Origin of the sequence: Bacillus sp. ChL18 (genome assembly GCF_026241425.1) — a bacterium.
Classification (GTDB): Bacteria; Bacillota; Bacilli; order Bacillales; family Bacillaceae; genus Bacillus; species Bacillus velezensis.
Map to the genome: position 1 here is coordinate 1,945,726 of NZ_JAPHWE010000001.1, position 55,022 is coordinate 2,000,747.

At 48.0% G+C, this 55,022-nt stretch carries 62 protein-coding genes, 1 pseudogene and 1 riboswitch (1 of these 64 running past the window's edge); of the genes and pseudogenes, 24 read left to right on the forward strand and 39 right to left on the reverse strand.

Annotated elements, in window-relative coordinates; genetic code table 11:
* Positions 1 to 68: 68 nt before the first annotated feature.
* The 8 genes from opp4C to OQ477_RS09640 all read right to left on the reverse strand — a co-directional run bounded on the left by opp4C (position 69) and on the right by OQ477_RS09640 (position 8,940).
* Complete coding sequence (gene opp4C, locus OQ477_RS09605) at positions 69 to 980, reverse strand: oligopeptide ABC transporter permease (protein WP_007610598.1); 912 nt, start codon at positions 978 to 980, stop codon at positions 69 to 71.
* Between the two features lie 14 nt (positions 981 to 994).
* Positions 995 to 1,945: an oligopeptide ABC transporter permease AppB gene (gene appB / locus OQ477_RS09610; RefSeq protein WP_007610596.1), complete on the reverse strand. Its 951-nt coding sequence runs from the start codon at positions 1,943 to 1,945 to the stop codon at positions 995 to 997.
* 75 nt (positions 1,946 to 2,020) lie between these two features.
* Positions 2,021 to 3,649, reverse strand: coding sequence for a peptide-binding protein (locus tag OQ477_RS09615; protein WP_025851951.1), 1,629 nt, complete (start codon positions 3,647 to 3,649; stop codon positions 2,021 to 2,023).
* A gap of 77 nt (positions 3,650 to 3,726) precedes the next feature.
* On the reverse strand, positions 3,727 to 4,716 hold the full coding sequence (locus tag OQ477_RS09620; protein WP_007610590.1) for an ABC transporter ATP-binding protein: 990 nt from the start codon (positions 4,714 to 4,716) through the stop codon (positions 3,727 to 3,729).
* Positions 4,713 to 5,699, reverse strand: a complete 987-nt coding sequence (locus OQ477_RS09625) for an ABC transporter ATP-binding protein (RefSeq protein WP_029325950.1) — start codon at positions 5,697 to 5,699, stop codon at positions 4,713 to 4,715. Before OQ477_RS09625 ends, OQ477_RS09620 begins: the two co-directional genes overlap by 4 nt.
* 173 nt (positions 5,700 to 5,872) lie before the next feature.
* Positions 5,873 to 6,658 (reverse strand): DUF2268 domain-containing protein, encoded by a 786-nt coding sequence (locus tag OQ477_RS09630; protein WP_029325951.1) that lies wholly within the window; start codon positions 6,656 to 6,658, stop codon positions 5,873 to 5,875.
* Positions 6,659 to 6,740: 82 nt separating this feature from the next.
* Positions 6,741 to 7,979, reverse strand: a complete 1,239-nt coding sequence (gene fabF / locus OQ477_RS09635) for a beta-ketoacyl-ACP synthase II (protein WP_007610580.1) — start codon at positions 7,977 to 7,979, stop codon at positions 6,741 to 6,743.
* Between the two features lie 22 nt (positions 7,980 to 8,001).
* Positions 8,002 to 8,940, reverse strand: coding sequence for a beta-ketoacyl-ACP synthase III (locus OQ477_RS09640; RefSeq protein WP_007409122.1), 939 nt, complete (start codon positions 8,938 to 8,940; stop codon positions 8,002 to 8,004).
* A 167-nt stretch (positions 8,941 to 9,107) separates the two neighbouring features.
* Here OQ477_RS09640 and OQ477_RS09645 point away from each other — a divergent pair, with 167 nt between their 5' ends.
* Positions 9,108 to 9,326: a hypothetical protein gene (locus OQ477_RS09645; RefSeq protein ID WP_007610579.1), complete on the forward strand. Its 219-nt coding sequence runs from the start codon at positions 9,108 to 9,110 to the stop codon at positions 9,324 to 9,326.
* A gap of 28 nt (positions 9,327 to 9,354) precedes the next feature.
* On the opposite strand, the gene OQ477_RS09650 is transcribed toward OQ477_RS09645, so the two are convergent.
* From OQ477_RS09650 to OQ477_RS09665, 4 genes are all read right to left on the reverse strand, one after another.
* Positions 9,355 to 9,546 carry a ComZ family protein gene (locus tag OQ477_RS09650; protein WP_061581907.1) on the reverse strand — a complete coding sequence of 64 codons (192 nt, stop codon included), beginning with the start codon at positions 9,544 to 9,546 and terminating at the stop codon, positions 9,355 to 9,357.
* Positions 9,547 to 9,558: 12 nt separating this feature from the next.
* Positions 9,559 to 10,512: a BMP family ABC transporter substrate-binding protein gene (locus OQ477_RS09655; protein ID WP_007610578.1), complete on the reverse strand. Its 954-nt coding sequence runs from the start codon at positions 10,510 to 10,512 to the stop codon at positions 9,559 to 9,561.
* 89 nt (positions 10,513 to 10,601) lie between these two features.
* Positions 10,602 to 11,168 (reverse strand): hypothetical protein, encoded by a 567-nt coding sequence (locus OQ477_RS09660; RefSeq protein ID WP_265972224.1) that lies wholly within the window; start codon positions 11,166 to 11,168, stop codon positions 10,602 to 10,604.
* A gap of 82 nt (positions 11,169 to 11,250) precedes the next feature.
* Positions 11,251 to 11,985 carry a hypothetical protein gene (locus tag OQ477_RS09665; RefSeq protein WP_007610576.1) on the reverse strand — a complete coding sequence of 245 codons (735 nt, stop codon included), beginning with the start codon at positions 11,983 to 11,985 and terminating at the stop codon, positions 11,251 to 11,253.
* A 260-nt stretch (positions 11,986 to 12,245) separates the two neighbouring features.
* On the opposite strand from OQ477_RS09665, the gene OQ477_RS09670 reads away from it, so the two are divergent.
* Positions 12,246 to 12,431: a YjzD family protein gene (locus OQ477_RS09670; RefSeq protein ID WP_032874447.1), complete on the forward strand. Its 186-nt coding sequence runs from the start codon at positions 12,246 to 12,248 to the stop codon at positions 12,429 to 12,431.
* Between the two features lie 36 nt (positions 12,432 to 12,467).
* Here OQ477_RS09670 and OQ477_RS09675 read toward each other — a convergent pair whose 3' ends face one another.
* From OQ477_RS09675 to OQ477_RS09720, 10 genes are all read right to left on the reverse strand, one after another.
* The gene (locus tag OQ477_RS09675) at positions 12,468 to 12,647 is read right to left on the reverse strand and encodes a YjzC family protein (RefSeq protein WP_003155070.1); all 180 of its coding nucleotides are present in this window, start codon (positions 12,645 to 12,647) and stop codon (positions 12,468 to 12,470) included.
* A gap of 75 nt (positions 12,648 to 12,722) precedes the next feature.
* Positions 12,723 to 13,694 (reverse strand): ornithine carbamoyltransferase, encoded by a 972-nt coding sequence (gene argF, locus OQ477_RS09680; RefSeq protein ID WP_265972225.1) that lies wholly within the window; start codon positions 13,692 to 13,694, stop codon positions 12,723 to 12,725.
* Positions 13,682 to 16,777, reverse strand: a complete 3,096-nt coding sequence (locus tag OQ477_RS09685) for a carbamoyl phosphate synthase large subunit (RefSeq protein ID WP_265972226.1) — start codon at positions 16,775 to 16,777, stop codon at positions 13,682 to 13,684. The genes argF and OQ477_RS09685 overlap by 13 nt, the downstream gene beginning before the upstream one ends.
* Complete coding sequence (locus OQ477_RS09690) at positions 16,770 to 17,828, reverse strand: carbamoyl phosphate synthase small subunit (protein ID WP_007409132.1); 1,059 nt, start codon at positions 17,826 to 17,828, stop codon at positions 16,770 to 16,772. The genes OQ477_RS09685 and OQ477_RS09690 overlap by 8 nt, the downstream gene beginning before the upstream one ends.
* Positions 17,829 to 17,897: 69 nt before the next feature.
* On the reverse strand, positions 17,898 to 19,055 hold the full coding sequence (locus tag OQ477_RS09695) for an acetylornithine transaminase (protein ID WP_265972227.1): 1,158 nt from the start codon (positions 19,053 to 19,055) through the stop codon (positions 17,898 to 17,900).
* Positions 19,052 to 19,828 (reverse strand): acetylglutamate kinase, encoded by a 777-nt coding sequence (gene argB, locus OQ477_RS09700; protein WP_265972228.1) that lies wholly within the window; start codon positions 19,826 to 19,828, stop codon positions 19,052 to 19,054. Before argB ends, OQ477_RS09695 begins: the two co-directional genes overlap by 4 nt.
* 14 nt (positions 19,829 to 19,842) lie before the next feature.
* Positions 19,843 to 21,060: a bifunctional ornithine acetyltransferase/N-acetylglutamate synthase gene (argJ, locus tag OQ477_RS09705; protein ID WP_032874440.1), complete on the reverse strand. Its 1,218-nt coding sequence runs from the start codon at positions 21,058 to 21,060 to the stop codon at positions 19,843 to 19,845.
* 22 nt (positions 21,061 to 21,082) lie between these two features.
* Positions 21,083 to 22,120, reverse strand: coding sequence for an N-acetyl-gamma-glutamyl-phosphate reductase (argC, locus tag OQ477_RS09710; protein WP_265972229.1), 1,038 nt, complete (start codon positions 22,118 to 22,120; stop codon positions 21,083 to 21,085).
* Between the two features lie 167 nt (positions 22,121 to 22,287).
* Complete coding sequence (locus tag OQ477_RS09715) at positions 22,288 to 22,830, reverse strand: MFS transporter (protein ID WP_265972231.1); 543 nt, start codon at positions 22,828 to 22,830, stop codon at positions 22,288 to 22,290.
* A complete protein-coding gene (locus tag OQ477_RS09720) occupies positions 22,827 to 24,263 on the reverse strand; it encodes an FAD-binding oxidoreductase (protein WP_265972233.1) in 1,437 nt (478 codons plus the stop codon). Before OQ477_RS09720 ends, OQ477_RS09715 begins: the two co-directional genes overlap by 4 nt.
* Positions 24,264 to 24,447: 184 nt before the next feature.
* Between OQ477_RS09720 and fosM the strand changes: the two genes are divergently transcribed.
* Positions 24,448 to 24,891 carry a FosM family fosfomycin resistance protein gene (gene fosM / locus OQ477_RS09725; protein WP_038457588.1) on the forward strand — a complete coding sequence of 148 codons (444 nt, stop codon included), beginning with the start codon at positions 24,448 to 24,450 and terminating at the stop codon, positions 24,889 to 24,891.
* A 108-nt stretch (positions 24,892 to 24,999) separates the two neighbouring features.
* Here fosM and OQ477_RS09730 read toward each other — a convergent pair whose 3' ends face one another.
* Positions 25,000 to 25,308 (reverse strand): metal-sulfur cluster assembly factor, encoded by a 309-nt coding sequence (locus tag OQ477_RS09730; RefSeq protein ID WP_003155088.1) that lies wholly within the window; start codon positions 25,306 to 25,308, stop codon positions 25,000 to 25,002.
* Positions 25,309 to 25,370: 62 nt separating this feature from the next.
* Complete coding sequence (locus tag OQ477_RS09735) at positions 25,371 to 26,138, reverse strand: prolyl oligopeptidase family serine peptidase (RefSeq protein WP_007409140.1); 768 nt, start codon at positions 26,136 to 26,138, stop codon at positions 25,371 to 25,373.
* A gap of 120 nt (positions 26,139 to 26,258) precedes the next feature.
* On the opposite strand from OQ477_RS09735, the gene OQ477_RS09740 reads away from it, so the two are divergent.
* The 3 genes from OQ477_RS09740 (at position 26,259) to OQ477_RS09750 (ending at position 27,503) form a co-directional block, all read left to right on the forward strand.
* Positions 26,259 to 27,071 carry a Cof-type HAD-IIB family hydrolase gene (locus OQ477_RS09740; protein ID WP_061581899.1) on the forward strand — a complete coding sequence of 271 codons (813 nt, stop codon included), beginning with the start codon at positions 26,259 to 26,261 and terminating at the stop codon, positions 27,069 to 27,071.
* Positions 27,072 to 27,156: 85 nt separating this feature from the next.
* Positions 27,157 to 27,306 (forward strand): hypothetical protein, encoded by a 150-nt coding sequence (locus tag OQ477_RS09745; protein ID WP_003155094.1) that lies wholly within the window; start codon positions 27,157 to 27,159, stop codon positions 27,304 to 27,306.
* Positions 27,306 to 27,503 carry a DUF3813 domain-containing protein gene (locus OQ477_RS09750; RefSeq protein ID WP_003155097.1) on the forward strand — a complete coding sequence of 66 codons (198 nt, stop codon included), beginning with the start codon at positions 27,306 to 27,308 and terminating at the stop codon, positions 27,501 to 27,503. The genes OQ477_RS09745 and OQ477_RS09750 overlap by 1 nt, the downstream gene beginning before the upstream one ends.
* 36 nt (positions 27,504 to 27,539) lie before the next feature.
* Here the strand turns inward: OQ477_RS09750 and OQ477_RS09755 are convergent, their stop codons facing one another.
* Positions 27,540 to 28,001 (reverse strand): BsuPI-related putative proteinase inhibitor, encoded by a 462-nt coding sequence (locus OQ477_RS09755; RefSeq protein WP_061581898.1) that lies wholly within the window; start codon positions 27,999 to 28,001, stop codon positions 27,540 to 27,542.
* A 14-nt stretch (positions 28,002 to 28,015) separates the two neighbouring features.
* The gene (locus OQ477_RS09760; protein ID WP_007610547.1) at positions 28,016 to 28,858 is read right to left on the reverse strand and encodes a YitT family protein; all 843 of its coding nucleotides are present in this window, start codon (positions 28,856 to 28,858) and stop codon (positions 28,016 to 28,018) included.
* Positions 28,859 to 28,983: 125 nt separating this feature from the next.
* Between OQ477_RS09760 and OQ477_RS09765 the strand changes: the two genes are divergently transcribed.
* Together OQ477_RS09765 and OQ477_RS09770 are read left to right on the forward strand one after the other, a co-directional pair.
* Positions 28,984 to 29,835, forward strand: coding sequence for a DegV family protein (locus tag OQ477_RS09765; protein ID WP_015417195.1), 852 nt, complete (start codon positions 28,984 to 28,986; stop codon positions 29,833 to 29,835).
* Between the two features lie 48 nt (positions 29,836 to 29,883).
* Positions 29,884 to 30,006, forward strand: a complete 123-nt coding sequence (locus OQ477_RS09770; protein ID WP_265972235.1) for a DUF3941 domain-containing protein — start codon at positions 29,884 to 29,886, stop codon at positions 30,004 to 30,006.
* Positions 30,007 to 30,054: 48 nt separating this feature from the next.
* On the opposite strand, the gene OQ477_RS09775 is transcribed toward OQ477_RS09770, so the two are convergent.
* The 4 genes from OQ477_RS09775 to OQ477_RS09790 form a co-directional block, all read right to left on the reverse strand.
* Positions 30,055 to 31,305, reverse strand: coding sequence for a cytochrome P450 (locus OQ477_RS09775; protein WP_265972236.1), 1,251 nt, complete (start codon positions 31,303 to 31,305; stop codon positions 30,055 to 30,057).
* Between the two features lie 132 nt (positions 31,306 to 31,437).
* Entirely contained in the window at positions 31,438 to 33,087 is a 1,650-nt protein-coding gene (locus OQ477_RS09780) for a methyl-accepting chemotaxis protein (protein WP_265972237.1), read from the reverse strand.
* The gene (locus tag OQ477_RS09785; RefSeq protein WP_265972238.1) at positions 33,084 to 34,061 is read right to left on the reverse strand and encodes a BMP family lipoprotein; all 978 of its coding nucleotides are present in this window, start codon (positions 34,059 to 34,061) and stop codon (positions 33,084 to 33,086) included. Before OQ477_RS09785 ends, OQ477_RS09780 begins: the two co-directional genes overlap by 4 nt.
* Positions 34,062 to 34,232: 171 nt before the next feature.
* A complete protein-coding gene (locus OQ477_RS09790; protein ID WP_170936341.1) occupies positions 34,233 to 35,129 on the reverse strand; it encodes a S1 RNA-binding domain-containing protein in 897 nt (298 codons plus the stop codon).
* A gap of 99 nt (positions 35,130 to 35,228) precedes the next feature.
* On the opposite strand from OQ477_RS09790, the gene OQ477_RS09795 reads away from it, so the two are divergent.
* The 4 genes from OQ477_RS09795 to OQ477_RS09810 all read left to right on the forward strand — a co-directional run bounded on the left by OQ477_RS09795 (position 35,229) and on the right by OQ477_RS09810 (position 39,201).
* Positions 35,229 to 35,720: a YajQ family cyclic di-GMP-binding protein gene (locus OQ477_RS09795; protein ID WP_012117263.1), complete on the forward strand. Its 492-nt coding sequence runs from the start codon at positions 35,229 to 35,231 to the stop codon at positions 35,718 to 35,720.
* A gap of 100 nt (positions 35,721 to 35,820) precedes the next feature.
* A riboswitch (SAM riboswitch) is annotated at positions 35,821 to 35,942 on the forward strand.
* 89 nt (positions 35,943 to 36,031) lie between these two features.
* Entirely contained in the window at positions 36,032 to 37,873 is a 1,842-nt protein-coding gene (locus tag OQ477_RS09800; protein WP_265972240.1) for a bifunctional homocysteine S-methyltransferase/methylenetetrahydrofolate reductase, read from the forward strand.
* A gap of 82 nt (positions 37,874 to 37,955) precedes the next feature.
* Positions 37,956 to 38,396, forward strand: a complete 441-nt coding sequence (locus OQ477_RS09805) for a GNAT family N-acetyltransferase (RefSeq protein WP_007409151.1) — start codon at positions 37,956 to 37,958, stop codon at positions 38,394 to 38,396.
* A 178-nt stretch (positions 38,397 to 38,574) separates the two neighbouring features.
* Positions 38,575 to 39,201, forward strand: a complete 627-nt coding sequence (locus OQ477_RS09810; RefSeq protein WP_082997817.1) for a pentapeptide repeat-containing protein — start codon at positions 38,575 to 38,577, stop codon at positions 39,199 to 39,201.
* Positions 39,202 to 39,208: 7 nt separating this feature from the next.
* Here OQ477_RS09810 and OQ477_RS09815 read toward each other — a convergent pair whose 3' ends face one another.
* Positions 39,209 to 40,651, reverse strand: coding sequence for a PLP-dependent aminotransferase family protein (locus tag OQ477_RS09815; RefSeq protein ID WP_265972242.1), 1,443 nt, complete (start codon positions 40,649 to 40,651; stop codon positions 39,209 to 39,211).
* 125 nt (positions 40,652 to 40,776) lie between these two features.
* Here OQ477_RS09815 and OQ477_RS09820 point away from each other — a divergent pair, with 125 nt between their 5' ends.
* Positions 40,777 to 41,385 (forward strand): LysE/ArgO family amino acid transporter, encoded by a 609-nt coding sequence (locus tag OQ477_RS09820; RefSeq protein ID WP_265972244.1) that lies wholly within the window; start codon positions 40,777 to 40,779, stop codon positions 41,383 to 41,385.
* A gap of 54 nt (positions 41,386 to 41,439) precedes the next feature.
* Positions 41,440 to 41,934, forward strand: coding sequence for a DinB family protein (locus OQ477_RS09825; protein WP_045207095.1), 495 nt, complete (start codon positions 41,440 to 41,442; stop codon positions 41,932 to 41,934).
* A gap of 45 nt (positions 41,935 to 41,979) precedes the next feature.
* Here the strand turns inward: OQ477_RS09825 and OQ477_RS09830 are convergent.
* Together OQ477_RS09830 and OQ477_RS09835 are read right to left on the reverse strand one after the other, a co-directional pair.
* Positions 41,980 to 42,633 (reverse strand): annotated as a pseudogene (locus tag OQ477_RS09830) (Gfo/Idh/MocA family oxidoreductase); the annotation flags it as partial.
* Between the two features lie 26 nt (positions 42,634 to 42,659).
* Positions 42,660 to 43,523 carry an AraC family transcriptional regulator gene (locus OQ477_RS09835; protein WP_032874405.1) on the reverse strand — a complete coding sequence of 288 codons (864 nt, stop codon included), beginning with the start codon at positions 43,521 to 43,523 and terminating at the stop codon, positions 42,660 to 42,662.
* Positions 43,524 to 43,645: 122 nt separating this feature from the next.
* Here OQ477_RS09835 and OQ477_RS09840 point away from each other — a divergent pair, with 122 nt between their 5' ends.
* Complete coding sequence (locus OQ477_RS09840; RefSeq protein ID WP_032875187.1) at positions 43,646 to 45,013, forward strand: MATE family efflux transporter; 1,368 nt, start codon at positions 43,646 to 43,648, stop codon at positions 45,011 to 45,013.
* A gap of 35 nt (positions 45,014 to 45,048) precedes the next feature.
* On the opposite strand, the gene OQ477_RS09845 is transcribed toward OQ477_RS09840, so the two are convergent.
* Together OQ477_RS09845 and asnB are read right to left on the reverse strand one after the other, a co-directional pair.
* The gene (locus OQ477_RS09845; RefSeq protein ID WP_265972248.1) at positions 45,049 to 45,789 is read right to left on the reverse strand and encodes a squalene/phytoene synthase family protein; all 741 of its coding nucleotides are present in this window, start codon (positions 45,787 to 45,789) and stop codon (positions 45,049 to 45,051) included.
* A gap of 85 nt (positions 45,790 to 45,874) precedes the next feature.
* A complete protein-coding gene (gene asnB, locus OQ477_RS09850; protein WP_265972249.1) occupies positions 45,875 to 47,716 on the reverse strand; it encodes an asparagine synthase (glutamine-hydrolyzing) in 1,842 nt (613 codons plus the stop codon).
* Between the two features lie 175 nt (positions 47,717 to 47,891).
* Between asnB and OQ477_RS09855 the strand changes: the two genes are divergently transcribed.
* Both OQ477_RS09855 and OQ477_RS09860 read left to right on the forward strand, forming a co-directional pair.
* A complete protein-coding gene (locus tag OQ477_RS09855; RefSeq protein WP_265972250.1) occupies positions 47,892 to 48,434 on the forward strand; it encodes a DUF2777 family protein in 543 nt (180 codons plus the stop codon).
* 35 nt (positions 48,435 to 48,469) lie between these two features.
* On the forward strand, positions 48,470 to 48,703 hold the full coding sequence (locus tag OQ477_RS09860) for a hypothetical protein (RefSeq protein WP_265972251.1): 234 nt from the start codon (positions 48,470 to 48,472) through the stop codon (positions 48,701 to 48,703).
* On the opposite strand, the gene OQ477_RS09865 is transcribed toward OQ477_RS09860, so the two are convergent.
* Both OQ477_RS09865 and OQ477_RS09870 read right to left on the reverse strand, forming a co-directional pair.
* Entirely contained in the window at positions 48,700 to 49,056 is a 357-nt protein-coding gene (locus OQ477_RS09865; RefSeq protein WP_007409161.1) for a YisL family protein, read from the reverse strand. The two genes, OQ477_RS09860 and OQ477_RS09865, sit on opposite strands and share 4 nt — an antisense overlap.
* A gap of 93 nt (positions 49,057 to 49,149) precedes the next feature.
* The gene (locus tag OQ477_RS09870; protein WP_265972252.1) at positions 49,150 to 50,055 is read right to left on the reverse strand and encodes a fumarylacetoacetate hydrolase family protein; all 906 of its coding nucleotides are present in this window, start codon (positions 50,053 to 50,055) and stop codon (positions 49,150 to 49,152) included.
* Positions 50,056 to 50,271: 216 nt separating this feature from the next.
* Here OQ477_RS09870 and OQ477_RS09875 point away from each other — a divergent pair, with 216 nt between their 5' ends.
* The 7 genes from OQ477_RS09875 (at position 50,272) to OQ477_RS09905 (ending at position 52,626) form a co-directional block, all read left to right on the forward strand.
* Positions 50,272 to 50,487 (forward strand): aspartyl-phosphate phosphatase Spo0E family protein, encoded by a 216-nt coding sequence (locus OQ477_RS09875; RefSeq protein ID WP_032874401.1) that lies wholly within the window; start codon positions 50,272 to 50,274, stop codon positions 50,485 to 50,487.
* A gap of 189 nt (positions 50,488 to 50,676) precedes the next feature.
* Entirely contained in the window at positions 50,677 to 50,898 is a 222-nt protein-coding gene (locus OQ477_RS09880; RefSeq protein ID WP_003155135.1) for a spore germination protein, read from the forward strand.
* Between the two features lie 12 nt (positions 50,899 to 50,910).
* Positions 50,911 to 51,147, forward strand: coding sequence for a spore germination protein GerPB (locus tag OQ477_RS09885; RefSeq protein ID WP_007409164.1), 237 nt, complete (start codon positions 50,911 to 50,913; stop codon positions 51,145 to 51,147).
* 35 nt (positions 51,148 to 51,182) lie between these two features.
* Positions 51,183 to 51,800 (forward strand): spore germination protein GerPC, encoded by a 618-nt coding sequence (locus OQ477_RS09890; protein ID WP_003155139.1) that lies wholly within the window; start codon positions 51,183 to 51,185, stop codon positions 51,798 to 51,800.
* On the forward strand, positions 51,797 to 51,973 hold the full coding sequence (locus OQ477_RS09895; RefSeq protein WP_003155141.1) for a hypothetical protein: 177 nt from the start codon (positions 51,797 to 51,799) through the stop codon (positions 51,971 to 51,973). The genes OQ477_RS09890 and OQ477_RS09895 overlap by 4 nt, the downstream gene beginning before the upstream one ends.
* The gene (locus tag OQ477_RS09900) at positions 51,973 to 52,368 is read left to right on the forward strand and encodes a spore germination protein GerPE (RefSeq protein ID WP_007610514.1); all 396 of its coding nucleotides are present in this window, start codon (positions 51,973 to 51,975) and stop codon (positions 52,366 to 52,368) included. The genes OQ477_RS09895 and OQ477_RS09900 overlap by 1 nt, the downstream gene beginning before the upstream one ends.
* Before the next feature lie 39 nt (positions 52,369 to 52,407).
* Positions 52,408 to 52,626 carry a spore germination protein gene (locus tag OQ477_RS09905; protein WP_003155143.1) on the forward strand — a complete coding sequence of 73 codons (219 nt, stop codon included), beginning with the start codon at positions 52,408 to 52,410 and terminating at the stop codon, positions 52,624 to 52,626.
* Between the two features lie 43 nt (positions 52,627 to 52,669).
* On the opposite strand, the gene OQ477_RS09910 is transcribed toward OQ477_RS09905, so the two are convergent.
* Both OQ477_RS09910 and sbcC read right to left on the reverse strand, forming a co-directional pair.
* Positions 52,670 to 52,963, reverse strand: a complete 294-nt coding sequence (locus OQ477_RS09910) for a hypothetical protein (protein WP_007610512.1) — start codon at positions 52,961 to 52,963, stop codon at positions 52,670 to 52,672.
* Between the two features lie 15 nt (positions 52,964 to 52,978).
* Positions 52,979 to 55,022, reverse strand: the 3' portion of a protein-coding gene (gene sbcC / locus OQ477_RS09915; RefSeq protein ID WP_265972256.1) for an exonuclease subunit SbcC. Its footprint extends 1,349 nt past the window's final position; 2,044 of the gene's 3,393 nt are visible here — the last part of the coding sequence; its start codon lies off the right edge, out of view — the gene reads right to left on this strand; its stop codon occupies positions 52,979 to 52,981.

Genomic DNA, 55,022 nt, shown 5'->3' on the forward strand with positions numbered 1-55,022 from the left:
TTCCGCATTACGGAGCTGGATTTCCGACTGCATTCCAACAAAAAAAATCTCCCGTTCCGTCCGGGAGATCATTTCACATTTTTCGGATCAAGCGCATCACGCAGCCCGTCACCGACAAAGTTGAAACACAATACAGTAAGAAGGATGAACAATCCCGGAAATAACGGGTACCACCAAGCCTGAATCATAATCGTAAAGTTCTGTGCATCCTGAAGCATATTGCCCCAGCTTGCGATCGGCGGCTGGATACCGAAACCGAGATAACTCAGCGCCGATTCGGCCAGAATAACCGATCCGACTTTTAAAGTGGCTGACACAATAATCGGTCCCAGCGCATTGGGCAGGATATGTGAAAAAATAATTTTATGTGTTTTTGTTCCGATTGTTTTAGCGGCTAATACATATTCTCTCGATCGCAGGGATAAAAATTCTCCCCTGACCAAACGCGCGGTTGTCGTCCAGCCCGTCAGACAGAAAATTAAAATTAATTTATCCACGCCTGGCTTAAAGATTGTAACAAGCGTAATCAATAAGAAAATATCAGGAATGGAAAGAACTATATCCACCAACCGCATAATAACAGCATCTGCGAAACCTTTAAAATAACCCGCTATCGCTCCTAAAATCGTCCCGATAAAAATAGAGCCGACAACAGAGGCAAATCCGACTAGTAAAGAGATTCGCGCGCCGTACAGAACACGGCTGAAGATGTCACGCCCGAATTTATCCGTTCCCATCAAATGTTCAAGACCCGGCGCTTTAAATTTATCAAGCAGGCTTTGCTGCTCTTGAGAATAAGGAGCAATCACCGGCGCAAAAATCGCTGACATAATAATCACGAACAGAATAACAGCACCTGCAACCGCCAGTTTATTTTTCGAAAACTTTTCCCAAAAGATTTTTGTCATGGTTTCCGGTTTCTCAGCAATATTTTCTTTCAGCCCGATCTCCGGTGACGGAGATGTGTTCAGCTCAGCCATCAATGTCCCCCCTTTTAATATTCAATTCTCGGATCAACCACTGCGTATAAAATATCAGCGACAAGGTTGCCAATGACCACAAGAACAGCTGAAATGACGGTCATCGCCATAATGACGGGATAATCACGCTGAAACGCTGAATCAACAAACAGCTTTCCTAACCCCGGCCATGTGAAAATTTGTTCGACAACGACAGATCCTCCGATAAACGAGGGAATCATCAAACCGAAAATTGTAATGACGGGTAATAATGCATTTCTCAATCCGTGTTTAAATAATACACGGTTCTCTTTGAACCCTTTCGCTCTCGCTGTACGGATATAATCCTGATTTAATACATCAAGCATATTGGATCTCGTGTATCTCGTCAGTCCGGCCATATCAGCTGTAGCTAATACGAATGCAGGCAGAATTAAATGATGAATCCGGTCAAATATATTGAAATCGGCATTCAGCGTCTCGACACCGCCGGTCGGAAACCAGCCGAGATTTACTGATAAAATCATAATCAAAATTAATCCAAACCAAAAGTTTGGAATGGCCAGACCTATAAAAGAGGTAAACGTAATGCCATAGTCGAGCTTTGAATAAGGCCGCTTTGCCGACAGGACACCAAACGGAATAGAAATCATAAGAGCCAAAATCGTTGAAACGAGCATCAGCAGCAGCGTATTGGGCATTCGGGCCATAATCAATTCTGAAACAGGCGTTCCTTTTCTGACAATAGACGTTCCGAAATCGCCCTGCACCATGTTGCCGAGCCACTTTAAATATTGAACGTACTGAGGATCATTCAAACCGTATTTTTCAATAAACTGCTCTCTGTCAGCCTGGCTGATCTTCGGGTCCATCATTAATGTCATCGGATCTCCGGGCGCGGCTTTCATAATAACAAATGATAAAATTGTAATTCCCAATAAAATCGGGATAGACATTAAGGTTCTTCTGATAATATATGCAGCCATATACTTGTCCCCCTTTACTTTCCTTATTAAAAACAGAAGAGGGAGAAAACGCTCTCCCTCCCCTTTAAGGGAAAATTATTTTGCAAGCCACCATTTTTCGATATTATACAATTCACGTTTCGGATGATATTTGAATCCTTCAAGATTTTGCGGCATTGCCATATGGTTGTTAGGGTAATACAAGAACGTATACGGCTGATCTTCCGCAATTTTTTGATAGATCTGCTCATATTCTTTTGAATACTGCTTTCTGTCACTTATTGATTTTGCATCTTTCATGAGCTTATCCGCTTCGGCATTTTTATACCAAACGTAGTTTAAGCCCTTTTTAATCTGGCTTGAATGGAAGATGTCATATTGATCTGGGAATGTGGATAAACTCCATCCCATGACCATTGCATCAAAATCCCAATTCGGAGGGTTCATTTGTTCAACGAGAGCGCTCCATTCAACGATTTGGGTCTTCACTTCAATGCCGATTTTTTTCAGCTGTTCCTGGACGACGACAGCGATGTCTTCACGGACTTTGTTTCCTTGGTTCGTTTTAAGCGTAAACGAGAATTTCTTTCCGTCTTTATCCAGGATGCCGTCACCGTTTGTATCTTTCCAGCCGGCTTCTGCAAGCATCTGTTTCGCTTTTTTCTCGTTGTACGCAAATTTCGGAACTTCTATATCTTTAGGATAGTTCCAAGATAAAGGGGATTCCGGAATGTAGGCTACCTTGCCGTCTCCGTCTAATACTTGGCTGACGATTGACTCGCGGTCAAGAGCGGTTGTCAGCGCCTGACGGACCTTTTTATCTTTAAATAATTCATTTTTTTCATTCCACCCGATGTACACGTAACTTAATGCCAAATCAGTAACGACTTTCAGATTATTAAATTTTTCAGCCGTTTTGTAGTCAGTCGCGGGCACATTAAAGAAATTAATATCGCCTGCCTGCAGCTGAGCAACGGCAGCATTTGCGTCGGGAATGACTTTATACGTTACAGTATCTAAATACGGTCTTCCTGCAAAATAATCATTATTCGCTTCGAGTTTAATATATTGGCCCTGCTTCCATTCTTTAAACTTAAATGGTCCTGAACCGATCGGTTTCTTTCTGTTAAACTCATTTTCTTCTAAATCAGCAATCGGAACATTACCGAGAATGTGCTTCGGCAGAATGGCTGTGCTGTCTAACGCATTATTGTAAAAATTACCGTCTTTATATTTCAGCTTGAACAATACTTCGTAATCGCCTTTTTTCTCTACGGATTTCAGCATTTCATATGTTGATCCGCGTTCTCCCTTGTAATCTTTGCTTAAAGGGACACTGTACGTAAATACGACGTCATCTGCAGTCAGTTCTTTTCCGTCATGAAACTTAACGCCTTTTTTAATTTTCACATCATATGCTAGGCCGCCGTCTAATTCTTTAATATTTTCAGCGAGTGATAATTTCACGTTCAGTTTTTCATCCGTTTTCGTTAAAAAGCTGTACAGCATATTTTCAATATCCGTACTTGCGTCATCTGTAGAATACAGAGAGTTAAAAAGTGTGGGTTCCCCGATTGACCCGACAACCAAATCTCCTCCTTTTTGCGGCTTTCCTGCCGGTTTGGATTCGGTGCTTGTGGATTTTGAGCCGGAGCAGGCGGACAGGAAGATGGCGAGCGCCATAAAAACACTTAGCATCATCAGTGCGCTTTTACGTAATTTCATATCAATTCCCCCTTTGTGATATATATGCAGCAAACTGGTTATGTAATCCGGCATACCCCCTCTCGAAGCTTGTCATTTCAGGCATATAAATGGCAGGCGACGTAATGGCCGGGAGCGGCTTCTTCAAATGCCGGGATTTGTTCCTTGCAGATCGGTTTGGCCATTGGGCACCGCGTGTGAAACACGCAGCCTTTCGGCGGGTTTGCCGGGCTTGGCAGTTCTCCTTTCAGGATGATTCGTTCCCGCTTGACGGCGTCTTTTTTTCTCGTGACGGGCACTGAAGACAAAAGCGCTTGCGTATAAGGATGAAGCGGATTGCCGTACAGCTCGTGTTTATCGGTCAGCTCCATCATTTTTCCCAGATACATGACGCCGACTCTGTCGCTGATATGGCGGACAACACTCAAATCATGAGAAATAAACAAATAGGTCAGGTTGAATTCTTCCTGCAGTTCTTCCATCAGATTGATGACCTGGGCCTGAATGGAGACATCGAGTGCGGAAACGGGTTCATCCGCAATAATCAGCTCGGGATTCAACGTCAGAGCCCGCGCAATCCCGATCCGCTGGCGCTGCCCTCCGGAAAATTCGTGCGGATAGCGGTTTGCAAAGCTCGGATGAAGACCGACTTTCGCCAGCAGCTCCTCCACTCGCTCGTTCCGCTCGCTCATGCTGTACATATGGTGAGTCTGGAACGGCTCTTTAATAATGGAACGCAGCGTTTTCCTCGGGTTAAGGGATGCGAAGGGATCTTGGAAGACCATCTGGATGTTTTTGCGGACGCTTTTTCTCAGCTTTTCTTCTGATAAGCCGGAGATATCCTGACCCTTAAAAAGAATCCGGCCGTCTGTCGGCTTGTATAAACGGATCATCGTCCTTCCCGCCGTTGATTTGCCGCATCCTGATTCACCGACGATGCCGAGCGTCTCCCCGCGCTTCAGTGAAAAAGAAACGCCGTCAACAGCCTTTATATCACCGACTTTCCTTTGAAAAAAACCGGAGCGGATCGGGAAATATTTTTTTACGTCTTTCAGCTCTAAAATCGTTTCTTGGCCTGCAGCTGTCATTTTGATTGGGCACCCTCTTCCTCATATAAAAAACATCTTACAGAACGGCCGCTTTCATGCGTTATCAGCTCCGGCTGCCCTGTTTTGCATTTGTCCATCGCTTTTGAACACCTCGGGGCGAATCGGCAGCCTTCCGGAAGATTATCCGGTGTCGGGACACTGCCTTTGATCGCTTTTAATGTATCAATCTCTCCATCTATCACCGGTATGGAGTTTAACAGCCCTTCGGTATACGGATGAAGAGGGTTTAAAAATAAGTCCTCCACACTCGCGCTCTCTACGACTTGTCCGCAGTACATCACGATCACCCTGTCGGCGGCTTCGGAAACCACACCTAAATCGTGAGTGATCAGCAGAATGGAAGTATCGAATTTTTTGCAGAGGTCTTTCATCAGCTCCAATACTTGGGCTTGTATCGTCACATCAAGCGCCGTCGTCGGCTCATCAGCGATCAGAAGCTTCGGATTGCAGCTGAGCGCGATGGCGATCATCACCCTCTGTCTCATCCCTCCGGAAAGACGGTGCGGATATTCTTTCATCACTTGTTCCGCTCTGGAGAATCCGACGAGCTCCAGAAGCTCAACGGCTTTTTTAGCCGCTTCTCTTTTATTCATTTTTTTATGGTATTCAAGCACTTCGGTAATTTGTTCGCCGATGGTCAGCACCGGATTCAGGGAAGTCATGGGCTCCTGAAAGATCATAGAGACGTCATTTCCGCGGATTTTGCAATATTCGTTTTCGGTGAAGGAGGCCAGGTCCCTGCCTTCAAGCTTAATCGAGCCGTCCATAATTTTTCCGCCCGAGCCTTGGACAAGTCCCATAATAGAAAGCGAGGTGATGCTTTTGCCCGAGCCGGATTCTCCTACAAGAGCGACGGTTTCGCCTTTGTTAATGTGAAAATCAACCCCGTCGACTGCGGGGATCGGCTGTTTCTTTCTGAAAAAATAGGTCTTTAAATTATTCACTTCTAATAGTGTGCTCATGATACGCCCCTTTCTCATTCCGCTGAAGCAGAGGGAAACATACGTTTCGCTATCACAAAATATAGAATAGTCGAAAAATTTTATAGTTGTATATTATTACATCATTATTACAAAAGCAAGAATTTTTTAGGATAAATGTAATATCCTTAAATAATTTCCATTCTTTTAATCTATTAATGCGTTGCCTCCAGAAAGGTTTTTGAAGGGATAGCCAATGCTTCTTTTACTGTTTTTTGATGGTCGGTTAAATATTTTTTTACTATATTGAATCCGACAGCATAGCCGAGCATTGAGGGGAAGTATCCTTTTCCGTATAACAGCTGGGAAAACATTCTGCTGTCTCTCGTTAAGCGGAGGTTCGGCTTGACTCTTTTTTCAAACAGAAAATCAAGCTGCTCAGGCGTATAGTAGGACGTCCATTCCGCCGTAAGACTTGAGCCGAACCGCTCATATACAGCATATTCTGCCAGCCCCTCCATCATGATTGTATCAAGAAATGTCTCATCTTTTTCGTCCTTTGTCACATGTTCTAACCGGCAGACGTGATTATATTCATGTGTCATAAGGGCGGATACAGCTGAATTGGAACTATCCGACGATAGAAAGAGGAACATTTTGTCCCGAAAGGCCAGACCGGATTTTGATCCGAATTCCTGACGGATTTTCCGGTTTCGTTCATCGACGGGCAAAACTACGATCGGCACGTCCGGCCCGTTCCACTTCTCCTTTAAATAGGCTTCCTCCTTTTGAATATGACTGTAGCATCCTTTTTCTTTCAGCCGTTTACTGGTCCTAACGCCGTCCTTCAAATGGCGGAACATGCCGTGGTTTTGCAGCATCCCGAGTATCGGCTTCCACTCTTTCTTATCGGCCCCTGAAAAAAGCGGCAAAAGATGCGGGGCCAGATCATTTACGGATGCCGCCTTTTCCATCCATTGATATGTCTGCTTGACGCTCATACCGGTTCGCCTCCTCTTGTTGTTATCATATGCACGCACAAAAAAACCGGCCACCTTTTTCAGGCAGCCGGTCAAAACTGTATTATTGATATTTTTTAAAGATCAAAGTGGCATTATGTCCGCCGAAGCCGAGCGAGTTGCTGAGAACGACGTTGACATCCTGCTCGCGCGCTTTGTCCGGTACATAATCTAAATCACACTCTTCATCAGGTGTTTCGATGTTAATCGTCGGCGGGATAATGCCGTCTTTAATGGCCATGACGGAGAAGATTGCTTCAATTCCTCCGGCAGCGCCTAACAAATGACCCGTCATTGATTTTGTCGAACTGACGGCAAGCTTGTACGCATGATCACCGAAAACGGTCTTAATGGCTTTTGTCTCGTATTTATCATTGTAGTACGTGCTTGTGCCGTGAGCGTTGATGTAGTCAATTTCTTCAGGCTTGATGCCCGCATCTTTGATTGCTTCCTGCATCGCTCTCGCACCGCCTTCCCCGTCTTGGGCAGGCGCGGTAATGTGGTAGGCGTCACCCGTTGAGCCGTAGCCGACAATTTCCCCGTAGATTTTCGCACCGCGGGCAAGGGCATGCTCAAGCTCTTCAAGCACGATGATCCCCGCGCCTTCTCCCATGACAAAGCCGTCACGGTTTTTATCAAACGGGCGGCTTGCCGTTTTCGGATCAGGATTTGTAGAAAGGGCTTTGTTTGCGCTGAAGCCTGCAAATGACATTCTTGTCAGCGGCGCTTCTGTTCCGCCCGTAATCATCGCATCGGCATCGCCGCGCTGAATGACTTTAAACGCGTCACCGATAGAGTTCGTTCCCGTCGCACATGCCGTCACCGTACAGGAGTTGACTCCTTTTGCTCCGAGAGCGATTGAGATTTGGCCTGTCGCCATATCAGGAATCATCATCGGAACAAAGAACGGGCTGACCCTTCTCGGCCCTTTTGTCAGGAAGATTTCGAATTGGGATTCAAGCGTTTCAAGACCGCCGATTCCGGACCCGACCCAAACGCCGACTCTCGGCGCGATCTCGTCTGTGATGTTAAGACCGGCATCTTGAACGGCCATTTTCGCGGCTACGACAGCGTATTGCGTGAAGCGGTCCATTTTTCGCGCTTCTTTTTTATCCATGTGATTTTCAATATTGAAATCTTTCAGTTCAGCAGCTACTTTCGCCGGATACTCGTCCGATTCCACACGTGTGATCGGTCCGATTCCGGATACGCCGCCGATTGCATTTTTCCAGCTTGTTTCGGCGTCGTTTCCAAGCGGAGACAGGGCTCCAAGCCCTGTAACGACTACTCTTTTTTTACTCATCTTGTGTGCACCTCACTTTTTTTTATCGTCCCCAGCGTATTGCTATGGCGCCCCATGTCAATCCTCCGCCGAAACCGACCATGACGATGACGTCGCCGTCTTTAATTTTACCTGCTTCCAGTTCCTCTACTAATGAAATCGGAATGGATGCTGCGGATGTGTTTCCATATTTATGGACTGTTTTAGACATCTTTTCAACCGGAAGCTCCAAACGTTCCCGTGCCGCTTCCATGATGCGGATGTTTGCTTGATGCGGAATCAAAAAGTCTACGTCCTCTTTGGAGAGGCCGGCTTTTTCAATGACATTTACACTCGATTCACCCATTTGCCGGACGGCGAATTTGAATACTTCTCTTCCATGCATGATTGTATGCCCTTTTTCATCTAAGTACAAGTGCTGGCCGCCTGTACCGTCTGCTCCGAGCTCAAATGACAGTATGCCTCTGTCGTCGCTGACCGGTCCGATGACCGCCGCTCCGGCTCCGTCTCCGAACAGCACAGCCGTATTGCGGTCGTCCCAGTCGGTAATGCTTGAGAGCTTTTCCACGCCGACCACGAGGACATGTTTGTATGTTTGCGATTCAATGAATTGTTTGGCGGTTACGATACCGTACATAAAACCCGCACATGCGGCGCTGATATCCATCGCGCACGCTTTTTTGGCCCCGAGCTTCTCTTGTATCATACAGGAAACGGTAGGGAAAGACTGGTCAGGAGTAACCGTCGCCACGAGGATCATATCAAGCTCCTCAGCGGAAATGCCGGCCTGATCAAGCGCTTTTTGCGCAGCCTCAGCGGCCATGCCGGATGAATACATATCTTCCGCGGCGATTCTTCTTTCTTCTATACCTGTTCTCGTACGAATCCACTCGTCCGATGTATCTACCATTTGTTCAAGATCATGATTTGTCAGCACTTTTTCCGGGATGTAACGGCCGACGCCAAGAATTCCAGCTTTCATTGGAAAAGACTCCTTTTTTATAATGAATTTAAAACTAATTAGTTATGATCAATTATTAGTATCAGGTACTAATTCTACCCTATTTTTTTTCTGTTGGCAATATATTCGTCTAAACTATCGGACGCTGCTCCTCATAGAATAAAAGGAAGACGAAAGGAGGCTTCACTATGGATATATTCTCCAAAATGATGTTCGGCGATTCCAGAGACCGGGATAAAGAACCGGAAGAAACCCCTGAGCAGCCTCAGGCTGAAAACGAAGAAGAGATCGATTACAACCACGTGATGAATCAGCTGGGGTCCATCATGAACTCTCTGGATCAATTAAAGCCCGTTTTTAAAGACTTCGCGCCGATGGTGTCCGCTATAAAGAAAAAAATCATGTGAAAAGCCACTTCATGAAAAGTGGCTCTCTTTATTTATTCAGCTCCCCGGCATCAGATCTGCCAAGCTCATACGCTTCCGCCATGACCGATGTAAACAGGTCCATAAACGGCTGAATCATTTCCATAGACAGATCTATGCCGGATTTCTCAAGCTTCGCCTTTGCTTCCGGCAGATATTTCATCGCGATCTGCATAAATTCAAGAGACTTTTCATGCTGCATGTGTATCCACCTCTATTCATTTGACGGCAGTTCATTTGTTCGGTTATACGTTTTGACAAGGTCTGAGATTTTGTCTTGAAATGCTTTGTCCACCAGAGGGCTGAACGTCCCCATTTCAACGACTCCTTCCCTGAAATCAAAGTTGTGATCTCCGCTCTTGAGCGTACCTTTATTATATTGCTCGGCAATTAATGTATAGGCTTTATCTACGTTTTGCACCGTGCTTGTCAGCACCGTGTTTTTACCGAGATTCGATTGCTCGGCGACATAGCCGATGGCGTAAAGCCCGTCTTTTTTGATTTGCTGAATGACAGGAACATTATACCCGTCTCCGGCCGGATATACAACATCCGTGCCTTCCGCTTTTAACTTCTCGTATAGATGCAGCGCTTCATTGCCGTTATCCCAGTGGTCCGTAAATTCAGTATTGACGGTGATATCAGGCTTTTCATATTTCGCCCCTTTGATAAAGCCGTCTACTTCAGGCTGCCACAAAAAGGAGGCGATGACGCCTACCTCATTGGTTTTTGACATATGGGCGGCCGTCATTCCCCCAAAAAAGCCCATTGCTTCACCCATAAGGTGAACGCTTGTGACATTATCGCTTTTCGCCGTTCCGTTTGCGACGACGAATTCCATGTCGGGATAATCCTTGCTGATCATATTGAAGATTTCCTCGTATTCATTTCCGTGCCCGTATAAAAGATTGACTCCTTTTTTATGAAAATCATCTATCGCTTTTAAAATATCTTCATCGGATCTGATATTTTCTTTATAATAAACGTCAACGTTAAATTCAGATTGTATCGCTAATAAACCTTTGTAACCTTTTGTGCCCCATACCAAGTCACTGATGGTATCGGGAAAAAGCATTCCGACCTTCTCAATTTTTCCTTTAAACGGAGTTTGTGCGCATCCGCTCAATAAAAGGAGGAGAGAAAAGATCATGACAAGCCTGGTGATCAAGCCATGTTCAACCCCTTTTCAAACTCATAACATGTATAATTGATATACGTTTATTGTAGCGGTAATGCACATAACATGGAAGGTATTTCTTAAAAAATGTCGAATATTGATGAAAATTGTCTTTTCCACTCTTGAATTTTTTCTTTTGCTTCCGTTTTTTGCGTTTTTTCTTTTATTTCCAGGGTAATAATCTGATTTTCGTCTTCTGTGCCGTCAGCCTCAAGCTGATTCATCAGCCCGCAGACTGCGTCTTCTAAATAGATCCTGCTTTCGCCATCTTCTTTTGCTTCTGTCCACGGACCGTAGAGGGGAGGAAGGATAATCGCTTTTGCCGTATCCCGCTGACCGTTGTTTTCCCAGTCTCCGTGATCCTCACTGTAAACAATCCAATATAAAGGCTCAGCCCTTTCTTCAGGCAGACACCCGCTCCCGTATTGAACGCAGATACGATCGTATTCCTTTTCACCGATTTCATCTATTATTTGAAAAAGCCCGTTTCTCGCGAGCCACATTAAACGTTCTTCTAAATACAGCTGCCTCGTTTTGTCCTCCGGTTCTGCCAAAATGACATCGACATGCACACCCTCATCCATCAACCGTTCGCACAATGAAAGGCCGAGAAATTCATCTGCTCCAATGATCAGCGCTGTCTTCATCACATCTGCCGCCTTTCCGGTTTTTCATTCGCACACAAGCCAAACAGCCCTCTGAAAAGAGATGGCTGTTGTATTCTATTCATTACAGGTCTTTTTCATGACTGCGGAAAAACCGGCAGATGGCTCTGTACATACGCGCAGGGTTCTCAAGCAGGTGATACGTGATATCAGTCTTGCTTCCGGTCTTTTCCCGGGCTTCTTTATACGCGTTCGCATGCAGGGTGTACGGGTACGGCGCTCCGGTCGTTCTTTGCCATATATGTACCGGCACGCGGGTGCGGCAACCGGTAATGGTCTGATAGCTCAGTGAGCTTGCCTCTTTTTCAGAAACACCGAAGCTTTGTGCCGTTTCCCTCAGGAACTGCTTATAAAAAAACTTATTTTCTTTCTCTGATTCAAAATGGGCTTGAAGATCAAGACAAGGATCTAACATTGCGGCTGAACGGATATGCTCCGGTGAAGACTGCAGCAATTGATCGGCGATAAGGGCGCCCATGCCTTCTGCGAGCAAGTGTATTTTCGGATTGAGGGTTTCTTGTTTCAGCACATAATGCATCAGCTGTCTGGCGTAAAGGACGGCTTTTTCCGAACCCCAATGCCGTCCGTATAAATTGCTGTTAAAAATGGTGTACCCTCTGTCAAGCAGCACATGTAACAGCTGCTTTCTCCCTTCATGTTCGAGCCAAAAGCTTGAGTCCCGGCTGACAAAGTGGGTTCTGTCCCCCAGAATAAAGATACAGAAGCCGTTCGGCCGATACGGCAGATGGATGACGTTCAGCTCAGATCCGAATTGGAAAAATCTTTCCGTAATCCCCATGCCTGCCCGCCTCCTTTTACTCCTAATCTCTCTATTGGCTATCATATGTAAGAAGAATGAAAACGGATCGGATAAACTCCTATTTGCTGCTATGTTTTGGCTATTATCCCAAGCACAGGAACCGAATTTCCCTTCAGACGGCTGGACAGGCGGGCACATGTCAGTTTCAGGCGCGCTTTTTGATGAGAAAATGACCTTCCGCCCGCGCCTTATGTATGGTATGATACAACGTAGAATAAAATGAAGGACGAGGTGGAAACGTGCGGTTAGTTATCGGTTTTATTTGGACGTTCCTTTTAACACATATGGCCTGTTATTTGATCGCCTCCATGAACAGCGCGGCGTACAATTTCAAGCAATCATCCGTTATCGCCGTGGTTATTGCGGTGCTAGTCTTTGTTCTTGCGGAGATCATGCCTGTCAAACAGGATGCAAACCAGCATTAAATAAAAAAACCTGCTATTCAGCAGGTTTTTTTGTGTTCACGGTTTTCGTTGATACGTCCACAATCTGTTATGGTTTGAAGTTTCAGGGAACATTTCTCCCACCGTAAGCTTGATTTTTTGCGGGTTTTTGACCATGCTTCCCGTTTCGCCGATTTCAACGTACACACCGTTATTCGGCGCTTTTTGTCCCGGGCGGAATTGATGCTGCTGTCCCACGTCATTTCCTCCTTTTTCTTTTTTATGTAGTATGCGCTTGTATGCGGAGAAATATCAAAAACCGCTGAATGAGATTCAGCGGTTTTTTTGTTCATCCTGTTTGTAAAGAAGAGCTTTCAGGAGCGCTTTTTGCGCGTGAAGCCGGTTTTCCGCCTGCTGAAATACCGCAGAGTTCGGGCCATCGATAATCTCGGACGTGACCTCTTCCTCCCGATGCGCGGGCAGGCAATGCAAAAATGTATAGTCGGGTTTGGCGAGACTGACGAGTGAGGCGTTGACTTGATACGGGGCAAACACATTCAGCCGCTGCTGCGTCTCTTCCTCCTGCCCCATGCTCGTGAAGACGTCGGAGTAAATCACGTCTGCATCCCGCACCGCTTCCTGCGGATTTTCGGTAAGGGTGATTTTCGCTCCGGAAACAGCCGCCGCTTCTTTCGCGGCATCCACCGCCTCTTCCTCTGCTTCATAGCCTTTCGGCGAAGCAACCGCAATGTCACAGCCCATTTTTGCGCAGCCGATCATAAGTGAATGCGCCACATTATTTCCGTCACCGATATAGGCAACCTTTACTCCTTTCATTTCTCCTTTTATTTCTTGTATCGTTAACAGATCCGCGAGTGCCTGACACGGGTGATACCGGTCGGTCAGCCCGTTTATGACGGGAATGTCTGCATGCTCGGCAAGCTCTTCGACTTTTTCATGTTCAAAGGTGCGGATCATAATGGCAGCAACGAATCCGGACAGCACCTTCGCCGTATCCGCGACCGTCTCCCCCCGCCCAAGCTGCAGGTCGCTGCTTGAAAGAAATAGTCCCGTTCCCCCGAGCTGGGCCATTCCCGCTTCAAAAGACACACGTGTGCGGGTTGAAGATTTTTCAAAAATCATCGCCAATGTTTTCCCTTGGAAAATCGGCTGTATCGGATGTTGTTTTAATAATGAAGCTTCTGTCAGAAGCGCATTGATGTCTGACGGGCTGACATCTTTTAAGGAAAGAAAATCTTTGCCGTACAAATGGGTTAATGTGTGTTCCGCTTTTATTGTGTGCATGATGCCACTTCCTTTTGATAAAGATCTTTGAGCGATACAGGCTGAGGTTTGCCGGAGCCGCTTGCTAAAAATGCCTTTACGGTTTCCGGTTCAGTAAAGACCGTCACACCGTGCGTCATGGCTTCGATCCGTTGTTTACGCGCTTCTTCAGAGTGATTGAAATTGATATGGACCGCTTTATCCTTTCGCTCTGCCCATGCCGGGAACGCATCTTTGCATACGGTAAATCCCGCCTCTTGAGCCTGACGTTCCAATTCCGCATCACAGCCTTCCAGATAGATGCTGCCTTTTTTCTCCCAGACGTGCGCGTAGATTTTTTTCAGGGCGCTTTCTGCGTCAAACGCGACACACATGCCTTCTCCGGTCGACTTCATTTCCGGCCCGGGCTTTACGTCCACATCCTGAATGGCGTGAGAAGAAAAAACCGGGAATTTCACTGCCGTTCCGTGCTGATTTTGAACCTCGGGCTTGATGTCTTTAAGGGAAGCGCCGGCCAGCAATCTGGCGGCAAGCGGGATCATCGGCACCCCCATCACCTTAGACACGACAGGAACCGTGCGGCTTGCCCGCGGGTTCACTTCAAGAACGAGAATATCCCCTTTGTCATCAATGACAAACTGAATGTTCATGATGCCTTTAAAAGCCAGTTTTACCGCGATTTTTTCGGCGGCCTCTTTTATATTCCGCTGCATATCAGGTGTGACAGACGGACCCGGAAGAATCGCAAAACTGTCGCCCGAATGGACGCCGGCGCGCTCAATGTGCTCTGTGTAAGTCGGCACGAATACTTCATGTCCGTCGGAAATCAGATCGATCTCCAATTCTTTTCCTGTAATGTACTGATCGATCAAAATCGGATACGGCATGCCCGCTTCATTTTCCTGCAGTTCTGACATTTGCGCTTCTGAATCAACGATGATCATGCCCATCCCACCGATGACATAAGACGGACGGATCAGCACGGGGTAGCCGATTCGGCTTGCTTTTTCCGTTGCTTCTTCTTTTGAATAAGCGGTTTCGCCTTTGGCATGTTTCAGGTCAAGGTCATCAAGCAGCTGATAAAACAGATCCCGATCCTCCAGCGCATCAAGGGTTTCAAAGGATGTTCCGAGCAGCGGAATGCCCGCTTTTTCCAGCGGTTCAGCGGCATTGATCGCGGTCTGTCCCCCAAACTGGACGATGGCAAAATCAATGTTTTCATGTTCCGCCACGTTTAAAATATGTTCTGTCGTCAGCGGTTCAAAATAAAGCCGGTCGGCGATTTCATAATCCGTGCTTACTGTTTCCGGATTGTTATTGATCATAATCGTTTCATACCCCAGCTTTTGCAGGGTCAGAACGCCGTGGACGGCGCTGTAATCAAATTCCACTCCCTGACCGATGCGGATCGGGCCTGAGCCGATGATGAGGGCGCGTTTTTTTTCTTTTCGGCTGATATCTCCGTCGCTTTCCCCGAGGTAGGTGGAGTAGAAATAATTCGTCTTGGCATCAAATTCAGCGGCGCATGTATCTACGATTTTAAACGACGGGACGATGCCTGATTTCTTTCTGAGAGCACGGATGTCTTCTTCCGTTTTTCCCGTGAGAGATGCGATCATGACATCCGTGAAGCCTTTTACCTTCGCCTGCTTTAAAAGCGGGGCAGACAGATGATCCCCTTCTTCCATCAGCTTGTTTTCCAATGTGATGATATTTCGGAACACATGGAGAAAAAACGGGTCAATTTTCGTTTTGGCATGGATGTCTTCTATCGTTTCACCGCGGCTTAACAGTTCCATGACGACGAAAAATCTCCGGTCATCCGGCGTTACCGCTAATTCCCACAGCTGATTGATCGTACAGCCGCCGAGTTCAGGCAGTCGGGTGCCGATCGTTTTCAGCTCAAGGGAGGCCGCCGCTTTTTGAATGGCCGCTTCCATATTTCTTTCGATCGCCATGACCTCTCCCGTCGCTTTCATCTTCGTTCCGAGCGTGCGGTCGGCATGTTTAAATTTATCAAACGGCCAGCGCGGGAATTTGACGATGACATAATCAAGCGCCGGTTCAAAGCTTGCATAAGTAGAGCCCGTCAGCGGATTTTTCAGTTCATCAAGCGTATAGCCGACGGCAAGTTTCGCCGCCATTTTGGCAATCGGATAGCCGGTCGCTTTTGACGCGAGAGCTGAAGAGCGGCTGACACGCGGGTTCACTTCAATGACATAGTACTGTTTGCTGAACGGATCCAGCGCAAATTGAATGTTGCAGCCGCCGACTACATCCAGCGCCGAAATAATCGCCAGGCTTGCTGAACGCAGCATCTGATATTCTTCATCCGTTAACGTCTGGGACGGTGCGACGACGATGGAGTCCCCTGTATGCACGCCGACGGGATCAATGTTTTCCATATTGCAGACGGTGATGCATGTATGATTGCTGTCGCGCATGACCTCATATTCGATTTCTTTAAAACCGGCGATGCTTTTTTCGACGAGGCATTGGCTGATCGGGCTTGCTAACAGCGCCTGTTTAATAAGCGTCTGAAACGATTCTTTCGTTTTCGCGATTCCGCCTCCCTTTCCGCCTAGCGTGTACGCCGGTCTCAGAATGACCGGAAATCCGATAGACTCAGCGAAGCGGAGGGCGTCTTCTTCGTTGTCGACGATTTCGCTTTCCGGAACGGGCTGATCGAGCTCTTTCATCAGGGCGCGGAACTGCTCCCGGTCTTCGCCTTTTTGAATGGTTTCCACCGATGTTCCCAAAAGCTTGACGTGATGCTTCTTCAGCACGCCTGCTTCTTCAAGCTTAACGGCTAAATTCAATGCCGTCTGGCCGCCCAAATTGGCAAGCAGACCGTCCGGTTTTTCTTTTTCAATAATAGCCTCGATGCTGTCGGTTGTGAGCGGTTCAAAATATATTTCATCGGCAAACGCCTCATCCGTCATAATCGTTGCCGGGTTGTTGTTGACTAGAATAACGCGGTATCCTTCTTCTTTCAGAGCCATGCAGCCCTGCGTTCCTGAATAATCAAATTCAGCCGCCTGGCCGATGATGATGGGGCCGGAGCCGATGACTAATATGCTGGAAATGGTTGTATCTTTAGGCATGAGCGATTTCTCTCCTTGCTGGTATCACTTTCTCTAGAAATTCATCAAATATCCACTCGCTCTCAGCCGGTCCGGGGTGAGCTTCAGGGTGGAACTGGACGCTTAATACGGGAAGGCGCTTATGAATGAGCCCTTCCACTGATGTATCATTGACATGATGAAATCTGATGGACAGCTCGTTTTCGTCAATTGATGCTTCATCGACGACATAGCTGTGGTTCTGGCTTGTCATAAACACCCGTTTCGTTTTCCGGTCAATGACGGGATGGTTGGCACCCCTGTGGCCGAACGGCAGCTTATACGTATTTCCTCCGAAAGCCAGGGCAATCAGCTGATGCCCGAGGCAAATGCCGAGTGCGGGGAAATCACTGAGTAATGATGTAATCCGGTTCATGTACGGCGCAATCGCTTTCGGGTCGCCCGGGCCATTTGAGAGCACGATTCCGTCGGGCTGAATGTCGTAAACAGCGTTCATCTGCTGATACGGAATGACCGTTACTTTACAGCCGCGCTTTACAAGTGACGAGGCGATTGATTTTTTATAACCGAAATCAATGAGCGCAATATGCCGGTCTCCGTTCCCCATTGACGTGATGTCTTCAGACTGCGCCAGCTCCGCCGGGTTTTCTGTTCCGGATGCTGCGGGAATCTCTCCTGTTGTTGACACGGCAGCGTTCATCGTGCCGCCGGAGCGGATGGTTTTGACGACGGCCCGTGTGTCCACTTCGGTTAAGAGCGGGATGTTCCATTTATTTAAATACTCTCTCAAGCTTGAGACTGCTTCATGGTGAGAAAAATGTTCACACGCTTCATAGACGGCAACAGCCTTGACTTGAGGGATCTTACTTTCGAGGTCTTTTTCATTAATTCCGTAGTTTCCGATCAGCGGATACGTAAAGACGACGATCTGGCCCTTATATGACGGGTCTGTAAGCACTTCCTGATAGCCCGTCATTCCGGTGAAAAAAACAGCTTCGCCAACACAGCGGGCCTCTTTTTCAAGTTCACCGCCGAATGATGTTCCGTCTTCCAATACTAAATAGCCTTTCATCTAAAGCCCACCTCTTGATGAATAATTAATTAAAAATATGAATTTTTATACTTTTATACCGAAAAAAAATTACCGTTTCACTGCCGAATGCGCTTCGATCGCTGCTTTCAGCATACTGACGGCCGACAGCATTTCTTCTTCAGAAACCGTAAGCGGCGGGAGCAGCCTGATGACATTCGGTCCGGCCGGAAGCACGAGAAGCCCGCGTTCCTGCAGATCTCCGATGATGCCGGACACGGGACCTGCGCATTCAATGCCGATCAATAACCCTTTTCCGCGGATTTCTTTTACAAAAGGCCCTGTCAGTTCATGGTTCAGCTGCGCTTTTAAAAATGATCCTTTGTCTGCCGCCGCCTGAAGAAAGTCCGGCTGAAACACAATATCCAAGGTTGCTTTCACAGCTGCCATGGCAAGCTTATTGCCGCCGAAAGTCGTACCATGCGTACCCGGCGTAAAGGCGTCTCCAAGCTTCTTTTTGCCGATCACGGCTCCGGCGGGAAAACCGTTTCCAAGCCCTTTCGCAGCAGTGATGATGTCCGGCGAGATGCCGAAATGCTCATAGCCGAATGCCTTGCCCGTCCGGCCGATTCCGGTTTGAATCTCGTCTGCGATAAGCAGCGCCTGTTTGTCTTTGCAAAATGTCTGTAAGGCTTCGATGAATTCCGGGTCGGCGGGATTGACTCCCCCTTCTCCCTGCACCGTCTCAAGCATGACGGCGGCGATATCATCCTCTTTTGAAAGCGTGCTGAATGCCGACGGATCATTGAACGGAAGATAGTGAAAGCCTTCAAGCATCGGTCCGAAACCGATCTTGATTTTGTCTTGTCCGGTGGCGGCCATCCCCGCATAGGTCCGTCCGTGAAAGGATTGATGAAATGTTACAATTTTTGTCTTTCCCGTTGCTTTACGGGCAAGCTTAATGGCGCCTTCATTCGCTTCGGCTCCGCTGTTGCAGAAGAAAACGAGATCTCCCGCGCTATGTTCGGCAAGCTTTGCCGCGGCTTTTTCCTGAAGATCATTTTCAAACAGATTGGAAACGTGCCATACGCTGTCAAGCTGTTCTTTCACTGCTTCTGTGACCTCATCATGACAATGGCCGAGATTGGAAACGGCGATGCCCTGAATAAAATCGAGATACGTTTTTCCGTTTTCATCCTCTGCAATTGTCCCTTTCGCTTTTTTGATATCGATGGGCCAGCGGCTGTAGGTTTGAAATAGACTGCTCATGACACGCTCTCCTTTTCTTTGACGATTTTTGTTCCTTGGAAGGCTTGATCGGTGAAAAACGCTCCTTTTCCGTTTACGATCAGCACTTCCTCGACGTCTTCACTCAGTGCCGATAATGCCGAGTTTACCTTCGGAATCATCCCTCCTGAAATCACGCCGTCATCTATGAGGGCCTGAATCTCTTGCGGCGTCAAAGTATCCAGCCTGTTCTCTCCGTCCATAATTCCTTCGACATCCGTGACAAATAAAAGTTTATCGGCGTGTAAGGCTGAAGCGACGGCCGATGCCGCTGCGTCTGCGTTGACGTTCAGCGTTTCGAAATCACTTGTCATGGAAAGCGGAGCGATAACGGGAATGATGCCTTCTTTCATTAATGCGTGAATGATTGACGGATCGGTTTTTTGTATTTCGCCGACTTCTCCGTATTTGTCTTGATTAAGGTAAGATGCTTGAAGGAGACCGCCGTCCTTTCCTGATATTCCCGCGGCTTTCAGCCCGTTTTTCGCGAGTTCGGTTACGAAAAATTTATTGATCGTCCCTGACAAGACCATTTCCGCTGTTTCCAGCACCGGTTTGGTCGTTTTCCGCTGTCCATTGACAAATTCCGTTTCAATCTGCAATGTTTTCAGCATTCTTGAAATGTCCGGGCCGCCTCCATGGACGACGGCAATGTTCCAGCCCGATTGCATAAGCTCTTTTACATTTTGAAAAAAATCGGCGGATAACTCGCGGATTACGCTTCCGCCGCACTTAAAAACGATGGTTTTCTTCATGCCGCTCCCCTTTGTTATGTGCGATAGCTCGCATTGATTTTGATATAATCATAGGTTAAGTCACAGCCCCATGCCCGGCCGCTGCCGGAGCCTTCCTGCAGGCGGACTGCAATCGTAATCTCATCACCTGATAAGTACTCCTTAGCATCAGTTTCCGAAAACGGCTGAGGTTCGTTGTTTTTAAACAGACACTGGCCGCCGAGGAAAACTTCCACTTGTTCGGCCGTTACGCTTGCCGCACTGTGCCCGATTGCGCCGATGATGCGCCCCCAGTTGGCGTCTGTGCCGTAAACGGCGGTCTTCACAAGGCTTGAACCGACGATTTTTTTGGCGATAATATTCGCCTCAAGGTTATTTTTCGCGCCTTCGACTCTGGCTTCAATTAATTTCGTCGCTCCTTCACCGTCTCTGGCAATATCTTTGGCAAGGTCTTCGCATACAAGCTTTAATCCCTTTTTAAAAGCCGGCCAGTCCGGGTGATCCTCCGCCAGGCAATCATTCCCCGCGCAGCCGTTCGCCATCACAAGCACCATGTCATTCGTCGATGTTTCTCCGTCAACGGTGATTTGGTTAAATGAAACATCCGTAATCTCTCTGAGCGCGTTTTTGAGCGCCTGTTCTTCCACGGCCGCGTCCGTTGTGACAAAGCCGAGCATTGTCGCCATGTTGGGGTGGATCATGCCGGAGCCTTTCGCCGCTCCGCCGATCGTGATGATGTCTCCGCCGATCACCAGTTCATAACACGTCTGTTTCGTCACTGTATCCGTCGTCAAAATGGCTTCTTCAAATGCTCCGGACACGGACGGCGCTTGACCGAGCTGTTCAATGCCCGCTTGAATTTTTTTCATATCTAAAAGCTCGCCGATCACCCCGGTTGACGAAACCGCAACAAGCTCCGGCTCAATGCCGAGCTGGCTCGCGAAGCCGTCCCGCATTTCATAGGCGTCCTTTAATCCTTGGTCTCCCGTACAGGCGTTGGCAATCGCGCTGTTGACAATAACCGCCTGAAGCACACCCTCTTTTTTCAAGCTGGCTTGCGTCACTTTCAGCGGCGCTGCCTGAAAATGGCTCTGCGTATATACCGCTGCACTGACTGCAGGCGCTTCGCTGATAATCGCTCCGAGATCTTTTTTTGAATAGCGCAAACCGCAGTGCACGCCCTTTGCCTCAAACCCTTTCGGCGAGGATACGCCGCCTTTTATTTTCGTAATTTCCTCACTCAGCTGAATCATATTTTCGAATCCCTCTTTCGTTCTATGGATAGACTGGCGTCATCGTAAGTCCCGTTTCTTCCTGCCAGCCATTCATGATATTTAAATTTTGAACCGCCTGCCCTGCGGCGCCTTTCATCAGATTATCTATGACAGAAACGATGGTGGCACGGTTTGTTCTTTCGTCCACAGTGACACTGATATCACAAAAATTGCTGCCGTATACCTCTTTCGTCGCCGGAAATTCACCTTCCGGCCTGATTCTGACAAAATATGAATCTTTGTAGAATTCGGAATACAATTCTCTTACCTGTGCAGCAGACATACCCGGGGGAGCCTCCGTATACATCGTCGCCATAATGCCCCTTGTCATCGGCGCCAAATGAGCGGAAAACGTGATCGGGCCTGTGCCGGGCTGCCAAGCCGCTAATTGCTGTTCAATTTCCGGAGTATGCTGATGCTCATTAACCTTATAAATTTTGAAATTATCATTCAGCTCAGAATAATGAGTGCCCATGGATGCTTTTCGGCCGGCGCCGGATACGCCTGTTTTCGCATCAACAATCAGAAATGAATCTTGTAAAAGCTTATTCTTCGCCAGCGGGGCGAGCCCGAGCAGCACAGCCGTCGGAAAACATCCCGGATTGGCAATCAGCTTTGCAGTCTGAATCTCTTCTTTTTGCAGTTCAGCTAAACCGTAAACCGCGCTTTGAATCGTTCCTTTCGGAGCGGCCTTCCGCTTATACCACTTTTCATACACGGCCGGGTTTTGAATCCGCAGATCGCCGGATAGATCAATGACCAGGATGCCCGCCTCCGCCAGCTTGGGCGACCACTCTCCGGAGACGCCGGGCGGCGCGGCTATGAACATGACATCAATTTCGTTTCGGATCGTTTCTATATGAAGCGGCTGAAGTGATTGTGACGCTATATTCCTCAAATGCGGATATGAAGCGGCATATTCTTTTCCTTCGTCGCTCGATGAATATAATATACAATCCTCTGCATAAGGGTGATGGTTAAGAATCCTGACAAGTTCGGCGCCTCCATAACCAGTAGCGCCTATAATACCTATTTTCAACGGGTTCACCTTCTTGGTTTTTGTGAAATTATTTAACATTATAACATGAATAAAAATTAATTCAATTGTATATTTAATATTTTTTCATTCATTTTCTATCTGTTTTCACTGACAAAAAAACCCCCTCTCGATCGAGGGAGTTCCATAAGAAAAACAGGCTGATCGGATCAGCCTGTTTTTCTCAGCATCATCAGCCCGCTTATAAAAAACAGCACGGAGCTGGCGTAAAAAATAATATAAACCGTAAAGAAATCAGCGAGAAACCCGCCGAGAATAATGGCAGCAGCTGAAAATACGGCCGTCCAGAAATGATAGCTGCCGACTTTTTTTCCCCGCTCCCCGCCGTCGGTGTAATCGGCGATCATGATTTTCTCGCCGTGTTTTTGCATCGCGCCAAACAGGCCCAAAAGCACCTGCACAACATAAACCTGGTGCACGCCGGTAATGTGCGGGAGCGTCAGAAGAAGCACCGCCATCCCCCACGAATTTGCCATAAGGAACCAGCGGGGGTCCAGTCTTGCCGACAGCCGGCCGAGCAGCGGATGAATCAATGCGCCGCTCAGGCCGAACAAGCCGTATGAGAGACCGAATTGCGTGTAGCTGGAACCGATGTTTTTAATAAATAAAATATAAAACGGAAAGATCAGGCTGCCGGCAAAAAAGACACTGCTCTGAGACAGGATCAGCCATTTTAAATGGTTGTGTTTCATGATTTGTACCTCTGATAAAAATAATTCATAAACAAGTCATCCGGATCATATTTGTGTTTTTTCTGAAAGAACATATCGCTTTTCGGATATGCCTCACGCATCTGCTCTTTCGTTTGATACAGCATATACGGGAGATAATAACTGCCGCGGTGGCGCAATGCCGTATCTGTCATTTTTCTGACAATCCGCGCCGCACTCGCCTGGCCGTCTTTTGAAAACCCTTCATTGATTAAAAGAACGAGTGAAAACATGTCTTCCTTTGCGTATGACAGATCGGCTTTTTCATTTTTTTGCACGTAGCGGATCGTAATATTTACGAGATTGAGATCTTCATGTGACAGCGTCTTGCGTAAGTCATGAATGTACGGCGCAAATTCGCCGACGGGTACGAAGTATTCTTGTAGCACGTCGGTGTTGTCCGTGTTTTCATATTCCAAAAATTTCGATTCTGACCGCATGACATTGTTCCTGGAGACTTTCACGCCGTTTTGGCTGAGAAAATAAGACTGCTGGGTTGACCAGAACCAATTTCTGCCCCAGTCATACCGGCGGGAGAGGCCGAGCGCGAATTTCGTCAGCGCCGGATGCTCATCTTCTTTCAGTTCATTGTGCCGCTTGAATTCTTTCTGATTGTCTGAGATTGTGTAATCAGTCACATACATGTCATGCAAAAAGCCTTTATCCCCTGTTGCGATCCGCGCGAGATGCATGCGCACGGCGGGGTTGCGCTGAACATGCTGCGTAAAATATTGACTGTATGTATCAGCGTTCATGCGTTTCGTTTTCATTTCATAAAGCTCATCATCCGTCAGCTCAATATCCGCGTCAAGGATGACGCCGAACAGGCCGTAGCCGCCGATGACGGCTGAAAACAGGTCATCTTTCGGAGTAACGGTGATGACTTTGCCGTCCGCCTTTAAAAGATGAAACGATTTGACCGTATCAATCAGCGAACCGTACCGGATATCCCGGCCGTGGGCGTTGGCGCTCAGTGAGCCGCCGATCGTAAAAATGTTTTGCGATTGCATGACTTTTACCGCGAGCCCGTACGGATTGACATAGCGCTGAATATCATTCCACGTCGCTCCCGCCTGCACTCTGATGATTTTTTTCTTTCGGTCGAGACCGAGTATTTTGTTGTAGCCCGTCATGTCGAGAACGATACCGTCTTCATAATACGTCTGGCCGCCCATTGAGTGCTGGGCGCCTGCGATTGAGATCTTCAGATGCTTTCTCTTTGCTTCCTTAATCGTTTCGACCAATGTTTCTTTCTCTTTTCCTTTGACCGTCTGCTTAATTTTCACGGGCATGAGACGGCTGACATCCGTCATTGTCCCTGCCTGCTGCTCCGGCTCTTTGTGAAAAGCGGAAACAGCGAACAGCGCCGTATAAACAAGAATGCTAAGGATAATGAGAAGTAATTTTTTCTTCATGGATTCCTCCCTCGCATGCAGCCGGTCTATTATATCATGCCTCACGTCCGTTTTTTTCCTTTTTAACCCGATACCGGAAAACACACGGCATAAAAATACACAGAAATCCTTAAAATGATTTTTTGGTCAGTATATAATCGATATATACGCAGATGTATTACCAAAGGGATTGTTTAAAACAAACATGTTAAATGAGGTGGGGAAAATAAACATAAAAGGAATCAATCATCTTCTTTTTTCTGTTTCAAATTTGGAAAAATCTATAGAATTTTATGAGAAAGTATTTCATGCACAACTCCTGGTTAAAGGGCAAAAGACAGCATATTTTGATCTGAACGGGCTTTGGCTTGCACTTAACTTAGAGGCGGATATACCAAGAAATGAAATACATAAATCCTACACACATATGGCTTTTTCAATTGATCCAAAAGATTTTGATGCAATACATCAAAGATTAAAAAATCTAAATGTAAATATATTAAATGGGCGTCCAAGAGATAAACAAGATCAAAAGTCAATTTATTTTACTGATCCCGATGGGCATAAATTTGAATTCCACACAGGCACACTCCAAGACAGACTGTCCTATTACAAAAAAGATAAACCTCATATGAAATTTTATATATAAAGGTTTGTTTGCGATCCAAAACAAACCCTCACTGTCGCTTATATGCAGACAAAAGAAAAGCACCTCCAAACTTTAGGATGTACCTAAAATCCGAGGTGCATTTTCTTATTACTGAATCCCTAATGCGATTTTTGCGTAGCGTGACATTTTGTCTCTTGTCCACGGCGGATTCCAAACGATGTGGACCTCCGTCTCTTTTACATCCGGAATGTCGGCGAGCGCTTTTTTCACCTCGTCGACGATGATCGGAGCGAGCGGGCACCCCATTGATGTCAGTGTCATCGTAACGTGCGTCAGACCGTCGTCATCCATATCAACGTCGTATACAAGGCCGAGATTGACGATATCGACGCCGAGCTCAGGGTCAACAACCTGCTCCAAGGCGCCCATGATGTTTTCTTTTAATGCTTCTTCCACGTTCCATCACTCCTTTTTCCTCAGTATAACGTAAAAGCGGGTTTTGTTAACACCTTTGTGCTTTATAAATGCTTATCGAACCAGGCGACCGTTTCTAAAACGGCGTATCTCGGGACTTTATGGTCAGCCCGTTCGTCTTTCAGAAACTGAAGATGGTCAGGCCGGCTGCTGTAATGAGGTTTAATCGTTTCATAAAAGCCGCGGGTCGGTGCATACGGAACGACTTTGTCTTGAACGCCGTGCCAGAACAGCAGCGGGCGGCTCCGGAGTTTTTCCGGTTCCAGACTGAGATCAAACGGTTTGAGCCGCGCAAACAGTTCATCGACCTGTTCTTTTGTGACGTCAATGTCGATGTCCTGCTTTTGAATGTGGTCAATCTGCTGCTGAAAAAACGCCGTATAGTTCGGGCTTCCCATCAGGCTGACACCGGCTTTGACCCAATCATATGCGGCCATCGCGCCGAATGTCGTAATTCCGCCCATTGACGTGCCCGCAAGACCGATCCGCCCGTCTTCAATCAGACCGCGCGCTTCAAAATCCTTTTTCAGCACGTCAAGCTCCTCGATTTCATTTAATACAATGTCCCAAAAATGGACGGCGAGCTCTTCTGCTGACAGCTGTTCAGCGCGTTCACCGTGGTAAAGAGCTTCCGGCAGCACGGCTCTGAAACCCTTTTCAGCAAGCAGGTAAGCGAAATGAAGATTATGCTCCTTCGCGCTTGTAAAACCGTGAATAAAGAAAACAAGGGGAGCGGGACGGTCCCGATTTTCTTCTTTTACAATATGTAAAAACGGAATGCCTGATACGGTTTGATGATCAATAAGAATCACGTTGACTCCCTCCTTAGGATAACCATAATCATAAGTGTAACATGTAGACAATAAAGATGGTAAAAAGCTACACTGTACATAAGAGAAAAACAGCAAATTATATGACAAAAGGAGTTATTTATGGAGACAAAACCTTACCTCATCGCCTTAGATCTGGATGGAACCTTATTAAAAGATGATAAAACCATTTCCCCTGAAACGGCACGGACGATTCAGACGCTGAAAGAAGCGGGTCATCATGTCTGCATCTCAACCGGCCGCCCGTTCCGTTCCAGTTCGATGTATTATGACGAGCTCGGGCTGACAACGCCGATTGTCAATTTTAACGGGGCGTTTGTCCACCACCCGAAAGACGAGTTATGGGGACGCTACCACACGTCTTTATCTGTCGATGTGGTCAGACAGCTTGCCGAACTTACAGAGACCTATCAAATACATAATGTGCTCGCTGAGATCATTGATGATGTGTACTTCCATTATCATGATGAGCATTTAATTGAGGCGTTTCATATGAATACGGCGAATGTCACATTCGGCGATCTGCGCGAAACGGTCCAAGAGGATGTGACGTCCGTATTGATTCACGCGAAGGAAGAGGACGTCGCGGACATACGCGCGTATTTATCCGATGTGCACGCCGAGGTCATTGACCACAGAAGATGGGCGGCTCCTTGGCATGTGATTGAAATTATTAAACACGGGATGAATAAAGCGGTCGGCCTGAAGAAAATCAGCGACTATTACCAAGTGCCGAGAGAACGGATCATCGCGTTCGGCGACGAAGACAACGATCTTGAAATGCTCCGGTTTGCCGGGTGCGGCGTAGCGATGGGAAACGGCACGGATGAAGTCAAACAGGCCGCCGACCGCATCACGGGATCAAATGAAGCGGACGGAATCGCCGAATTTTTAAAATCCTATTTCTCCCTGTGAGGTTTTGCCGCTCATAACACGAAGCCTTCCGCCCATACTAAAACAGACGACTCATCTCGTCTAAATATGGAAGGGGGACATTGCAATGGGTAAACGAAACAAATCAAAACGGTTTATTCAGCAAGGCAAGGACTCTGTCAGTCTTCATGACGCAAGATTTCCATATCGGTCTACATTAGAGGAAGCACAGCATGATGCAGCAAAAGATTCGGCTGAAAGGCAGGTTGACTTTTAATGAGAAACGAACTGTTTTCTCAAGCCAAGTCATTTGTCCAGCAGGCCGTCATGATTGCTAACGGTTTCGAAGACGGCGATCAGGAAAAAGCTGTCTCACGCGCCAAAAATGCCGTATCTTCCGCGTACGCCAATTCGACAGATGCAGAACGTCAGCAGCTGCACCAATTTCAGGATCAGCTGGAGAAATTGCAATAAAAAAAGGCGCCCCGTTTAGACGAGGGCGCCGCTTTTTTATTGCACTTCAAATGTTTTTACCGTTTTCAGTCTTTTTCCGATCTGATCGGACTTCCCTAAAAACGTCACCGTCACCGTGTATGTTCCCGGACCGGGCACGTTCTTCCACACATCTGAAAAGTCATACGTTTCATTCGGCATTAAGGTCACGGTCTGAAACGCCTGAGTAAACATTTTGTCTTTTGAATAGCGGTACAGTTCTTTGTGATGTTGGTCATGTACGGTCAATTCGAATTTCTGCCCTGAGCTGAATGTGAAATCGATCGGGCTTTCGCTCTTGTTTTTTAAAGACATTTGAAATTCGATCTGCTGATCCGTCTGCACAGGGTTTACGGCTAATTCCGCTTGCTGTTCATTCATCTCTCCGGATACCTCCTCAGCGGGCTCCTTCTGCCCGGATTGACTGCTGCATCCGATCAGTAAAATGACCGGTAATAACAGGCCAAACAGCCACTTCATTCTATCCGCTCCTATCAGTCTTTCCTGAAGAAACCAAAGATCCCCGTCGTTTGCACGATGTTTGTGAAGGCTTTCGGGTCGACTTCTTTCACGATTTTCTCAAGGTCATACAATTCGTACCGCGTAATGACGATGATCATCATTTCTTTCTGTTCGTTTGTGTAAGCGCCTTTTGCCGGCACCGTCGTAATGCCGCGGACCATTTTCCCGTAAATCGCTTCTTTGATTTCATCGGCTTTTTTTGTAACGATCATGGCGGTCAGTTTCATGTGGCGGGTGTGAATGGCGTCAATCACCCTTGTTGTGACATACAGAGCGACAAGGGTATATAATGCTTTCTCCCATCCTTGCAATAATCCTGCCGTCAAAATGATAATCCCGTTCAAAATGAAGAAATATGTGCCGACCGGCTTATCCTTCCATTTGGCCAGCACCATCGACACGATATCAAGACCGCCTGTCGAAGCGCCGAATTTCAGCGTTAAACCGATGCCGATAGCTGAGATGACTCCTCCGAATACGGTATTCAGAAGAATATCGTGCGACAGTCTCATTTCCGGGAGAATTCCCATAAAGACGGACGTCATCGCTACGCTTAATATGCTGTATACGGTGAATGATCTGCCGACTTTCAGCCACCCTAACACACCGATGGGAATGTTTAAGAGGAACATGAGAACTCCTGTCGAAATATAAAAGGGGGCGTATTGATCAACGACGCTTGACAGCAGCTGGGCGACACCGGTAAAACCGCTGGCATATACATTCGCCGGTATCAGGAATAAATTCAGTCCCGCCGCATACAGAAACGCGCCGATGACGACGATTGCTAATTTTTTTGCTTGTTCTAGTACCATGGCTTGCTCCTCCGCTCATTTTCATTATTAGCTTTTCCCTTAAAACAAAGTTTTGAACACTATTTTGCCACATTTATATGATATAGTTGGCATCACTCTCACCAATCGGAAAGAAGGGAATTATGATGACAGTTCACCTTATTGCTGACAGCGCCTCTGACCTGCCGAAATCTTATATTGAAGAAAACCGGATCGGGTTCATTCCGCTGCACGTAACACTTGACGGAAACGAATATGAGGACGCGGTCACCATTCAGGCGGATCACATATTTCAAGCGATGCGGGACGGGAAAGTTCCGAAAACATCCCAGGCATCACCGGATACGATAAAAAAAGTATTTTTACAATACGCGGAACTGGGAGAACCGGCGATATACATCGCCTTTTCCTCAGGTCTTTCCGGCACCTATCAGACGGCCGTAATGATCGCCAATGAAGTAAAAGAGGAATTTCCCGATTTTGATTTACGGATTGTAGATTCCAAATGCGCTTCATTGGGCTGCGGCCTCGCGGTGATGCACGCGCAAACACTCTGTGTTAACGGGAATACAATACAAGAAATCGAAACGTCTGTAAAGAGCTTTTGCGCACGGATGAAACATATATTTACGGTCGATGATGTCGCTTATCTCGCGCGGGGCGGCAGAATTTCAAAAACGTCCGCTTTTGTCGGGGGGCTTTTGAACATCAAACCGATTCTGCATGTGGATGACGGCAGGCTCGTGCCGCTCGAAAAATTGCGCGGACAAAAGAAACTGTTTAAACGGATTATAGACATGATGAAGGAAGAAGGCGGCGATTGGGCGGATCAAACCGTGGGGATCAGCTACGCAGATAACGAGGAGACGGCGCTTCGGATGAAGGAAATGATTGAAGAAGCGTTCCATCCGAAAGAGATCATTCTTCATTCAATCGGCTCTGCGATCGGCGCGCACTCCGGGCCGGGTACGCTCGCGATTTTTTTCCTGAAGCCATAATTTCAATGCGGGCGGGCATCCTAACGGACAGAAGGGAGGCTTTGCCGCATGAAAGATGATGACAAAAAACCGTTGGACAATAACGCCATAAATCAGAAAAAGAACCGGATTGCCGAAAAAAACCGGCAGGCGGGAAAAAACCAGAATTCCAAAAAACCGGACCATCTGTAAAAGCAAAACAGCCCTCTTGTGTATGAAGATAGAGGGCTGTTTTTTGTTCTATATGCGTCTAACATCACTTATCACGAATCCGCTTTCAGGCAATGCCGGCATTCTGGACAGGCTGAAGCTTAAATCTTGGGACGGAACATCGTACTCTATTTCATTGGCAAGAAACGCAAGGGAAGTTTTCATGACTTCCACGGTCATTCCCTCACCCGGACAGCGGTGGCCGTTAGCCGGATCACCTCCGCCCTGGGGAATGAAATCAAATTTATTTTCCTCCCGCCCCTGAAAACGTTCCGGGCGAAATTCATTCGGATTCTCCCAAAGCCGGGAATCATGGTTTGTCCCATATAGGTCAAGCATGACGGAGGCACCCTTTTTAAACTCACAGTTCTTCCATACGAAATCTTTTTTCACAACGGCTCCTAAAAACGGGGCAAACGGGTAATACCGCCGAACTTCATGTGCAAATCTTTCGGCCTCCTGATCATCTCTCGATCTCAGTTTGCCCCGATATTCAGGGTAATCATGCAATGCAAGAGCTGAAAACGTAATAAAGTAAGAAATGGCGGCAATCGGGCGCAGAACATTAATAAGCTCAACAGCAGCCATGTGAGAATCAAGTCTGTTCCCGTCAAGTTCTGTATGAAAAGCCATTTCATACAAGGCTGAGCCCTCCGGCGTTTGCAGCTTGCCGGACCGCACATCCTCAATGACCTCCTCTATCCATTTCTCCGTTTTCAGCCTCGCCCTTCTGCCTTTCCAATGACGCGGTCCGACAGCGCCGAATGCGTCTACCATATCGGTGAAATCCTCCGCCCGCTCTTTCACTTCTGAGTCTTTCAGCGGGACGCCGGCCCACTCACAGGCAGCCCGGCACAGCACTTTCTTCGCTTCATCAAAAAGGACAATTCGGTTTGAACCCTCCCACATTTCCGCAGATGCTTTCCACTGTTTTGCCACCGCTTCCGCAAGCCGTTTTTGCCGGGGCGGCGTCATCAGCGACATAAATAGAAGCTTCCTGTGCTTATGCCGTTCACCGTCCATTGCCTGGATTGCCCCTGTTCCGAATAACGTTTTCTGCACCCGTTTGGGGAGGGCCTGCTGCCGCTGAAATCGTTCTGTGTCATAAAAAAGCTTTGCGGCTTCCGCTCCGCTCATACAAATGAATGTCTTCCCTAATAAACGGGCGCGAAACACATCTGAGCGATAATTCTCCGCTCGTTTTTTCACAAATACATAACCATCGCGTAATAAAGCCAGACTATTATCAAGACCCTTTTCATGCGGAATTTGTTCATCCATCCCGATTCCTCCCTTCTTTTTTCACCTTTCACGAAAAAGAATAAATATAAACACATGTATATTCAGTATTTGTGTTTCATTCAGAAGTTACTCATGTCAGGCTGCAAAAATCAGGGGCGGGGCAAAAGCCCGTTACAAAGTAAACCGGCGGACCTGATCGTTTAACCGCTCTGTCAGGCTCACCAGATTATTGACGCTTTCCGCCATTTTATGAAAAGAAGACAGCTGCTCAAGCGCGGAGGCAGAAATCTCTTCGCTTCCTGCAGCCGTTTCCTGAACGACGGCGCTGATGCTTTCGGCATGATGCAGCACTTGCCCGCCAAGCTGTTTCGATTCGATGATCCGTCCGTCCAATTGAGTAAGCTCCGCTTTAATATGGGCGGCTTTTTGTTCAATATGGGCGAATGATTCTGACGTTTTCTCCATCAGCTCCTGCTGTCTGTCCGCTAAAGCGACGCCGGTCGTGACAGCTCCGGTAATAGACGTGATGCCGTCTTCAATTTGCTTTACCATATCGAAAATCTGCGCGGTCGCTTTGGCTGATCCGTCTGCGAGCTTCCGTATCTCCTCGGCAACGACGGCAAATCCTTTTCCGGCCTCGCCTGCTCTGGCCGCCTCGATTGCGGCGTTTAATGACAGCAGATTGGTCTGGCCCGCAATGTCAGAAACGGTCTGCGCCATCATACTGATGCCTGCCGCATGCTCTATGAAGAGATCGGCGGCTTCGGAAATCTCTTTTGATGTCTCATTGCTTTTATCAATGGCTTGCTTGGTTTCGGCTAAAGCACCGCGCCCCGCAGCCACCGCCGCAATCGTCTCTTCACTGCTTCTCGTCGTTTGTTTTGAACGTTCGGCGTTCGCCTTTGAATGTTCATCCATTTGTTCAATGAATTGCACCGCATGCTGCAGATCTTCTGAAATGGTTTGGGAGCCTTGCGCCATTTCTTCCGTCGACACGGACACCTGCTCGGTCATGTCCTTCAGCGTCTGGTTTTCCTTCGTCAAACCTTCCGCGAAAGTCTCGACTTCACGGCCGACCTCTCCGATCGCCTGAATTAAGGTGCGGAGCTGTTCAGCCATCATTCCGAATGAGTCATTCAGCTCTTTCAGTTCGTCCTTCCCTTTATAATCAAGCATTTCAACAGCAAGATTCCCTCCTGCAATACGACGGGCATTTTCAGCCATACGGCGGATCGGCCCTGCGATTCTCTTCGTCAGCCTGATGGAAGATATGACGGTGACGGCAAGTATCACGATGGTCAGCACGGCTGCGCTGTAAACGATAAACTGAATCTGGTCAGCCGTCTGCTTCTGCATGTCTTCATAATAATCCCGGCTTTTCAGATTCAGCATATAAATATCATTCAGAAGACCGTTGATGCGGGCCGCCGTCCTTGTCGCTTCAGCCGGGCTTTTCGAATCAAGAGCAGCGTCCGCCTCCGCCTGCCATGATTCGTATTTTTTGGCGAGTTTGTCATAAGCGGCTTTGTCCGCATCGTCCGTCATCGTTTTTTTGAGCGCCGCCAGTTTGTCTGAGCTGCTTTTCATATAGCTTCGCACATCTTCTTTCTGGGCGTCTGCGAGCGTATAGGAATAGCCGGTGATGCTTTCTTTTAACGTATTAAGGTCAGCTTTTGCTTCCTGGACGTTTAACAGCGCGTCCACTTCATCTTCATTTGAAGCCTGAATCTTCATCATGTTTACAATGGTAAAGCCGATGACGGCGGCGAAGCAAATCATCGTAACGGCTGCGTTAACGAGCAGCCTTGTCCGTAATGTCACTTCAGATCGCCTCCTTTTTCAATCAGACTGTTTTTCATATCCGTGATCTTTTTCGTCAGCCCGCCTGCGTTTTTGACAACTCTGATCTTAGCTAAGTCCATGCCGTTTTCCTTCAGTCCGTAAACGATCTCTCCGCTTTTGATCTCCTTGTTGTCTGTTAAATCTTTCGCCAATTCATAGATGACTTGGTCGACGTTTTTCACTAAAGAAGAGATAACGGCGTGCTCGGCGGTGTAATATTGATCGCTGTCAACACCGATGGCATATACTTTTTGCGCCTCCGCTTCTTTCAGAGCGCCGACACCCGTGAAGCCGGCCGCCGTAAACAGGACATCGGCTTTTTTTCGGATCATGTTTTGGGCGATGCCCTTCCCGAGCTTATCATCATCAAACGTACCGCTGATGTCCGACAGTACGCGGATGTTCGGTTTGACTGATCCCGCGCCTTTCAGATAGCCTTTTTTAAACCGTTTAATGACGTCGGCATCGGAACCGCCGATAAATCCGATCGTGCCGGTTTTGCTCGTCATGGCCGCCAGCGCTCCGGCTAAGAAGCTTCCTTCATCCTCTTTAAACGTGACGGAGGTGACATTATCCAGATCTGATACGGAATCAATCAGCACAAACCGCTGCTTCGGATATTTTTTGGCGACCTTTTCTAAATCCGCCTGCATGCTGTAACCGAGCCCCACAACAAGATCATTGCCTTCCCGGACAAGCTGGGTCAGTCCTTTTTCGTATGTACCGGTATCTTTTATTTCCCGATAGTCAAATGTGATGCCGAGCTCGTCTCTCGCTTTCATCAAACCTTGAAAGCCTGAATCATTAAATGATTGGTCGCCGAGGCCGTTGTCTGTCAGCATGATACCGATTGTTTTCGTTTTGTCGGCCGCCGGTTCCTCAGATTTGCCGGCACATCCCGCCGTGCTGAGCGCAAGCAGCAGTACAGCCGCAAATATCGCCATTTTTCTCATTGAAACTCTCCTTTTGTTTTTTTCTATAGTTATATATCGGTTCGGATGTCAGAATATTTTATTTCAATAAAATATGTATGTTCGGCAGGGTGATAAACAAATGAGGGCCATAGGAGCTTTTGAGAAAATAAAAAACATCGGTTTTGGTTCACCGATGTTTTTGCAGAACATTTATTGTTTTTCGTATGTCCAGCCGTCTTCCTGATACACTTTGCCGTTTTTCATCAGGTGCCCGAGCGCCCGCTTAAAGGCGGCTTTGCTTAAATGAAACCGTTCGCGGATATCGTCAGGATGGCTTTTGTCTCCGTATGGCATCGCGCCGTTTCTTGATCTCAGATAGGTCAGAATCTCTTCCGCGTCAACCGAAAGCGCATCCTGCTTTCTCGGCAGCAGGGACATGTTGACCGAGCCGTCTTCCTTCACCTCGATGACACGCCCTGTCACGCGGCTGCCGAGTCTCGGCTCTTCTTTTCTTTCTGAAGGGTGAATAAACGCGCGGATGCCTTCATCGGTAATCAGAAAAGAGCCTGATGCGATCAGTCTGTACACCGTACCCGTCAGGTCTTTATTCATGACGTCTTCCTCTGCATCCGTAAATAATTCACTGATGATATCTTCAGGCGCCGGCTTGGCAAACATGCGCCCGCGGCTTGTCACCTTCAGCATGCAATACAGCCTGTCTCCTTTTTGCGGCCAGACGGATTTGTACGGAGGCAGGTGCTCCGTTGCGACGAGCGCGTCTTTTGACAGGCCGACGTCGACGAATACGCCCATATCTTCCACAGCGTCCGTCACTTCCACCCATCCGTAGTCATAAAAGCTGATGAGCGGCTTTTTCATCGTCGCCGCGAGTCTTTCCTGATGATCGACGTAAATAAATACGTCCACTTCATCTCTGTCTTCGATATCCTCTGTGATTTCACTGTTATGTAAAAGAACCGTATCCTCGCCGTCGGTTAAAAAATAACCGAAATCGGTTTGGTGATCTATACTAAGCGTGAGCTGCTGCCCTGGTCTCATGTTATCGTCCTTCCTGATTCGCCCGTATGAGGCTGATGTTTTTCTCATTTTTTCCAATATGCATAAATTCATGCCTTATGCTGTTGGACATTTCTCTTTATTCTACTATAATCAACTCATAAGTGAAATGTTATAGGAGGTTTTCTCATGGCAAAAGAAAGTTCTTTTGATATTGTATCCAAAGTTGAATTTCCCGAAGTGCAGAATGCGATTCAGATGACGCTGAAAGAAATCGGCACGCGCTATGACTTTAAAGGATCGAAAAGCGATGTAACTTTAGAAAAGGAAGAACTTGTCCTGATTTCTGATGACGAGTTTAAACTGAATCAGCTCAAAGATGTGCTGAGCGGCAAGCTGATCAAACGGGACGTGCCGACGAAAAACATTGAATACGGCAAAATCGAAAATGCCTCGGGAGGCACGGTGCGCCAGCGCGCGAAGCTTGTACAGGGCATTGATAAAGACAACGCCAAAAAAATCAACGCGGTGATTAAAAACTCCGGCTTGAAGGTCAAGTCGCAGATTCAGGACGACCAAGTGCGCGTCACCGGAAAAAATAAAGATGATCTGCAGCAGATTATCGCAGCCGTCCGCGGGGCAGACCTGCCGATTGACGTTCAATTTATTAATTTTAGATAAATTATGTGATTCCTATTGATTATTGTCTCTATTTTCGGTAAATTTGGAGAAAGGGATTTTCACAGTTAAGTTTTGGAAACCCATGACAATTACATGAACGTTCTTATCAAGAGAAGCCGAGGGACTGGCCCGACGACGCTTCAGCAACCGGTGTAGTGGTTTACCCAAACCATGACCAAGGTGCTAAATCCAGCAAGCTAAAAACAGCTTGGAAGATAAGAAGAGAGACAAATGATTACAAAGTCTTCTTCTTAAGAAGACTTTTTTTATTTCTCTTTTTTCCTTGCTGAATGTGACGAAGGAGGCAAACAATGGGACTATTACAAGACTTAAAAGAACGGATTTTAATCGGTGACGGCGCGATGGGCACTCTCCTCTATTCCTATGGCATTGACAGATGTTTTGAGGAACTGAATGTATCAAAGCCCGAGGAAATCAAGCGGATACATAAGGCTTACGTGGGAGCCGGGGCAGACATCATCCAGACAAATACGTACGGCGCGAATTTTATTAAGCTCTCAAGATACGGACTTGAGGATGAAACGAAAAAAATCAATCAGGAGGCGGTCAGAATCGCGCGCGCTTCCTCAGACGGCGCTTATGTATTGGGAACGATGGGCGGCATCCGCACCTTTAACAAAAACGCCTACAGCCTGGAGGAGATTAAACGCAGCTTTCGGGAGCAGCTTTATTTATTGCTGCACGAAGAGCCGGACGGCCTGCTTCTGGAAACATACTATGATTTAGAAGAGGCCCGCGAAGTGCTGAAGATAGCGAGAAAAGAAACGGAACTTCCGATTATGCTGAACGTATCCATGCACGAACAGGGCGTGCTGCAGGACGGAACGCCGCTTCGGGAAGCACTCAGGTCCATTGCCGATCTCGGCGCTGACATAGCGGGAATCAATTGCCGGCTCGGCCCGTACCACATGATTGAAGCGCTCACCGAAGTGCCGATTTTCCGTGACGCTTATTTATCGGTCTATCCGAACAGCAGCCTTCCGTCTTTAGAAGAAGGCCGGCTTGTTTATGATACGGACGATGCCTATTTCCGGGAGAGCGCCGTACAGTTCCGCACTCAGGGCGCGCGCATTATCGGCGGCTGCTGCGGTACGACGCCAAACCATATCAGAGCCATGGCTGAAGCGGTTCGCGGCCTTTCCCCCGTCACTGAGAAAGAAGTGAAAATCAGACGGGAAGAAGAAGTCATCTCAGTCAGCAACGAACGGACCGAGCCGGGTTTAAACGAAATCGCCGCTAAAAAACGGTCAATTATCGTGGAGCTTGATCCGCCAAAAAAATTGAATTTTGACAAATTTCTGCAAGCGGCGGCTGAATTAAAAGAAACCGGCATAGAAGCGCTGACGCTCGCTGACAATTCATTGGCGACACCGCGGATCAGCAATGCCGCCTGCGGTTCATTGCTGAAAGAGCGCCTTGATATCCGTTCTCTCGTTCACATTACATGCAGAGACCGCAACATCATCGGCCTTCAGTCACATTTAATGGGGCTGGATACGCTCGGGCTCACCGACATTTTAGCCATCACGGGCGATCCTTCAAAAATCGGCGACTTTCCGGGGGCTACCTCCGTCTATGATTTAACGTCCTTTGACTTGATCAGGCTGATTAAACAATTCAACGAGGGCATTTCTTTATCAGGGAAACCGCTCGGCAAGAAAACGAACTTTTCCGTAGCCGGAGCATTTAATCCGAATGTCCGCCATCTTGATAAAGCAGTAAAACGGCTGGAGAAAAAAATCGAGTGCGGAGCTGACTACTTCGTGTCCCAGCCTGTCTACTCGGAGCAGCAGCTCATTGACATTCATCATGAAACGAAGCATCTCAAAACACCGGTGTATATCGGAATTATGCCGTTAACGAGCAGCCGCAACGCAGAGTTCATTCATCATGAAATCCCGGGCATTAAGCTGTCAGACAGCATCCGCGAAAAAATGGCGCTCGCCGGCGAAGACAAGCGAAAGCAGAAAGCCGAAGGCCTCGCCATCGCCAAATCGCTTCTCGACACGGCGTGCGAACTGTTTAACGGAATTTATTTAATCACCCCGTTTCTCCGTTCTGATTTGACGTCAGAGCTTGCAGCTTATATTAAGCAAAAGGATGAAAAGCGGGCTGATGTATATTTGCATTGACGCGGAAGAGGCCGCCTGATATGACAGGCGGCTTTTTCATGGTACGATACAGAAAAAGAATCAAGCAAAGGAGGATTTTTTCATGGTTGAAGTAAAACCCATCACCGCAGAAGACACATACGCGATCAGACACAGCGTGCTGCGCCCCCATCAGACGATTGAGGATTGTAAATATGATCAGGACAGCGTCAAAGGAGCCTTTCATCTCGGAGGTTTTTACGACGGGACATTGATCAGCATCGCTTCTTTCTACCCGCAGAACCAGCAGGCTTTACAGGCAGCGCCCGCCTACCAGCTGCGCGGCATGGCGACGCTTGAGGAATACCGGACGCAAAAAGCGGGAAGCACGTTAATCGCCTATGCAGAACGGAAACTGGCAGATATGGGGGCGGCGCTTGTCTGGTGCAACGCCAGATGTCACGTAAAGGGATATTACGAGAAGCTCGGCTGGAAAAGCACGGGCAGCCCCTTTGACATACCCGGCATCGGCCCTCATGTGATCATGTATAAAGAACTCGCCTGAAACAGACTAAAGCCCTCAGGGACATGTCTCTAAGGGCATTACCTTGAAGGTCACGCCTGCTTTTATATGCGACACTATTGACGTCCTCCCGCTTTTACGCAACAGCAAAGATGGCAGGCAGAAAACGATATCTGTCAATTGCCGTTTTCAGCTATTAATTCAGAAAAGGAAGTATGAGATGAATACGATCCAAAAACCGAAAATCCCGAAAGAATTGCCGGTGCTTTCTTTCACAGAAGCGCTTCAGGACGACCTCATTAAAGAAGTCGTCATAGAAAACGCCGTGGTAAGCGGCAAACTGGACGGCCTGCGCGCCGAAAAAGTCATTTTCAGAAACACCGTTTTTACGGATGTCTCTTTCAGACATATGGAATGTACGGATGTCCTGTTTGACAAATGTGATGTCTCAAACGCTGACTTCAGCGGAAGCATCATCCATAGAACGGCGTTTCAGCATTCAAAACTTCTCGGCTTGAATCTGGCGGATTCCGCCATGCGTCATGTAAGGTTTGAAGACTGCCTCGCACATTACAGCTCCTTCAGCTATTCCAATATGAAGCATGTCCGGTTTGACTCGTGCGGCCTTTCAGAAAGTGAGTGGAATGATGCCGTTCTTGAATACACAGATCTTGACGCCTGTGATTTGAACGGCTCAAATTTTATCGGCACGTCTCTTTTTAATATGGATATCAGCACGTGCACATTTGATCACCTGCACGTCTCACTTGAGAAGCTGAAAGGATGCCGCATCTCTCCGTCTCATGCCGTGACATTCGCAGAAGCGCTCGGAGCCATTGTGACGTGATCTTTTATTAAATGAAACGGCGGGCGATGTCCGCTATCGTTTGAATGCCTTTTTCCAAGTCCGGCAAGGATGCGTACGAATAGGAAAGACGCAGGCTTTGCCGGTCTTGGGGAAGATAGAGAGCTCCCGGATTGATCAGCACACCGGCCTCCAAAGCACGGGTGAACAGCGTCTGAACGGCGAATGCTTTATGGAAGGTGACCCAAATATAAAAGCCCCCCTCCGGCACATGCCACTCCGCAATATCTCCCGCGTATCTTTCAAGAAAACGCAATGCCGCATCTCTCCTGATTTTGAGTTCCTTTCTGAGACGCAAAAGGCGCGCTTCATAGCGGCCGCTTGACAGCCATTGACATGCCGCCCATTGAGATAAACCACTGGAGCCGTAATCCGTCTGCATTTTAATATCGGCGAGCCTGTCTGCAACCGGCTCAGGGGCGACGACCCATCCGATGCGCAGACCCGGGCTTACGGTTTTTGACAGCGTGCCGATATACAGTACATTCCCCTCATCGTCCATCGATTTTAACGGAGGCGGCGGTTCTTTATCGATCCATAAATCACCGTATGCGTCATCTTCAATGACAGGCAGACGGTGATTTCTTGCGAGCGCGATGAGTTCCTGCCGCCGCTTAAGTGACATTACCGTTCCGGTCGGATTATGGAATGACGGAATGGTGTACAGCAGCCCTGCTTCGTATTGCCGACGGTAAGCGGGAAGATGATCCGTTTTGATTCCGCTCCCATCCATCGGCACTCCCTTAAGCCTGACGCCCGCTGATTGAAACACACGCAGGGAATGGAGATACGACGGGTTTTCAGTCAGCATGACGGAGTTTGGTTTTAGCAGCCCGATTGAAATAAGCTGAAGCGCCTGCAGCGCACCTGAGACGATTACGCTGGATGCCGGGGACGCGTGAACCCCCTTTGTTTTCAAATGTTTCGCGACGCTTTGCCGAAGCTGCGGGCTGCCCTTCGGTTCTTCATAGCCGAGCGCAAAAATATTAGTTCCCGCTTCACGGAACAGTTCGGCCATCTCCTGCTCAGGCAGCAGCTCTTGACTCAGCTCACCCGTCCCCAGCCTGATCAGATCCAGACGCGGCTCGTTTTGATTAATGGCCTGAATCAAGGATGAATTCGGCTGATGACTCCCCGATGTAACGTATGTGCTCCAATCAAGGGGCTTAACCGCTGCCATGATGCTCCACGTATTGTTGACGACCTTTGTGCCTCCCCCTCTTTTTCCTTCCAGAAGACCTTGGGCGATTAACTCATCAACTGCTGCCGTCACTGTGCTTCGGTTGACCTGAAGCTCCTCGGCGAGCTTTCTTTGTGAGGGAATTTTCGTGCCGATGGTCCATTCGCCATGAAGTATTTTTTCTTTTATATGCTGTTCGATCTGGAGATAAAGCGGTATGTGCGACTCCCGATCCGGACGCCAGCGGTTCATACGTCATCCCTCCTTCTTTATTTATTATACATTTGGCTGGTTCAAGTACCAGCCAAATGGCCGGAGACATCAGCACACAGTGCGGCTACAATGAGATTTAGTTGACGATTGGAGGGTTTTACGAAATGAATGCCATTCTTCACGGAGTGATGCTCGCTTTCGGCCTTATTTTTCCATTGGGCGCGCAAAACGTGTTTATTTTTCAGCAGGGAGCCTGGCAAAAACATGTGTGGCAGGCGTTTCCCGCAGTGATTGCCGCCGCGGTATGCGATACGATTCTCATCAGCGCGGCCGTCGCAGGCGTGTCCATGATTATTGCAGAGATTCCCGTTTTTCAGACCGTCATGCTTATAGGCGGCTTTTTGTTTCTCAGTTTTTTAGGCTGGCAGACTTGGAGAAGCAAACCGCAGGCCGAACAGGTGAAAAAAACGGTTTTCTCGGCAAAAAAACAGGCGGTCACGGCCGCCATGGTATCCCTTTTAAACCCGCATGCGATTTTGGATACCGTCAGTGTCATCGGCACAAGCTCCGCCGCCTATCCGGGAATTGATAAATGGCTGTTTGCCGGTGCTTGTATCGCGGTTTCGTGGGTATGGTTCGCCGGACTGGCATTTGCGGGACGGCTCGTCCAAACGGCGGATACGGGCGGCCGGCTCCTCGGCATCCTGAATAAATGTTCGGCATTGGTGATGTGGGGTGCTGCTTTTTATTTTGCGGCGCTTTTGTTTCGATAAAAGGAATTCGGCCAGACCATGTTGAATGTACCGAAAGGAAGAGGGGGAATTGGAATGTCAGACATTTTAAAGCTGTATCACTACCACAGATGGGCAAATGAGCAAGTTATTCAGCATCTGAAGACCCTGCCCGCGGCAAGCTTACAGCAGAAACTGGATAGTGTTTTTCCGACTGTGAACGCCGTGCTTGTGCATATATACCGGGCTGATTACATTTGGCTTCACGTGCTTTACGGAGAAACTTTCGAACAAATCGTCTCGCAGTTTGATCAATTTGAAAAGCTTGACGGAGATTTTGAGGCGATTGAACATAGAATGACTGAACTGGACAAAGAATTCAGCGAATTTTTAAAAGAAATGGAGAACCCGGAAGGTCCGATCTCTATTTCTCATCCGCGCCTGGGGACGCTTCAGACGACATATGCCGATGTGATCCGGCATGTTGTGAATCACGGCACATACCATCGCGGCAATATCACCGCGATGCTTCACCAAATGGGCTATAAAGGCGTGCCGACTGACTACATTTTTTTCTCATACGAATCATAAAAAAGCAAAGGCCTCCCGGGCCTTTGCTTTTTTACTTCGAATCTATCATAATCCGGCATAGCCGGAGGCGCCCGGGGTGAGCTTTACAAGCCTTCCGGTTTTAAAAGATTCCGTCGCGGCGATCCCGATTTCTAAGTTAATCGCGGCATCGATGTCTGTCACAATCGGCGTTTCCCCTTTTTTCACACATTCGGCAAAGTGCTCAAGCTCCAGAGGGTAAGCGTCTTTAAAACGTGCTTGAAAATCCGGAATAATTTCGCAGCTGCTGCCTGACTCCGTTAAAACGGTGACATGGCTTTTCCGCAGCGTACCGACCAAGATGCTTCCCGCCGTCCCGATAATTTCCGCGCGGATATCATGGCCGTACGGAGAATTTCGGCTTGCCTCCACATCGCCGGCCGCGCCTGAATCAAACTCAAGATATGTTAATGCCTGATCAACGTCGCCGCACTCTTCCATGAACGGGTGCTTTAAAATCCTCCCGTGCCCGCTCACGAACGTAACCTCGGCATTCATGGGATATCTCGCGATGTCGTAATCATGAATCGAACAGTCAATGAAGAGCCCCCCGCTATGTTTGATAAATTCCGCGGGCGGTGCGCCTTGATCTCTTGTAAATCCTTTATAATAAATGGGTCGGCCGATTTCCCCTGCGCCGATTCTTCTTTTCGCGTCGGCGTATACCGGGTCAGACCGCCTCCTACTTTTTGTTCTCTGGTTTTAGGTCAGTCCGTTTTCCGGCTTACGAATTTGCGGTATTCAAGCGGCGAAATGCCTTCAATCTGTTTAAACAGTTTGGAAAAATAGGTCGGGTCTTCCATACCGATGGCATCCGCGATTGTCCCCATTTTGTCATTGGTTGCGGACAAAAGACGTTTCGCCTCCGTCATTCTGACTTTGTTCGTATACTGGCCGGGCGTGACGCCGAGCACCTGCTGCATACAGCGGGTCACGTAGTCTTGGTTGTAATGAAGAGCCGAAGAGAGCGCTTTAATGGTTGTTTTCTCCTGATAGTGCTCCTGCAGGTACCGGGCGGCCTCCCATGCGACTCTTTCCTTTGCGGACGGGATTTGGAACGCCTCCTTCTGAAGATGGAGCAGCAGCTCTTCAAACAGAATCTGCTTTCTGAGCGGCAGGTCGGAGTTCTCGGCGCTGTCATCTGTCAGCACACTGAATTGCCCGGCCATAAACTGCGGACGTCTCACCTTCCCTTTTTGCGGCAGGGACAGGCGGTAGCGGGACGGCTCTTCAAAGCTCCCTTTTTTTCGCCTCAGCTCTGACCAGTTGTTCCCGGTTGTTTCCGTCACCTCGTAATCCGCTCCTTCAAAATGAAGCCACGAATAGGATGTCGTTTCTTCACTGCCTTTTGTCCCGTAATGTTCAAGGCCGGGAGAAAGCAGAATATATTCTCCGGCTTCAACGGAAAAGGCGTTTTCGTCTTCTGTAATGTAGAGGACGCCTTCTTTCACATACAGCAGATCAAACACCGGGAAGACCCGTCTCACATGGGTTTCGCCTTTTTTGAACACTCCTTCTCCCGCAGCGATAAAGACCGGGAACGGAGGAACTGTGAACTCGAGAAAGGACATATTTTCGGCCCTCCTTTTTAAGTCGGATTTTTGCAAGAAGTTTCGTTTCTCTCCCTTTTTATTATAAGGAAATGGAGGTACACTTTTAAACGTTGATTTTTTCAGGAAAGGGGTTAAAAGAAATGAAACAAGCGATTTTAAAACGGGCTGCATTCAAACAATCCTCTGATCACAAACTCTCATTATACGCGCTGACTTGGCCGATATTTATTGAGGTTTCATTATATATGTTTATGGGAAACGCCGACACTCTTATGCTTAGCCAATACTCTGACAACAGTGTGGCGGCCGTGGGTGTCAGCAATCAGATTTTAAATTTAATTATCGTGATGTTCAGCTTTATCGCAACGGGTACGACAATTGTGATTTCACAGTTTTTAGGATCTAAACAGAAAAAAGAGGCGCAGGAAGTGGCTTATGTATCAATAGGAGCGAACTTTGTCATCAGTCTCGCCATCAGCGCCGCCATATTTTTTGCGGCCGTTCCGCTGCTTCATGTGATGGGTCTTTCCAATGAATTGATGCCGGATGCCAAAGTCTTTTTGCAGGTGGTCGGCGGGCTGTCCTTCATTCAGGCTTTGATTATGACGTTCAGCGCCATTTTAAAAAGCTACGGTCATACGAAGGATACGATGTTCGTTACGATCGGGATGAATATTTTAAATATTGCCGGAAACTTTCTTGTCATTTTCGGGCCGCTCGGCCTTCCGGTGTTAGGCGTCGCCGGTGTTGCGATGTCAACGTCCTTTGCGCGGTTCATCGGGCTGATCGCGATGATTGTGATCGTCAAAAAACGCATCGGACTCGGTCTGACATGGCAAAAGATTTTTCACGTCCATAAAGAGCACTTGCGGAAACTCCTGAAAATCGGGATTCCGTCTGCCGGCGAACAGCTGTCTTACAACATTTCACAAATGGTTGTCACTTATTTTATCGCCATTATGGGCGCTCAGGCGCTTACAACAAAGGTTTATACACAAAACATCACCATGTTTATCCTGCTGTTCGGAACGGCGATCAGCCAGGGCACACAGATTTTAATCGGCAGATATATCGGCGCCAAACGGTTTGACGACGCTTATGACCGCTGCATGAAAAGTCTGTACTGGGCGCTTGGCATTGCCGCTTTGACATCCGTGATCATGACCTTGTTTTCAAAGCAGCTGATCGGAATTTTCACAAGCAGTCCTGACATTATTGCGACGGCGAGCATGCTGATCGCCATGACGATCATTCTTGAGCCCGGCCGTTCATTTAATGTCATTATCATCAACTCACTGCGGGCTGCCGGAGATGCAAAATTCCCCGTCTACATGGCGATGATTTCCATGTGGGGTATCGGACTGCCTCTCGCTTATCTGTTCGGCATCCATTTCGGATTAGGGCTTATGGGCATCTGGATTTCATTTATCGCGGATGAATGGGTCAGAGGCATTCTTATGTACAGAAGATGGCGGTCGCGGATTTGGATTCAAAAAGGGATTGCATAAACGCCCGAAGCTTCGTTATGAAGCCGGGCGTTTTTTTATGCTTGCGAAAGCTGTTTTCTCATGTCACCGAGCTCTGACCGGTAATGTGCCAGCAAACCGGTAACGGCGGGCCTTGAGTATAACGGAAACAGCTCCAGCTCTTCAGACGCCTCCTCGAAATACGCCTCGGCCTCGAATGCGATGTACTCCCATACATTCATAAAAGCTTTGTTGACGGTATAGCTCTCCAGCTCTTCTTCCGTATAGCCGAATTGCTTCATCACCTGGCGCGGGAGACGCTTTTTCGCCCGCTCGTCCGTATGGACCCCCAGAAGCACCCGGGTCAGCTGAATGGCTGCTCCTAATGAAACGGCTGCATGGCGGAGTTTCTCTTGGTTCCGGCGCGCGCAAACCGGCAGCAGCAGCAGGCCGAGGGCTCCGCCTGTTTGGCCCGCATACATCAGCAGGTCATCAAACTCTTGATACGTTACTTTTTCTCTGTCAGAGATTTGGCCGGCGATAAACTCACGTAACGGCTCTTCTTCAAGCGCAAATTGCTGCCGCACATCGGTGAGCGCCTCCCACAAAAAGCCGTCGGCGCGTGCACCGTTCAGAAAGTCTTGTGCCGCCTGTTCAAATCCCCCAAGTTCCTGCACATCAAGCCGATCAGCTTCGTGAAACAAAGCAAGCACCGCCCATGCGGCCCGCCTGTTTTTTGGCGGCAGGGATGAGAAAGTCCGTTTATATAAAGGAAAGTGCGCCTCGGCAAGCTGGGCGCATGTTTCGTATTCGGTCATGGTATCACTCCTCTGTTTTTTAGTGTACCACATGTTTCACAATAAAAAGACCGATATCCTTCAGCGGAAACCGGTCGCGGCACTGTTATTCTTCTATATCGATACGGTACGCCTCAAACCATGTATGGATCTGGGCAAGATGGGCGATCAGCTGCGGGCCTTTCATCAGCTGGCCGAACCACGGAACCTGAAAAGATGAACCTTCTGTCTCCAGCAGCATTTCCAGCTTCTTTCTGTCAAGCAGGGTGTGAAGCACGGAATCTTTCTGTTGTAAAATCGTTTTCAGCCATTCTGTGACCCCCTGCGTGTATTTCGGATGATGCGTTTTCGGATAAGGGCTTTTTTTGCGGTACAAAATATCTTCAGGAAGCAGTCCTTCAAGCGCTTTCCGCAAGATGCCTTTTTCCCGGTTGCCATGCATTTTCATTTCCCAAGGAATATTCCAAACGTATTCCACAAGTCTGTGGTCGGCGAACGGCACCCGTACTTCAAGACTTGCGCCCATGCTCATGCGGTCTTTGCGGTCGAGCAGATTTGTCATAAACCAAAGCATATTTAAGTAGAACAGCTGCCGTCTCGCTTTATCTGTTCCCGTCTCACCGTCTAACAGCGGCGTTTCCGCAATGGTTTCTTCATACCTTGCATTCACGTATTCTCTAAGGTTCAGCCGTTTTTGCCACTTTTCATCCAAGAGCGTGATTCTCTCCTCAGTCGACCTCATCCAAGGAAATCCGTCTTCTTCTGCCGCGGTGTGAAACCACGGATATCCGCCGAAAATTTCGTCCGCACATTCTCCGGAAAGGCTCACGACAAAATCTTTTTTAATTTCCCGGCAGAACCATAATAGCGAGGAATCAACATCAGCCATGCCCGGCAGGTCTCTGACGAGAACGGATTCCTCCAGATGTTCAACCAGCTGATCCTGCGTAATCACGCACTTATGATGCTGTGTGCCGAATGCATTTGTCATTTTATCGATCCACGGGCCGTCATCATTCGGCTGAAAGGCGCTCGCTTTAAAAAATTTGCTGTTCTCCTCATAATCAATTGAATAAGTATGAAGGGGATCTCTGCCTTGTTTCTCAAAATGAGCGGCGGCTATCGCGGTTATCGCGCTCGAATCAAGCCCCCCTGATAAAAACGTGCAAACCGGCACGTCAGATACGAGCTGGCGTGTCACTGCATCCTGAAATAAGTACCGAATGTGAGCCGCGGTTTCATCGAGGCTGTCTGTATGCTTTTCGCTCTTTACATTCCAATAACGCCATATGGACAAACCGTCCTTTGAGAAAGTGAACGCATGGGCGGGACGCACCTCGTGAATTCCTTTAAACACCCCGCAGCCCGGAGTTCTGGACGGCCCGAGTCCGAATACTTCCGCAAGTCCGCCGCTGTCTGTGCGGGCTTTCACATCAGGATGAGCAAGGATGGCTTTCAATTCCGACCCGAACAGAAAGGAAGAGCCGTGTTCTTTATAAAAAAACGGTTTGACGCCGAGCCGGTCTCTTGCCCCGAACAGCCGCTTGCGCTTTTCATCCCAGATGGCAAAAGCGAAAATACCGTTCAAGCGGTCCACGCACTCCTCCCGCCACTCAATATAGCTGTGCAGCAGCACTTCTGTATCAGAGGTCCTCTCAAAACGGTGGCCCCTCGCCTGAAGCTCCTTCCGCAATTCCTCCGTGTTATACAGCTCGCCATTATAAATGATGGTGTACGTTTCCTCTTGATGCGTGCAGGCCATCGGCTGGCGGCCGCCTTCAATGTCAACGACCGAAAGTCTTTTATGTCCGAATAAAACATGGGGCTCTCCCCAGACGTTTGAATCATCAGGCCCTCGTTTTGAAAGAGTGTCTATCATATTGTTCATAATATGTTTCTCTTGGACGAGCTGCTTTTGAAAATCGACCCAACCCGCAATTCCACACATGTGATATCAGCTCCAATCCCGTTTCTGTCGGTATCAAATTCGTTTCTATCAGCACTTTACCCAGTTTATGCAAAGAAACGCAGATAGTTGATTTGTCCCACTAAGAGTTGTATGAGACAAGCCCGATTTGGAAAGAACGGAAGAGAAGAAACAAACAAAGGAGACCGGCACGGTTATGAAACGAAAACAGCTTTTCTCAGAAAAAAACAAATGGGGGCGCGGCACCCTGATGATAGAGGACGGCATCTGCCTCGTCGAAAACGATGAAGGCGATATCCTGCTTGCAGACAGTCTAGGAAACGCAGACGTATTGATGAAACGCGGCGGCAGATGGCAGCCGGCACGGATTTGCGGCGGCGCGGCCGAAATCGGCGCAGACACCATCCCCCTGCTCGGCGGGGAAGAAATCCATTATGAAAAGGCGGTCAAACGGCCGCTGTTAACCTTGCTCGATTCGCTGGACGATGAAACGTTTCTGCTGTTTCTCAGCCATCTTCACGGGTTCGGCCTGTCTGTATATGATTGCGTATTTTCCTACAATCAGGCGCTGTTTTCCGGTGAAGGCGTTTCGTTTTATCACTTCTCGGCGGATGACGCACAATGCGCCCTGCAGCATTACCGCGGCAGCTCGGGTAAACACGACAGATTTGAATGGACGGCATCTGACGGGCGGCGCTCCATTATGTATTCAGCGGCAAAACAAGACGGCACCGCGTAACAAAAAGGCGGCACCTTTTAAATAGGTGCCGCCTGATGTATTCAGCTTTGTTTTTCACGCTGATTGACGGCCGGCGTTTGCTTTTACCCTTCACAGCCGTAGCTTTTGCGGTAACAAGAGTGATTGACGCTTTTGGCATCCTGCACATCTCCTTCGCCTCATCAACATCCCCTTGTCACGGCATTTCTCATTCAGCGGCACAGTTGCGCAAAATGTATGCGCAACTAAAAAAACCCGGATACATCCGGGTTTTTCAAGCGATTGATTAAAATACGTGAAAGCCGATCGGCAAGTGAAGGCCGAGCAGCACCGTCAGGACGAGCACGATAATAAAACCGATCCACAGTCCGCCGGTTGATTTGCCTTTTTTCTTGCGGATGACGAGCATTTCCATCAGTCCGATGGTAATGATGCCGAGCAGCATTTTTCCGGCGTACTCTCCGTTCCAATTCGCAAAACGGACAAAAAGCTCAGCTCCGGTCAGAATAATAATAATGTAGAATAAGCGCAGAATCATATGCGTAATTTTTGCGCCCTTCGCTTTTCCGGAACCGTACAGCCCGTAGCTGACAAACACCAGGATAAGCGCAACGACCCATGAAGTAATATGCCAATGTGTCATTATGTTCAATTCCCCCTATCAGATCAATCTGCCTCACTTATGGTACCACAACAAGCCGCTCGGAGCATTATCAATCGTGCGAAAGACACACAATTATCCGATTTGGTTCGACAGCGTGCCGATCGGTTCAATTGTAATGTCAATGCGGTCCCCCGGCTTTAAAAATTTCGGCGGCTTAAACCCTTTTCCGACACCGGACGGCGTCCCCGTCGCTATAATGTCACCGGCTTCAAGCGTCATTCCTTTTGACAGCGTTTCGATTAATTCAGCTATCGGAAAAATCATGTCACCCGTTGATCCTGATTGGCGCAGTTCTCCGTTCACCCGCGTTTCAACTTTCAGGCTTTGCGGATCACTGACTGCCAACTTATGTACAATGACCGGGCCCATCGGGCATGTCGTATCGAGGCTTTTGCCGATAAAAAACTGTTTATGTTTTTTCTGCAGATCGCGCGCTGTTATATCATTTACAATTGTATAGCCGAATATATGATCAAGCGCATGTTCTTTGGAGATGTGCGATCCGCTTTTTGATATGATTACCGCAAGCTCCCCTTCATAATCAAGCTGCTCCGTTACGTCCAAGTGGCTGTTCACTGTTTCTCCGTGTCCTGTAACGGCAGCGGGGGCTTTCGTAAAAACCATGGGATGCTCCGGTATATCCGCCTCACTCCCCATTTCAACGGCATGATCACGATAATTTTTCCCGATGCAGATCACGTTCTTTGAAGGTCTCGGAATAGGCGCGCAAAGCTTTACGTCAGACAGCGCATACAAAAATGAACCCGACTCGTCATTCGGTTTTTTCGCCCATTCCGCAAGCTGTCCGGCATGCGCGACAAACTTATCTCCTTTTTGAATGCACTCGATCAGCGAACCCGGAATCGTCTCAAGTTCAAACAATTTTTTTTCAGCCTTTTGCAGATCTAAGATTTTGTCATCATCAATGATCAGACCGACAAATGTTCGGCTGTTCAGTTCCCCTGTCGCAAATTTCATGTTAATCCCCCATCATTTTTAAATCTGGCATTCCTTTATGTATTCTTCCTCCGGCGGGAAATTCCTCTTTTAAACAGGCTGAAAATAAGTGTAAAAGAGTATCAAAAATTGTCACTTTTTTAGTCATATTGACGAAATAAAACCTTCTTGCACAAAATGGGTTATACTATTATCATCCTATGTTTTCCAAAATAATCGAGAATTGGAGATCACACGATGAACAAAATTGAAGAAAAAAGATTAACTTTATTCGAGACAGCGCAAAAATTCGGAATCAATGCGACGGAGACCATCAGGTGCAGCCAGGAGCTGGACAGCCTTTTAAACGGGTGCCGGGGCGGGCTCATCCAACAAACGAAAGACAGCGGGCTGAACCCGGCCGCACAGATTGAGCACGGCCGCACCGCAGGAAAAAAAGAGGTTTTCTCATAAACGTGATATGTATATAAATCTGTATCATTTATGTATAAGACCCGGCATGCGTAAAGCGCCGGTGTTTTTACGTCTAAAGTTTTTTCCGCTCACAAAAATGTGCATTTGTCATAAGCTATTTTAAGCAGGCAGCCCAGATAAGCTCCTGGAGTGCAGTCATGAAAATCTTCACGAAAAGGATGTGCTCGTATGCCCGCAATTGTCGGAGCGTTTAAAATTAATGCCGTCGGTACGAGCGGAGTCGTTCATATAGGCGACTGCATCACCATTTCTCCAAAAGCAGAGGTTAAGACATTTGCCGGAGCGGGCAGCTTCAATACCGGAGACAATCTCACACTGACGAATTACAGGAATTCAACGAATGTGTACGATAATGATGTAATCGATCAGCCGATGGCAGGAAACGCATAAAGGAGGCGCCGTATGAATTTTTACGTCAATCAGTCGATCCATATCAATTACATGCGTGTAGAATCTGTCAGCAATTCCTCCATACTGCAAATCGGAAGCGCCGGTTCAATTAAATCTCTTTCCAATCTGTACAATACAGGGAGTTATGTTGAGCCGGCGCCGCCTGTCACCGCGGGGCAGCAGACTGTAACAACAGGGGGAGGTCCCGGCACCTCATCATTTGTACCGCTCCAGCCGCCAAGCCGGTAGTTTTAATGAAGGAAACGAGACGCGAGGTGAATGTCATGTATGATCAATCCGTTTCATCCTACCTGCAGAATTTAAATTCTTTCGTCCAGCAGCAGGCGCAGCAGATTCAGGAGCTCGAACGGCAGCTGAAAGAATTCCAAAATGAAATTTCAACGCTGAAGCAGCAGCCTTCTACAAGAATCGATCGGCTCGAGTATAAATTTGATCAGCTGAAAATTGAACGGCTGGAAGGAACGCTGAATATCGGATTGAATCCGACTGATCCGAATGCCGTGCAAAACTTCGAAGTCGGCCAGACATCTCCGCAGGTCGGAATGATGCAGCAGGAACAGGCGGGCCAGCAAATGCAGCAAATCCGTCAAAACGTCGATATGTACCTGAATGAAGAAATCCCCGCGCTTTTAGAGCAGCTCGAAACTCAGTATGAGAGCAGGCTGGACGAAACGAACAAATATCATATTATTGAAGATATCAGAAAGCAGATGGACAGCCGGATTCAGTATTATCTGTCCCATGTCCCGAAAGAAGAAAACACGGCGCCCGCGCAATATGCCGAGCAGATTGCCGAACATGTGAAGCGTGATATTGTCAGGGCCGTTGAGCACTTTATTAAGCACATACCTGGTGAAATGAAAGGTGATGATCCGTCATGATTTTTACAGTGATTAACCGGAATATTGAAGTCGGCGACATCCGGTCTACCGGTGTGTCCAGTTCTTCCTTATTATTAATCGGCGACACCGATTCCGTCTATCTGTCTTCCATCTTTGACACGCCTCCGGAATCTCTTATTATCGGGCCTTATGTGCCGCTGGCGCCGGAATAATGTTAAAGCGCATTTCACGCCTCCGGAACGCCAAAATCAATTCAGTCGGGATTGCGAGTGTCTTTCAAGCAGGCGATACGAATGAAATCAATATGCGGATCAAAGTATTGGCCGATCAGCGTACTATTGCCTTATACAGAGACGATGAAGGCTCATTTAACAAAAAAGAATACCAGATCTTTCGTCAGCCGGCCGTCATGCCGTTACCGGAAACGGGAGTCCAAAGCGCATTCTGCCATGAAAACCCTTCAATTCGGGTAAGGAATGTGAAAGTTCAAGGGGTATCGTCAGCGTCCGTGGTTCAAATCGGATCGACCTCGATTGTTCTGGGAGATTCGCGGCTGAAACATATTAGGCAGATTGTCACACCAAGCTCACAATCACAGCAGCCCTGACATATAATGACGGTGAGACTTCTATAAAGGGTGTCGTTTATGCCAGCAATTACCGGACCTATAGCTATCAATTCCATATCGGGCGGAGTCGTAAACTTTGGTGATTCCTTTTACCTTTCTCCAAAAAGCTCTTCTAAATCTGCGCTCGGTTCGGGAGCAGGCAATACCGGAGATTTCCTGTTATTAAACAACGTTGTCAATGCGACAAACTATATAGACCCCGATGTCAGCGATCAAAATGTGGTCGGAAACGCCTAAAAAGCAGCCGCTCTTTCAGAAGAGGGCTGCTTTTGGTTCAGCGTTATGTTCGTTCATTTGCTTTTTTTGTTTTTACAAGCTTTTCCGGCGGCTGTTTTCTGATCCATTTCACAAACCGCGCGAGTTTCGGGTCACGCCGCAGCTCTTCTATTCCCGCGAGCCTTGCCGCAAGCTCCTGATTCGTATAGAGCGCGTGAACCTGTTTATGACAAGGGATGCAGAGCATTGCGGTCGGAAGGAATGTCCCGCCTTCTTCCTTAGGCGTTAAGTGGTGCTCCGTCAGCCGCACATGATGGCGGCCGCATAATTCACATGTGCCCTCGGCAGAATCGGCCATAATTCCTTCTCCTTTCTACATGATCTCCAATGTGACCCGGGTGCCTTTCCCGCCCGGTTCGGACGGATGAACGATTAATTTTTTCGGCAGACGCGCTCTCAGCTCCTGCACATGGCTGATCACTCCGACGGATAAGTTGTCCGATTGCAGCTTTTCGAGCGCTGTGACAACGGTGTCTAAGAGCCCTTGGTCAAGAGTCCCGAATCCTTCATCTAAGAAAAAGAATTGCAGCGGGTATTGCCCCCGCAGCTGAATCTGAGCGGACAAGGCAAGCGCAAGCGACAGCGATGTCAGAAACGTCTCCCCGCCGGAAAGGCTTGATACGGGCCGTTTGACGCCTCCGTTCGCGTCATCACGCATGACGAAACCGCCTTCTGAATCGACTAATATGGCATACCGCTGCCTTGTCAGCGCTCCGAGACGGGCAGAGGCGTCCCGAGCCACGCTTTCCAGCTGTTCTTCCGCTAAAAATTCGACGAATGTATTGCCTTTACATACAGACTGGAGCTTATCAAGCCTGTCAATCTGTGTCTGCCAGCTTTTCAGTTCGGCTTCAATCTCTTTAAAGCGCTTATGCTGTTTTTGCATAACCGCGAAGGCTTTTGCCTGTGCTCCTTTTTCCTCCATGGCGGCGCCTGACTCAGCCTCTGCCTGCTTCAGCAGAGAAACGGATGCTGTCCATTCTTCCTCCGATATCCGGCGCTCGGCTAATTTATCAGTAACACGGCTGATATTTGCCGATAGCTGTTTTGAGGTGTCCAGGAACTCATCAATTTCTTTTTTCATTTCCTCTGCACGCCCTTGCGGAAGCAGACTTTTTTTGACTTGGTCCGGGTCGGTAAACCCGGTGTCTTTTGACCTCACGCGCCAGTCGTTTTGCGCTTTCTCAAGGGAGGTTTCAGCATCCCTGAGTGACATGAGACTCCCTGATTCCCGGCCTTTTGCGTCATTCAGTGATTGCTGCGCCTGCTTCAGCGCGTCGAATAAGGACTGTTCTTTTGATTTTAACAGCTGTAATTCCTGCCGCACCGCTTCAAGCTTTGCGGAAATTGATGTTTCTTCAGCTGCTGTTCCGAGCTCTTGTTCATATCCGTCAATCACCTGCTGCAGGCGCTCAGACGCATAGTGAAGCTCGAGCCGTTCCCGTTCAAGCCGATGCTTCATCTCCTGCAGGCGTTCTTTCTCCTCTTCATGTTCCTTGAGGAATGCGATGCTTGTTTCAATGCGCTTCTCACATTCTTCTGCCTGCCTGTCCTTCTCATCTATCGAAGCCTGCCAGGCCTCAATCCGGTTTGGCGGAATATCACCGCAGACTTCGTTGTACTGATTCAATCGGCTTTCTGACAGCGATTCAAGCTCTTCTAATGAATGTCTGAGACGGTCGGCTTCTTTTTCCTCGTAGCGGATTCGTTCGGCAAGCTGCTCAGCTTGTTTCACCGTCTGCTGATGCGCGCTGATCAGTCTTGTGACCTTCTCTTTTACCGACAGCATATCCTGTTTCATTTGTTTCCACTCCAAGCGGACGGCGCTGAACGCTTCATCAAGCGGGCGTCCGCTGATGGAGGAAGCGGCTTCCAGCTCCGGAACCCGGGCGCTTTGCAGAAACGGACATTCTTCGGTAAAACGCCCCGACTGTTCTTCTAATGCAACCTTGGCTGTCAGCACTTCCTGAGAAAGAGCCGCCGCCTCAGAAAGCAGCGCTTCAACCTGCTGCAACTGTTCCTGCACAGCTGTATCAGGCAAGAATGTTTCATGAGCGGAACGCGGGCGGTCATGCTGTGTCGAGCCGCATACAGGACAAGGCTTTCCTTCGATTAGTTTTTCCGATAATTCTTTTGTTAATGCAGCCGTTCTCGCTTCCTCTGAGCGCCTGCGGAGATCGGCTTGCGTTTTTTCAGCCCGTTCGGCTGCGGCTTTCAGTGAACGTTCCGTTTCACAGACCATATGGTAAACGGTTTGAAGCGTTTGATAAGCTCGCGTAATGTCTTCCTCTTCCGTTTTCGCCTTCTCTGTGAGCGACTCGCTTTCTCCGTTCAGCTTCTCCATGTTTTTCAGCTGC

Excerpts from the sequence above, each read along its gene's own strand:
- OQ477_RS09895 (WP_003155141.1), top strand. The coding sequence starts at position 51,797 with ATGATTTTTACAGTGATTAACCGGAATATTGAAGTCGGCGACATCCGG.
- OQ477_RS09825 (WP_045207095.1), top strand. The coding sequence starts at position 41,440 with ATGTCAGACATTTTAAAGCTGTATCACTACCACAGATGGGCAAATGAG.
- OQ477_RS09805 (WP_007409151.1), top strand. The coding sequence starts at position 37,956 with ATGGTTGAAGTAAAACCCATCACCGCAGAAGACACATACGCGATCAGA.
- OQ477_RS09815 (WP_265972242.1), bottom strand. The coding sequence starts at position 40,651 with ATGAACCGCTGGCGTCCGGATCGGGAGTCGCACATACCGCTTTATCTC.
- OQ477_RS09645 (WP_007610579.1), top strand. The coding sequence starts at position 9,108 with ATGGATATATTCTCCAAAATGATGTTCGGCGATTCCAGAGACCGGGAT.
- OQ477_RS09770 (WP_265972235.1), top strand. The coding sequence starts at position 29,884 with ATGAAAGATGATGACAAAAAACCGTTGGACAATAACGCCATAAATCAG.
- OQ477_RS09875 (WP_032874401.1), top strand. The coding sequence starts at position 50,272 with ATGAACAAAATTGAAGAAAAAAGATTAACTTTATTCGAGACAGCGCAA.
- OQ477_RS09765 (WP_015417195.1), top strand. The coding sequence starts at position 28,984 with ATGACAGTTCACCTTATTGCTGACAGCGCCTCTGACCTGCCGAAATCT.
- OQ477_RS09840 (WP_032875187.1), top strand. The coding sequence starts at position 43,646 with ATGAAACAAGCGATTTTAAAACGGGCTGCATTCAAACAATCCTCTGAT.
- argJ (WP_032874440.1), bottom strand. The coding sequence starts at position 21,060 with ATGATTCAGCTGAGTGAGGAAATTACGAAAATAAAAGGCGGCGTATCC.
- OQ477_RS09870 (WP_265972252.1), bottom strand. The coding sequence starts at position 50,055 with ATGAAATTTGCGACAGGGGAACTGAACAGCCGAACATTTGTCGGTCTG.
- appB (WP_007610596.1), bottom strand. The coding sequence starts at position 1,945 with ATGGCTGCATATATTATCAGAAGAACCTTAATGTCTATCCCGATTTTA.
- OQ477_RS09745 (WP_003155094.1), top strand. The coding sequence starts at position 27,157 with ATGGGTAAACGAAACAAATCAAAACGGTTTATTCAGCAAGGCAAGGAC.
- OQ477_RS09820 (WP_265972244.1), top strand. The coding sequence starts at position 40,777 with ATGAATGCCATTCTTCACGGAGTGATGCTCGCTTTCGGCCTTATTTTT.
- OQ477_RS09755 (WP_061581898.1), bottom strand. The coding sequence starts at position 28,001 with ATGAAGTGGCTGTTTGGCCTGTTATTACCGGTCATTTTACTGATCGGA.
- OQ477_RS09885 (WP_007409164.1), top strand. The coding sequence starts at position 50,911 with ATGAATTTTTACGTCAATCAGTCGATCCATATCAATTACATGCGTGTA.
- fosM (WP_038457588.1), top strand. The coding sequence starts at position 24,448 with ATGTTAAATGAGGTGGGGAAAATAAACATAAAAGGAATCAATCATCTT.
- OQ477_RS09740 (WP_061581899.1), top strand. The coding sequence starts at position 26,259 with ATGGAGACAAAACCTTACCTCATCGCCTTAGATCTGGATGGAACCTTA.
- OQ477_RS09800 (WP_265972240.1), top strand. The coding sequence starts at position 36,032 with ATGGGACTATTACAAGACTTAAAAGAACGGATTTTAATCGGTGACGGC.
- OQ477_RS09720 (WP_265972233.1), bottom strand. The coding sequence starts at position 24,263 with ATGAAGAAAAAATTACTTCTCATTATCCTTAGCATTCTTGTTTATACG.
- OQ477_RS09665 (WP_007610576.1), bottom strand. The coding sequence starts at position 11,985 with ATGGGGATTACGGAAAGATTTTTCCAATTCGGATCTGAGCTGAACGTC.
- OQ477_RS09620 (WP_007610590.1), bottom strand. The coding sequence starts at position 4,716 with ATGACAGCTGCAGGCCAAGAAACGATTTTAGAGCTGAAAGACGTAAAA.
- OQ477_RS09810 (WP_082997817.1), top strand. The coding sequence starts at position 38,575 with ATGAATACGATCCAAAAACCGAAAATCCCGAAAGAATTGCCGGTGCTT.
- OQ477_RS09785 (WP_265972238.1), bottom strand. The coding sequence starts at position 34,061 with ATGAGAAAAATGGCGATATTTGCGGCTGTACTGCTGCTTGCGCTCAGC.
- OQ477_RS09715 (WP_265972231.1), bottom strand. The coding sequence starts at position 22,830 with ATGAAACACAACCATTTAAAATGGCTGATCCTGTCTCAGAGCAGTGTC.
- argB (WP_265972228.1), bottom strand. The coding sequence starts at position 19,828 with ATGAAGAAAACCATCGTTTTTAAGTGCGGCGGAAGCGTAATCCGCGAG.
- OQ477_RS09905 (WP_003155143.1), top strand. The coding sequence starts at position 52,408 with ATGCCAGCAATTACCGGACCTATAGCTATCAATTCCATATCGGGCGGA.
- OQ477_RS09685 (WP_265972226.1), bottom strand. The coding sequence starts at position 16,777 with ATGCCTAAAGATACAACCATTTCCAGCATATTAGTCATCGGCTCCGGC.
- OQ477_RS09695 (WP_265972227.1), bottom strand. The coding sequence starts at position 19,055 with ATGAGCAGTCTATTTCAAACCTACAGCCGCTGGCCCATCGATATCAAA.
- opp4C (WP_007610598.1), bottom strand. The coding sequence starts at position 980 with ATGGCTGAGCTGAACACATCTCCGTCACCGGAGATCGGGCTGAAAGAA.
- OQ477_RS09650 (WP_061581907.1), bottom strand. The coding sequence starts at position 9,546 with ATGCAGCATGAAAAGTCTCTTGAATTTATGCAGATCGCGATGAAATAT.
- OQ477_RS09640 (WP_007409122.1), bottom strand. The coding sequence starts at position 8,940 with ATGAAAGCTGGAATTCTTGGCGTCGGCCGTTACATCCCGGAAAAAGTG.
- OQ477_RS09625 (WP_029325950.1), bottom strand. The coding sequence starts at position 5,699 with ATGAGCACACTATTAGAAGTGAATAATTTAAAGACCTATTTTTTCAGA.
- argF (WP_265972225.1), bottom strand. The coding sequence starts at position 13,694 with ATGCACACAATAAAAGCGGAACACACATTAACCCATTTGTACGGCAAA.
- OQ477_RS09690 (WP_007409132.1), bottom strand. The coding sequence starts at position 17,828 with ATGAAAGGCTATTTAGTATTGGAAGACGGAACATCATTCGGCGGTGAA.
- OQ477_RS09775 (WP_265972236.1), bottom strand. The coding sequence starts at position 31,305 with ATGGATGAACAAATTCCGCATGAAAAGGGTCTTGATAATAGTCTGGCT.
- asnB (WP_265972249.1), bottom strand. The coding sequence starts at position 47,716 with ATGTGTGGAATTGCGGGTTGGGTCGATTTTCAAAAGCAGCTCGTCCAA.
- OQ477_RS09900 (WP_007610514.1), top strand. The coding sequence starts at position 51,973 with ATGTTAAAGCGCATTTCACGCCTCCGGAACGCCAAAATCAATTCAGTC.
- OQ477_RS09795 (WP_012117263.1), top strand. The coding sequence starts at position 35,229 with ATGGCAAAAGAAAGTTCTTTTGATATTGTATCCAAAGTTGAATTTCCC.
- OQ477_RS09615 (WP_025851951.1), bottom strand. The coding sequence starts at position 3,649 with ATGAAATTACGTAAAAGCGCACTGATGATGCTAAGTGTTTTTATGGCG.
- OQ477_RS09910 (WP_007610512.1), bottom strand. The coding sequence starts at position 52,963 with ATGGCCGATTCTGCCGAGGGCACATGTGAATTATGCGGCCGCCATCAT.
- OQ477_RS09855 (WP_265972250.1), top strand. The coding sequence starts at position 47,892 with ATGAAACGAAAACAGCTTTTCTCAGAAAAAAACAAATGGGGGCGCGGC.
- OQ477_RS09790 (WP_170936341.1), bottom strand. The coding sequence starts at position 35,129 with ATGAGAAAAACATCAGCCTCATACGGGCGAATCAGGAAGGACGATAAC.
- OQ477_RS09835 (WP_032874405.1), bottom strand. The coding sequence starts at position 43,523 with ATGTCCTTTCTCGAGTTCACAGTTCCTCCGTTCCCGGTCTTTATCGCT.
- OQ477_RS09630 (WP_029325951.1), bottom strand. The coding sequence starts at position 6,658 with ATGAGCGTCAAGCAGACATATCAATGGATGGAAAAGGCGGCATCCGTA.
- OQ477_RS09865 (WP_007409161.1), bottom strand. The coding sequence starts at position 49,056 with ATGACACATTGGCATATTACTTCATGGGTCGTTGCGCTTATCCTGGTG.
- OQ477_RS09750 (WP_003155097.1), top strand. The coding sequence starts at position 27,306 with ATGAGAAACGAACTGTTTTCTCAAGCCAAGTCATTTGTCCAGCAGGCC.
- OQ477_RS09760 (WP_007610547.1), bottom strand. The coding sequence starts at position 28,858 with ATGGTACTAGAACAAGCAAAAAAATTAGCAATCGTCGTCATCGGCGCG.
- OQ477_RS09860 (WP_265972251.1), top strand. The coding sequence starts at position 48,470 with ATGTATTCAGCTTTGTTTTTCACGCTGATTGACGGCCGGCGTTTGCTT.
- OQ477_RS09880 (WP_003155135.1), top strand. The coding sequence starts at position 50,677 with ATGCCCGCAATTGTCGGAGCGTTTAAAATTAATGCCGTCGGTACGAGC.
- OQ477_RS09890 (WP_003155139.1), top strand. The coding sequence starts at position 51,183 with ATGTATGATCAATCCGTTTCATCCTACCTGCAGAATTTAAATTCTTTC.
- OQ477_RS09660 (WP_265972224.1), bottom strand. The coding sequence starts at position 11,168 with ATGAAGACAGCGCTGATCATTGGAGCAGATGAATTTCTCGGCCTTTCA.
- fabF (WP_007610580.1), bottom strand. The coding sequence starts at position 7,979 with ATGAGTAAAAAAAGAGTAGTCGTTACAGGGCTTGGAGCCCTGTCTCCG.
- OQ477_RS09845 (WP_265972248.1), bottom strand. The coding sequence starts at position 45,789 with ATGACCGAATACGAAACATGCGCCCAGCTTGCCGAGGCGCACTTTCCT.